Genomic DNA, 57671 nt, shown 5'->3' on the forward strand with positions numbered 1-57671 from the left:
CAAATCATCATTGTAAGCATCGTCTTCTGAGCAGCTCCACACTGCCAATACTGTTAAAAGGGATAATAGATAATTTTTCATTTTTTAGATAATTTTTAATTAAAGAATAATTGTTTTTGAAGATTTAAAAAGTTTGAATGTCCGGTAACCGTTTTGATTACCGTACCATGTATAGGATCAGCGGAAAGGGTGGGATGCTATGTTTCGAAAAAATTGTTAAGCATATTGCTTATGACATGTTCAGTCTCACATAGGTTTCCTTTCCGCTTTATGTTTTATAATTTGATTTTTGACATGATTTTTCATAACACCCATTACAACTGTACACTGGAACAGGAGTTCTACCATTATTTTTTTCGCCCATTTCTGGGTAGCCGAGTTCTGTTAACACATTCAGCGCATTGGAAATTTGATTTGCCCTAACAAAATTGAATACTATCAGGGATTCCATAGGATAGAGATTTACATTGGTGATATCCTTGATATTTGAAAGTGCTTCTTTGATCTTGACCGAACAACGAGAACAAAATGATTGCTGAACGGGAATTCTTGCGATACTTGGTTTATTTATTTTCATTTTTTTTGTTTTAAAAGACTCTTGATAGATTGAACCCAAAGAATATATCCCCGTCAGACCAGTCACCTGTCGCTTGCCCTAAGAAGCCGTTGGTATTCATTGGCTGGGCGTTTGTAAAATGCAATTGAAAAACATGGCCTCCCGTTTCAATATCGATACCCACTGAAAGTGGATTGTTAAAGGGAGCGTTATCGGCCCTGTTCAGGTGAAATCCGTAATCGATATTAAGCGATAACCTTTTGGACAGTTTATGCCTACCTCCAATTCCAAGGGCGTATTGTGAGTTCTCTTGTTCATCCAATTGCACCAAATTGTCATGGAAAAAGGTTGGGATTAGCTCTAAAGAAAAGTTCTTGTTGAACTTCTTGGCTATTAATAACTGGGCCGTATATCCAAGACGGTTCTCAAACTTAAGGAGCGGTAAATTTACATCGTCCAAGGCTCCGTTAATGAGCAAAGTTCCAAACCCTACCAACGTAACGGGAAAGCCCTTTTTTTGCTGCCGTACCAATCGAAGTTTTAACGAGCTTTCATACGTTTTCAAAAATGAGCTACGTGAAACCCCTACATTGATACCATCGGAAATTCCATAAATGAAGTTCAATCGGGTAACCGCTTGATCGAGCCCAAAAAAATCTTCAAATCCTGGTTTTATGGAGCCAAACCTGTGGGATACCACAAAATACAGCTCTTTTTGGGATACCATTTTGGTGGATTCAAAGTTTACGATTTTCAATCCTTTAAAAGCGGCGCTTTCAAAGTCTTTGGCATTGTTAGTATCAATTTCTGATAATAGGTCGTCTTGCGAAAAACCTACTATGGGCAATAAAAAGAGGATGAGGTATATTGTTTTCATTTTTTCTGTTTTCTGAAGTGTTTAGTAATTGTTGATCAGGATAGCCTGGTCTATTTTTACGATTTCGAGTAAATCATCATAACCTACGCACCTTCCTTTTACGCGAATCATATTACCTTTTATCAAGGTTGCTTCAATTTCACTACTGCCATCAAAATCTATTTGAACTTTGTCGTCCACAATAATGGTTCGTTGTTGTTCCACATTGCTTATCAATCCATTGACTTCGATAATTTTATCCGCAAAGCTTTCCAACGAACCGTTAGCATCGGCAAATCTGTTCTGTAACTCTGTTGCCGATAATACAGCTACCGTTTGTTCTTCAATGACATTTCTGTGAGGTCTGTACATGTAGCTGTACATAAAAAAAGAGGCAAAAGTTATAATGATTAATGCTACAAAGGCAATGGTCAGGTATTTTTGCATTTTCATCTTCCAACAAGATTAAAGTTGATCTGTACCAATACTTCTTTAGCAATTTTGCTGCGCACTAATTTTGGAATTTCAATATCAAAATCTTCTGGAGCGACCTTGAAGGCACCTTCCATAACAATAGCATCTTCCACTTTACGAACAGATAAGGTTGTCCGTATATCTTTTTCTTTTCCATGCAAGCCCAACGTTCCATCTACGAGAATTTCCGATGGGGACTCTGTAAGTTTTGAGCTATCAAAATCCAATAGCTCCCCCTTAAAAGTTGCTTTGGGATAAGTATCGGATTCAATATAGTTTTCATTGAAATGCTCTTGCATCAAGGAGTTTTTAAAGCGAAATCCCTTTACCAAAGCCAGAGAAGCGATTTCGTTGGTTTCAGTGTCAAGAATGGCAGTAGCAGATTCGGTCTCTGCCTTTACTTCTTCAAATAGTTTTTCTGAAGCTTCAAATACAATATTGGCATTTTTATCAATGTATTTTTTCTGGGCATTGCCAGTATAAACTCCTATTACTGTAGAGATCATAGCTAACAGAATCGTGTTCCTTAAGTTTTTCATTGTTGTTTATTTTGGTGTTATGTTTATCTATTATTCTGCTAATCCTTCTTGAATCCATTGTTCGATAAGGTCTATTGATGCTTGTGGCATTCTACCAGATGGTGGCATGGCGTTTGGCTCTCCGGTTTGTTTAGAGATGGTGTTCAGTACCCCGGCATTTCGAGCACGTACCTGGTCATAGGTTACCAAAGCAAATGGCGCCCCGTTTCTTGGTGGGCTCGAATGGCATCCCAAACAATTGCTTGTGATTATGGGTTGAATGTTGGCTGAAAATGTAACTGTGGCATTTCCATTTTCACCATCACCTTCATTATCCGTGTTCTCGGTATCGTCCACTAGCAATAGATCACTTTCACTATCGTTGGTGCAACCAAATACCAAAACAGCCGAAAAAAGCAAGATGGGTTTTAAAATATTCTTCATTTGTGTTCGATTTTTTATTCACAGCAAAACAACTATATACCAGGAGGTTATAAGGACAAAATGTTCGTGAGAGGGAAAAATTGGCTTTGAAAGGGAAGAATTGACCGTGATATGGAAAGAGATTTTCCAATAAAAAACTAGTTTCCCCAAACTGGGAAAGAAAGTTATTTTTGCAAAGAAGGTTTGTGATGGATTTTTTAGAAACCCGATCAATCTTATTCTGTAGTTAAGGAAATTACGTTTTCAACATTATAACCCCATGAGAAAGGATAGGCTCTATTTTTTTACATTTTTGGCCATAACGGTAATTTTTGTGCTCATTGCAGGAATTTCAACGAGGTCCTTTATAAAGGTTAGTGCCAATAACCTTTTAAACACCCAATTGGAATCGAGCAAAAGAGAAGCTAGGGAAGTTGCAAGTTTGATAGGGTTTCAATTGGCCAGTGGCATACCAAAAGATTCGGTAATCGATAATGTCCAAAGAAGTATTGAAAACACGAATATTGAAAATGGTTTCATCTGTATGTTCGATTGGTCTGGAAAGGAAATCTGCCACCCAGATATTACCAAAGTTGGGCAACAGATCAATCCAAATCAATCTTCTGTAACCTCGGTAGATGGTGAAATGACCTCAGAGGATTTTTATGAATTATTGACCGACAAAAGAAGCTTTGGAGGGGTACGGGACTTTAAAGAAGAAGACCGAGATTCTGAAATCATCTATTTATATCCAGTAAAAAACTCGGATTGGATAATCGCTGCCCATGCCAACGTCAAAAAGATTTCTACACAGATTGATGATATCAGAAACAAGTTCTACACCATTTTTATTATTATGGGAGCCGCATTGATTCTTTGTTCGGTAATCATGGTGAGGATTATAGGAAGTGCCTACGAGAAAAAGCTGGAAGCCAAAAACCAAAAGTTGGAAGATCAAAACCAAAGATTGGGAGACGAAGTGGTCAACTTGGCCAAACTCAACAAAGACTTGGACAACTACCAGCAAAAGGTCATGGACACCAAACTTAATGTACCTAAAACCGACTCCGAAAAGAACAAGAAAAGAATACTCACCTACGTAAGAAATGAACTTAGACCCATTTCCACGGAGGATATTGCCTACATCTATACTGAAAGTACGATTACCTACGTAGTCTGTTTTGATGGAAGTCGTTCCACGACAAATGTTAGTTTGGATGAGTTGTTTTCAAACATGGACGAAAGCCATTTTTATCGAGCCAACCGTCAATTTATAGTTGCTATTTCGGCAATCAATAAAATCATTAAGTATGGCAATAATCAGTTAAAGATTTTGGTCGACCCTAATTCTGAAGTTGATATTATTATTAGTAAGAACAAAGCTGCCGAGTTTAAACAATGGCTTAATTCTTAAAAAGAAGAGGTTCCATAAGAAAGCCCTCAAAACAACTTCTATCTTGAGGGCACTTCCTAACTAAAATAAACACTAAACTATACGTTTCGGGTACTACTAACCTCCCTTTTTTCTGAATTTGTTAATTCACTTTCTACAACAATTCGTTCTATTTAAAAATTCCTAAACGTACCGTCAATAGTATTATGAAAACTACTGTTGAAAGAATAAAACAGGTAAAGGGGAAGAAGAAATAAATCAGTTTGTTCGTAGCTTCTCTTTTCATTTGGTTCTGTTGATTTAATTGATGAAACAAAGAAATGCTGATGAAGAAAAATATACCACAAAACTTCGGTGAGGGGGAAAATCGACACTTAAAAGGGAAAAAGGGGAGGTAAAAAAACAATACATTTACCCAACGGAACAGCAACTATCACCCAAATTGGTTTAGGGTATATGCTAGTCATACAATTGCCATACTTTAGGCTGCTAATTTTTGAAAAGTGCAATCAGATGCTTGGGTAGGTAAAGTATATAGTCTTTTAACTTTACCACCGATGATGCACCGATGGGCGAATCATCTCATTATAAACATCTTCAACTGCCAGCATTTCTTCTTTTGAAAGATTACGAAGTTTCAACGCTTCTAAATTGGAATACAATTGCTCGTTTTTTGATACACCTGGTATTACACAGCTCACTTCTTCGAACATCAATATCCACTTTATGGCCAAATGCACCAACTCAAAATCTTTTGGAAATATCGATTTTAACCGTTCAACCGCTTCAAGACCCAGATTGTAATCTATTCCCGAGAACGTTTCACCTTGATCAAAAGCTTCACCTTTGCGGTTGAATTGGCGATGGTCATCATTCGAAAATGTGGATTTTGAATGGAATTTGCCAGTTAACAATCCACTTGCCAATGGTACGCGGGCAATAATTCCCACATTTCTTTTTTTCGCTTGCTCAAAAAGCAGGTCAGCAGGCCGATGCCTGAACATATTAAAAATAATTTGGACTGTACTCACATTAGGATATTCTATTGCCTTTAAGGCCTCTTCAACTTTCTCGACGCTCACTCCAAGATTGGATACTTTTCCCTCTTTTTTGAGTTTTTCAAATTCTTCAAAAATTTCCTGCCGATAATATACCTCCGTAGGCGGACAGTGCAATTGAATGAGGTCTATATAGTCCAAACCTGTGTTCTTTAAACTTTGCTCTACATATTCCCTAAGCACTTTTGGTTGATACCCTTCACTAACATGGGGGTTTATAAACCTACCACATTTAGTAGCTATATACACTTTTTCTTTTCGGGAACGAATGAGTTTGCCTACAGCGTGTTAACTTTTCCCATTTTCATAAACATCTGCCGTGTCAATAAAGTTTATTCCCTTATCTATAGCCTCATTAAGAATACGTTCGGCATTTTTATCATCAAACCCACTCCCCCATTTTCCTCCAACTTGCCATGTTCCCAGACTTATTTCAGAGACTTTTAGCTCTGTCTTTCCCAGTGTTCTATAATTCATCTTATACGATTAAATCAAACAGTTTGCTTCTTATTGCTTTGTTGAAAAACAAATAGTGATACAATTGCATGGTGGAACACCATACATATCTATTAAAAAATTCTAAAGATACTACTAGATGTAAAATCGAGGAAATAGAATACAACAAAGTAGTAATCAAAATCCTATCTAAAAAGCAACACATAAAACCTATATTTGGGTATCGAAAAACTTGTTGACATGAATTCATGGTTACAATCCATTGAACTAGAAGGTAACTTGGTAAAACTTTTGCCGATGCTACCTTCCCATAAATCAGGATTAGTTAAGGCGGCAGAAGATGGTAATCTTTGGGAATTGTGGTATACCTCTGTTCCATCCAAAGAAACTGTGGATACCTATATCGATTTTGCCCTAAATGCGGAGGAGGCAGGTTTAGCACTTCCCTTTGTAATTATTGATAAAAAAACAAATACGATAGTAGGTTCTACCCGTTTTTGTAGTGCCGATGCACCAAACCGAAGGGTGGAAATAGGCTATACTTGGTATGCGCAACATGTGCAACGCACGGGAATCAATACCGAATGCAAGTACTTGATGTTAAGCCATGCCTTTGAAAAACTAGATGCCATTGCCGTTGAGTTCAAAACCAATTTCTTTAACTTCCCTTCACGGAATGCTATTTTGCGATTGGGGGCAAGACAAGATGGAATCATTAGAAACCATCGTATTGATAAACAAGGAAACATTAGGGATACGGTCATTTTTTCTATATTGAACAGTGAATGGCCCGCGGTGAAAACTTCCTTGGAATTTAAAATGAGGAAGACCTACTCTTAAAAACAAAAAAATGACAGACCGAGAATTTGAAAATCAATTTGAACGTGCAGAATTACCTCCTGACCTCTTCACCCACGAAGCCCATTTACGATTGGCATGGATTCATGTGACCCAATACGGAATCGACACGGCGGTCAAAAATGTCACACAACAAATAAAACGATATACCCAAAAACTCAATGCGGTTGATAAATACAACCACACTTTAACCATTGCCGCTATTCGGGCAGTTTATCATTTTGTCCTTAAATCAAAATCAAATTCCTTTTCAGACTTTATAAAAGAATTTCCCAGATTAAGATTCAACTTCAAAGAACTCATGGCTTGTCATTACGGGTTTGATATTTACAAATCCCCATTGGCAAAACGCAAGTATTTACAACCAGATCTTTTACCGTTCGATTGAAGTATTTAGGAGCTTGGCGAAATTATAGCCGGCAAGTTCCAAATTTTTAAAGCTATTCTGTTTCGCCTCATCAAGCGAACCCACTTGATTCAATATGGAAGTAACATACTGCAGTCCAGCTACTTCGAGTTCGTCTATGGATAGGGTAACCGACCCACATAACGCCGCTACGGGAATTTTTCTTTCCTTGACAACTTGAAGTACCCCAGCAATGGTTTTTCCTGAAAGTGTTTGACCATCCAATTGGCCTTCCCCTGTGATAACCCAATCGGCATTTTTCAAAGCTTCATCAAAAGCGGCCATTTCCATAATTAAATTAATACCCGAAGTCAAAGAAGCATTCAAAAAAACCATTGCTCCAGCACCCATACCACCGGCAGCACCAGCCCCTGGAACATTTTGTATAGCAACACCAAACTTTTTATCGATTACTTCAGCAAAATTCCGAAGCCCTTCATCTAATTTTTTAACCTCTTCCGGAGATGCCCCTTTTTGGGGAGCATATACGTAAGCTGCCCCGTCTTTTCCATAAAATGGATTCTTAACATCACATGCTACCTTCACCTTAAGGTTTTGGAGTTGTGGCAGCACCTTATCCGTTTTAATATCCACTACCTCATGCAGATTTTGGCCAATGGGTTCCAGAACTTCCCCGTTTTCATCCAAAAAAGAATACCCTAAAGCAGAGGCCATTCCCATACCGCCATCGTTGGTGGCACTACCTCCAATACCTAAAATGATTTCCCTTGCACCTTGTTTCAAAGCATGGGCAATCAACTGACCTGTACCAAGCGAAGTGGTTTTCATACAGTTCAATTCATCTTTGGAAAGTAATTTGTAACCTGAGGCTTCGGACATTTCGATAAAGGCAACTCTCTTTTCTTTTGAAAAAAGATATCCCGAAGCAATATTTCTAAAGAGTGGGTTCTTTACGGTAGTTTTTACTTCAGTAGCATTCAAGTAGTGCCTTATCACTTCAATGGTACCATCGCCCCCATCCGCCAAAGGCCTTTTTATGATTTCTGCGTCTTTAAAGACCCTAAGAATTCCCATTTCCACAGCCTCACAGAATTGTTGTCCACTTAAGGAACCTTTATATTTATCTGGAGCTAAAACAAATTTCATGTATTGTACATTATTGGACAGAATTAGTTTACACTAAAAATAATGAAAGAATAGGACTCTTTCCTTTACTATTTTTAGCCTTATAGTTTTATCAAAGTGGTAAAGGTTTTGCCCCTCAAAAAAAGTATTTACCTTTAACTAAAATTTCAATCCATGAAACATGCCCTGATTCCCATACTCTGCTTATTATTTACTACAGCCCTGTTAAGCCAAACCAAAAATTTCTTGGACGTTCCCTATCTAGAAACCTCCGCAAGGGTCGACACTTTGGTGACCCCAGATAAAATTTACTTGAACATCACTATTCAAGAAAAAGATTCCAAAGGGCGAAAATCAGTTGAAGAGCAAGAGAATCAAATGGCCACTAGACTTAAAGCCTTGGACATTAATTTGGATAAGCAGTTGGTCATTAAAGATCTTAGCAGCAACTTCAAAAAGTACTTTCTAAGACAAAAAGAAGTACTTAAAAGTAAACAGTACTCACTTCTCGTCTATTCCGGAAAAAAAGCCGGTGAAGTTATGGTCGCTTTGGAAAAACTGGATATTTCCAATACATATCTGGAAAAAACCGAATATTCAAAGATGGATGCTCTGGAACTGGAGTTAAAATCCAAAGCAGTTAAAAAAGCCAAGAAAAAGGCAAAAGCGCTAACTTCTCCTTTAGGACAGACCGTAGGAGCTGCAATACATATTTTGGATGTATCTACACCGTATTATCCAAGATACAACCAAGCTCCACGTATGGAAATGAAGACCATGGCCAAGGATGTTGCTGAGGCAGAACCTTTGGATATTGATTTTGAAAAAATAAAGGTAGAGACTTCGGTGAACGTGAAGTTCAAGATTTCGGAATAAGGTCAATCAAGAATGGATAATCCTTCTTCGACCATACTTCTATACTTATCCGGGTCTGTTTCTATTTTTGCCAAGACCTGAAGGCCATTATAAAGTGTAAAAAGCATCAACCCTACACTTGCTGCATTTTTGGAAGATGGGATTTCTCCAGCATCGATTCCTTTTTGGATGTAGTCTATGAAGAGTTTTTGAGAATTTTCAGTGTTGTCCATTAAAGCTTTGTGAATGGTTTCGTCACCGGGAATAAGCTCAGTGGCGGTATTTACCACAAAACAACCTTTTTTGCACTCATCTTGTACCGATTGCTGAATGGCTTTATCAAAAAGTACCTTTAACCCTTTTTTTACTGAATTTTCCTTTTCAAAAAGCGTTCTCACAATTGCTCCATTGGTAGTTCTATAGTGCTGGAAAGCCTGATTAAAAAGTTCTTCCTTACCACCGTACGTATCATAAAGGCTTGCCCTATTTATACTTAAACATGAAACCAAATCTTGTATGGAAGTGGCATGGAACCCTTTTTCCCAAAAGAGTTCCATGGCTTTTTGTAGCACTTCCTTTTCATCAAATTGTTTGGTACGTGGCATACACAAAAATAAGGCTATCCTGCCAATAATGGATTTACGTTGATACCCCCGTCAATATTGTACTCGGCACCAGTGATGAAAGAGGCTTCATCAGATGCTAAAAAGTTGACCAAATTGGCAATATCCTCAGGCTGTCCAAAGCGTTTTAAGGGAATTCTGTTTTGCATGGCCTCGGCAAAAACGTTCAATTGTTCTTCAGGCATGCCTGTTTTACCAAAAATTGGGGTGTATACCGGGCCAGGATTCACAGAATTGATACGTATTTTTCTTGGTGCCAACTCGGTTGCCGCCGTTCTTGTGTACGAGTTCATTGCTGCTTTACTTGCAGCGTAGATAGCAGTATTGGGCATACCGGTATAGGCGTTGACCGAAGAAAGATTGATTATGGCCCCACCATCTTTAATAATAGGTAGGAACTTTTCAACTGTGAATACCGCTCCCTTAAAGTTTATTCCCATCTGGTTATCGAACATCTCTTCTGTAATTTGACCTACCGGGGCCGGAGCAAAAATACCAGCATTGACAAATAATATGTCTACTGCACCGTGATTATCTTTTACTTGGGCAACCAAACTGTCCAAGGCATTGAGATCCTTAACATCCGCCACTACACCCTGTACACCAAGTTCGTTGGCCGCTGTGTTTACTTTTTCTTCTGAGCGCCCCGTGATAATCACATTGGCCCCTTGCTCTTTAAATTTTTTCGCTGAAGCATAACCGATACCACTATTTCCACCGGTAACTACAGCTATTTTTCCTTCTAGATTTCCCATTTTGATTTTTATTTAAAGTTTTTAATTTTATTTGGAACAATCATTCCAATACAAACATATGAATAACGGAATGATTGTTCCAAATAAAAAACGAGGTTTATCTTTTTGTTAACAATAAAGTTCCGTTTTCGTATCTTACCACTAGCTAAATCAAACCAAAATGAAAGTACTCCGATTACTCCTAGTTGTTCTGTTGCTTATCTCTTTTCAAAGTGAAGCGCAACGTAGAAAGAAGAAAGCAACAACGCCAAACATTGTTCTTAATGACTCTACTTATCATGGTTTAAAATGGCGTAATATTGGTCCTTTTAGGGGAGGGCGAAGCGTTGCTTCCTCTGGTGTTATAGACCAACCCATGACCTATTATATGGGTTCTACAGGTGGAGGCATATGGAAAACTGTTGATGACGGTATCACTTGGAAAAATGTTTCAGATGGACAACTTAATACAGGAACCGTTGGGGCAATAGCAGTTTCAGAAAGCAATTCAAACATTATCGTTGTAGGCATGGGTGAACATGCTGCAAGAGGGGTAATGACATCCATGGGAGACGGGGTTTATAAATCTACCGATGCCGGAAAAACCTGGAAACACATTGGATTGGATGAAACCCGACATATTTCCGATGTCATTATTCATCCAAAAAATCCCGATATCATTTTCGTTGCTGCTCAGGGAGCCCAATACGGGGCTTCAAAGGAAAGAGGTATTTACCGCTCCTTGGATGGAGGAACTACTTGGGAAAATGTACTTTTTGTGGATGAGAACACTGGAGCTTCTTCGTTATCCATGGATATGAAAAACCCTTTGATTCTCTACGCGGCTATGTGGCAGCACAGACGCTATCCGTGGACTATGGAATCTGGTGGAGCTTCTTCTGGAATCCATAAATCGACCGATGGTGGCGCAACATGGAAAAAATTGGAAGAAGGGTTACCGGAAGAATTCGGAAAAGCAGGAATTTCAGTATCACGGGCAAATCCAGAGTTAGTTTTCGCCGTAATTGAGGCCGAAGGTAAAAAAGGTGGTGTTTACAGAAGTGATGATGCCGGAAAAAAATGGAAGCAAATCAATTCGGACCGAATAAACATAGCCCGATCTTGGTACTACATGGAAATCTTTGCAGACCCGCAAAATGAAAATATCGTCTATGTATTGAATGCTCCAGTGACCAAATCTATAGACGGCGGTAAAACTTTCACGCCATTACCTACGCCACACGGAGACAACCATCATTTGTGGATCAACCCCAACGATAATTCCAAAATGATAAACTCCAATGACGGAGGTGCCAATATTTCCAATAATGGCGGCAAAAGTTGGAGCACACAGCAAAATCAACCCACATCGCAATTCTACAGAGTAATAACCGACAATCTTGTTCCTTACAATGTGTATGGAGGTCAGCAGGACAATTCGGCCATCGCTATTGCAAGCAGAACCAACGATAACGGAATAGATTGGAAGGATTGGTATTCCGTTGCGGGTTGCGAAAGTGCCTATTTGGCTTTTGACCCGGATAACCCCGAGGTTGTTTACGGAGGCTGTTATCAAGGTATCATTGAAAAGTGGATAAAAGCTTCAAGAGAAGGAAAAGCCATTAAAGCATATCCCGAATTAGGGTTAGGAAAAGTACCTAAAGACTTTAAGTTTCGATACAACTGGAACGCACCTATCATCAGTTCGCCCCATGACAGGAATACCATCTACCATGCAGGCAACGTTGTTTTTAAAACAACAGATGGAGGGCAAAGTTGGGATGTAGTAAGTCCGGATTTGACTAGAAACGAAATTGAAAAACAAGGTCCGGGTGGCGGTCCTTATACCAATGAAGCCGCGGGAGGTGAAAACTATAATACCTTGATGTACTTGGTTGAATCGCCCCATGAACAAGGTGTATTGTATGCCGGTAGCGATGATGGCCTTGTGCATATTACCAAAGATGGTGGCGCAAACTGGGAGAACGTTACTCCCCCGAGTCTACCAGAAGGTATCATTAACAGTATCGAAATATCGCCACATGACCCAGCAACGGCCTACATGACCGTAATGCGCTATAAGTTTATGGATTTAAAACCCTATATCTTTAAAACGAATGATTACGGGAAAACCTGGTCGAAAATCACAAACGGTTTTAAAGACAAGCATACCTTTGTTCGTGTTGTTCGTGAGGACAAAAAGAAAAAAGGTTTGTTGTATGCGGGCACAGAAACAGGTCTTTATGTTTCTTTGGATGATGGCAAAAACTGGCAACAGTTTCAACTGAATCTCCCTATAGTTCCCATCAATGACTTAGTGATTCAAGACAACGATTTGGTGGCTGCGACTGCTGGACGTTCTTTTTGGATTTTGGATGATTTAGGAGCAATTCAAAATAGTTTTGACACTTCGGAAAAATTGAAAATCTTCAAACCAAAAAATACGTATCTAATTTTTGGTGGAAGCTCGGAAAAACCAATTCCCGGATTGGGGCAAAACCCAAAACAAGGGGTCACTTTTGACTATTACTTGCCAAAAGAAGCGGATTCTTTGGACTTAAAATTTGAAGTGGTTCAAAATGGAAATGTAATCAGAACGTTGACAAACAAAAAACCTAAAGATTTTAAATCTTGGCCTGGAGGACCACCAAAACCAGTTGTACTTCCTTCAAAAAAAGGATTTAACCGTTTTACTTGGGATTTTAGCAAAGACCCAGTTCCTGCTATAGATAAAGTGTTTGTTTTTGGAAATTACAACGGTGCCAGTGTCGCTCCAGGTGATTACACATTACGTTTGCTATTAGAAGGTGAGACTGTGGAAACCATGGTTACAATTTTACCAAATCCAAAAATCAATGCTTCTGATGCTGATTATGCCGAACAACAAAAGGTTTTAAATCAAATCGAGAATGCCATTCGTTCCATGCATGAATCCGTCAATCAAATGCGTTCTGCAAAATCACAATTAAAAGCCTACGACAAGCTTCTAAAAGATAACGATGACGCAGACGAACTTGTGAAACTTGGTGATTCCTTGATAAAAAGAATTGAAATATGGGAAGAAAAACTTATCCAACCCAAACAGAAAACTTTTCAGGATGTCATTAACTTTAACAATCAGCTCAATGCAGATTTTATGCATTTAAAGGGCTTTGTGGATTCAGCAGAACCCAAAGTGACCAATGGAGCAAAAGAACGTCTTCGCGACCTTTTAGCACAATGGAAGGTATTTGAGAATGAAAAGAATGCCATTGTTACCAATGAAATGGCCAATTACAACAAGCTATACGAAACATTGAAGTTACCCGCCATTTTATTGAAAGATTAGTAGTTAAATGCATAATTTGTTTGTAGCAGATAAAGAGTTTCTGGGTGTTGATTATACGCAACATCGATTACCAAAGGGAGATTATGAAAACTGTGTTTTCAAGAACTGTAATATCTCCAAAGGGTATTTGGACAACCAAAATTTTATGGAATGTGAGTTCGTGGACTGTGATTTAACCAACGTCAATGTGAAACATGCCATTTTCAAAGAATCAATTTTCAAGGATTCCAAACTCATAGGCTTACGCTTTGAGGACTGTAATGATTTTTTGTTGTCTGTCCAATTTGAAAATTGCAACTTGACCTTGGCGTCCTTTTATCAAGTTGGCTTAAAAGCAACCTCATTTTTGGAATGTGATCTTACTGAAGTGGATTTCACTGAAACAGATTTGAACAAAGCCGTATTTTCGAACTGCAACTTGGAAAAAGCTATCTTTTTTCAGACCAAATTGGATGAGGCTAATTTGAGCACCTCTTTTAATTTTAATATCGACCCTGAAAAGAATTCATTGAAGAAAACCAAGTTTTCCAAAGATGGACTCGTTGGACTTTTAAAAAAGCATGAAATAAAAATAGTATAACTGTCCAATTAATCCCCGCTGAAGACGTCATACTATTATAGCTTTGACGCCTTCATTACACAGAATGATGCGCAGTGTTCAATTAGCACTAACCAAACAAAATTTAAATCATGAGACAATTTTTTATATTATGCCTATTCATGACCGTCTCTGTAAAAGCGCAGAATACCTTATCTTTAAAAAACGGTGAGCTTTCACCAAAAGCTACACTCACCATCGTTTCTTGGATGGAGGGCCATTGGAAAGGAGAAGCCTTTGGGGGGATTGCGGAAGAAATATGGAGTCCCCCATTTGGGGGTTCAATGATGTTTGTTTTCAAACATGTAATGGATGATAAAGTCAATTTTTACGAAACGGGACATATTAGGGAAATAGGTGGAACCTTGGTTTTTGAATTGAAACATTTCAACAATGACCTAAAGGGCTGGGAGGAAAAAAATGAAGTACAATCCTTTAAACTGGTAAAAGTGGATGAAAATCGTGTATATTTCGAAGGTTTTACTTTTGAAAAAGTTGAGAAGAACGAAGTAAACATCTATGCCATGATGAGTGGCGACGCAAATAACCCCGAAGAAATCAAGTTCAATTACAAAAGGGTTAAACATTGACAAAAGAATGTTTGGAATGTGGTGAGAAACTAGTGGGAAGGGTCGATAAAAAATATTGCTCCGACCATTGCAGAAATGCTTATAACAACAGATTGAACAAGGACAGTAAGAATCTGGTCCGCAACATTAATAACAGGCTTCGAAAAAATTATAGGGTACTGGATGGTTTTACTTTAAAAGACGGAAAAACGACCACTACCAAAATGAAACTGGTAGACAAAGGTTTTGATTTTGAATATATCACAAACCTTTATACAACCAAAAAGGGAAGTACCTATTATTTTGTATACGACCTTGGTTATTTGCCTCTGGACAACGACCGCTATATGATTGTAAAGCGTGAGTAGGGAAAACAGGAAAGTACTATTTCCAATTTTGTGCGCTCAGCTTTAGTGCTGCCACAACAATATCCTTTCTACTTATTTGCCCTACCAAAATGTCGTTCTTCATCACGGGCAATCTGCGCCTGTTGTGTCTATCAAAAACACCTGCAGCATCAAAAATACTCATATCATGAGGTATTGTTTCTACGTTTTTGGTCATAAAACGCTCTACGCTTTTATCAAGAATGGGCTGGTTAAAATATCTACTTTCCGAGATTTGTTTCATGCAATCGGCCTCGGAAATAATACCTACCAAAAAACCATTTTGATCTAGTACGGGGCCACCTGATATATGGTGTTTCGCAAATGCCTCCATAACTTCCAAAATAGATTGTTCGGGAGAAAAAGTAATCAGCTTTTTCGTCATATAGTCTTCTACAAGTATTGGGGCATTGTATTCTTTTTTTGAGGCATCTTTAGATCTAGCACCTTGAAAACTCTTGATAGCCATATCGTTACTTTTTTTGGGTTGATTACTAAATATAGGAAAATTTAACGAATTATTTAAGTATTTCCCCTTTTATATGAGAACCTTTCATAATTTCATACATTTATATACAACTTAATCAAACCATGAAGTTTTCTAAAACCCTCGCACTTCTAGTACTTTTTCTGGCCATTTATTGGAGTTATAAATCTTTGATGCCGTCATACCAGAGCGATGCCGATATGGCCTTGCACAGTTTTTCAACGGATAGGGCATTGGAACATGTTAAAAATCTCTCCAAAGAACCCCATGCAGTAGGTTTCCCTGGGCACTCAAATGCCAAAACTTACATTATTGCCGAACTCAAAAAACTTGGATTAGAGACCAATACCCAAGAAGGTTATACCGCTGGCGATTGGGCAAATCTGAGCAAGGCCACTAATATCATGGCAAGGATTAAGGGCTCTGAGCAAGGAAAGGCATTGTTGCTAATGTCACATTATGATAGCAGCCCACATTCTTCTTTCGGAGCCAGTGATGCTGGTAGTGGCGTAGCTACCATTCTGGAAGGAATACGGGCGTTTCTTGCAAAAAACAAGGTTCCGAAAAATGATATCATCGTTCTAATCACAGATGCAGAGGAACTAGGACTAAATGGTGCAGACCTGTTTGTGGATAAACACCCTTGGGCAGAAAACGTTGGGCTCGTTCTTAACTTTGAGGCACGTGGTAGTGGAGGTCCCAGCTATATGCTTATTGAAACCAACAGAGGAAACGGAACGTTGATAAAAGAATTTACCAAGGCAAACCCCGAGTATCCCGTTGCAAATTCGTTGGCATACAGTATTTATAAAATGTTGCCCAACGATACCGATTTGACCGTTTTTAGGGAAGATGCAGATATTGAAGGTTTCAATTTTGCCTTTATCGATGACCATTACGACTATCATACCGCTCTGGACACCTATGAACGATTGGACAGAACATCTTTGGCACACCAAGGAAGCTACCTAATGCCACTACTCCATCATTTTAGTGAAACCAATTTGAACAACTTAAAAAGTTTGGATGACCTAGTGTATTTCAACCTTCCTTTTTTCAAGTTGATTTCTTATCCTTTTGAATGGATTTGGCCCATGTTTTGTATAGCCGTAATTGCTTTTTTACTACTTCTCCTTACAGGTTTTAAAAAAGGAAGGCTTTCCTTAACAGGAACCATGAAAGGATTCTTGCCGCTTTTGATTTGCTTAGTCTTAAATGGGATTTTCGGATACTTTGCATGGAGTGTCATTACATGGTGGTATCCGGGTTTTAAGGATATGCTTCATGGTTTTACCTACAACGGGCATACCTATATCTTGGTTTATGCAGTACTTTCATTGGCAGTTTGTTTTTGGACGTACCATAAATTCCGAAAAACGAGTACCCAAGACCTTTTGGTAGCTCCTATAATGATTTGGTTGCTATTATGCGGACTTATGGCAGCTTATTTAAAAGGGGCCAGTTTTTTTGTAGTACCTGTATTTAGCCTTTTGGTAGCTTTTATGGTCGTTATAAATCAAGATAAGCCCAATTCGTTCTTATTGGTATTTCTGACCCTTCCGGGTATCTTTATATTCGCTCCATTCATAAAAATGTTCCCTGTAGGACTTGGATTAAAAATGATGGTAGCGGCAACTGTTTTCACTACGCTATTGTTCTTCATAACACTTCCATTTTTAAGTCAATTAAAAAATAAGGACCGATTGGCCTACCTGAATTTGTTCTTATTTATAGTTTTCAGTATTTCAGGACATATTAAATCGGACTTTAACGAAGAACGGCCAAAGCCTAGCAGTCTGCTCTATGTTTATGATGCAAATACAGATTCCGCTATCTGGGCCACCTATGACAATCAACTCATAGATTGGAACAGTCAATTGATAGGACCTGAGAAAATAGTTCCAAAAGCTAGCGAACTTAAAACAATTCCCAGTAAATACAGAACCGAGTTTACTTATGTTGCCAAGGCACCCATCAAGAACGTAAAGGAGCCATGGATAGCTACGCTTACCGACACTGTAATTGGCCAAGAACGAATTCTTGAGCTATGCATTACGCCCAAGCGAGCGGTCAATCGACTGGATATTTATACCAATATCTTAAAGCTCAATTCTGCCAAGGTGAACAACATAGTTCTCTCCGATTATTTTCTTGAAAACCGAAAAAGAAGATTGATCACACACTATGTAAGCGATAACGACTATACAGAACTGGAGCTAAGTTTCCCAAAAGATTCCATCCTAGATATTACCATTTATGAAGCTTCCAATGATTTGCTGACAAACAAAGCGTTTGGAGTTCCCGAAAGGCCTAAAAACAGTATTCCCATGCCTTTTGTATTAAATGATGCTATCTTGGTCACCAAAACGATGAAATTTGACTGAGAAAATCGGTGTTTTGGGTTGTGGGTGGTTAGGTTTTCCGTTAGCGAAACATTTTATAGCCAAAAATCATGAAGTCCATGGCACAACTACTTCGGAGCATAAATTGAAGGAATTAAAAGAAGCAGGAATCTCTCCTTATGATATCGCTTTATCAGCAACTAAAATTGAGGGGGATATTCAAAGCTTTTTATCCCATATAGATGTATTGATACTAAATATTCCCCCAAGACTTAGAGGGGAGAACAAAGAGAGTTTTATTGAAAAAATAAGACTCTTGTACAATGCTATTAAGAAAAGTACTATAGCCAAGCTCATTTTTGTAAGCAGTACCTCGGTGTATGGTAATGTAGAAGGTGAAGTTACGGAAGATACAAGACCAGAGCCAGTAACAGAATCTGGGAAGCAATTGCTACAATGTGAACAGTTATTTATCAATGATGAAGCACTGGAGAGTACAATAATTCGTTTTGGCGGATTGATCGGACCAACTAGACATCCGGTCATGATGCTATCCCGCAGGCAGAACCTCAAGAATGGCAATGATCCCGTTAATTTAATCCATCTAAAAGACTGTATACATCTAATAGATACCATTATCGAAAACAATTATTGGAACGAAGTCTTTAATGGAGTCTATCCGTTGCATCCCAGCAAGAAGGAATACTATACCGATGAAGCCATAAAACGTGGTCTAAACATCCCAGAATATTCAGAAGAGTTCACAGGCAAATCAGGGAAAATTATACTCAGTAGAAATTTTTTTAACAAAAATCATATTTTACATACTTCCATTATTTCATAGTTGACATTAAAAAAATAACGTTTCACAACAATTAAGACAATTTTAAGTTAATTAATTAACTGATTTTAAGTTGATTACAATTCTTGATTTTACCTTTGTAACAGATTAATTTATTAATGTCATGGGAAATTCAAGATTAACTACAAGAATCTTGATGGCGATGGATGATTTGATTACAGAAAGTAGTACAAGAAAAAACATAACCTCAAGATTTCAAGATTTACATAAATCAATTCTAAGAAAGCATTACAATGCAGCGGATGTAGAGATAGATTATCATAGGCAGCGTATAAAAATGGATGTTGTGCTCAACGATCACGAGTACGATCCAAAAACAATCAATATGATTGTATCCACAATGCCTGTAAACCTATGCTATAAAAATCTGGGCTCTTTCTTAAAAACTTGTTTAACAGAAGATGTGAGCACACTAGCGTTTTATGCCACCTTACTTAAACAATATACCAACGAAGACGTGGCCTTGTTAGCGTTATAAAGCAGAAATCCAACAAATAGGTATTTTGGTTAAGTATGATCTTAATTGAACAATACCATTATGTTGGTTTTTGTTTTTGATTCTTATAGCATTCTTTAACAGCACGATATCAATTATTTTTTTAGTTTAGCCGCTCCAAACCCGAGAAAATGAAAAAAGTCGTTGTATTGTTGTTAACGTTCGTATGCTTTACCGCTATTTCACAGACCAAAAACGAGCTTCTTGAACACTATCAGAATTTTTACAAAGAAATGCGATTGCAAGGAGATGTCAATGGGGTAATCAATTCCTTGACACATCTTAATGTGCTGTCTCCTTCCAAGGAAAGAAAAGATACGCTGGCATTTGTCTATATGAACAACAACCAGCATATGCAGGCATTGAACACTATTGGGATTGAGAAAAAAGATGACGATTCCGATTTGTCGGTACAAGTAAAGGCCGTTTCCTTAAAAGCATTAAATCAGCCAAAAAGAGCATTGGAACATTTTGAAATACTGTTCAAACGTAAGCCTTCTGCCTATTTGGCCTATGAACTGGCAGACTTAAAAATACAAACCGGAAATAACGAGGGTGCTTCCGTAAACATAGAGTACGGTATTGCCAATGCCAAGGACGACATGAAATATGCCTTTTATGAAAGACAACAACCCTACGAAGTCGCATTAAAAGCAGCATTTTATCATTTAAAGGGCCTTGTGGAATACAATAAGGACAAGACCAAAATAGACAGTGCCATTGCTTCTATTGATGAAGCTTTAAAAATTGACCCCAATTTTAATCTGGCCAGTTTGAGCAAGCAAGCTTTGGAATCCAGAAAAGAAAAACCCGAAGGTCAATAAATAAGAGTATTCCAAATCACTTTTGCTTTTTAAGTTCGATAAGCAATAGGCTGTCCTTTTCTTTTTTAATCTGGATAAGTTCAGAAACATTTTCATTGGGTACGGCAATGGAGAGCACGTAATGGGCAATTTTCCAATCACCGTTTATTTTCTTTACGACACCAGAACCTCGACACAGCTTCATTTGTGTATCCAACAGTTCGTCAAACCAAGCAATTTCATTAGAATCGTCAACATAGATATTTCGCTCGACCGCTGTAAAGTTCCAGGCTTTCCCTTTATCAAAATAAGGTTTTGAAAATGCTTTAAAGGCTTCGTTTTGCCAATTTTCCGTAGCATCTGTTCCAATAAAAACACCATCTTCGGTCATTTTATCAAAATAAGCATCAAAATCGGCACTGGCAGCAGCAAGATGCCATGCATTCAATACATTGTCAATACTACTTTTCTCATTGGTCTGTGCTTTTGCCATAAAGCCGCACATCAATACTACCAGGAAAGTGATGCTATTCTTCATCTAAAATTAGTTTTTTATCCAGAGGGTTGTTTACGATGACATTGAACTGATTCCGAAGTGCATTATAAGCTTCTATCATTTCTTTTGTAGGCTCTGCCGTATCATTTTTGCTCAGAATGGCCGCTTTTACCTTTATCATATACGTCTTTAACACACGCTGTCGGCTTTTGATCTGAAGTTTATCGAACAGTTCTGGATAGGTTCCTTTTGCCAACAGCTTTTCTTTTTCGATAAGGTCATCAATGGCCAAAAGCAAGTCTTCATCATTTTTTGCTTTATAAAGCACATCAAAACTGCTTGATAGTTCTTGGAATTCCGCCCACTCATCCATCATAGGGGTCGCTACCGAATTTATCGCTAGTTTTTTTGGCATTTTCTGATAGTTGAAAAACCGTTCTTCTTCCTGAATCTCTTCAGTACCATCACCACTATCCCTACATGCCGACAAGGACAATGCAATAACCAAAAGGTATGACAATTTTCGCATAAGCGAATGTACAAATTTTAATAAAGGCTATCTTTATCGCCAAATGTTATTAACTCCAATTTAAATGCAAAAATCCATTCTTATTCTTGGTGCATGTGGTCAAATAGGTACAGAGCTCACTATTGAATTACGGGCCAAATACGGTTCTGAAAACGTAGTTGCCAGCGATATTAGGGAAGGTGGCGAAAGCCTAATGCAATCAGGGCCTTTTGAGCTTTTGGACGCCACCAATTATGAAGCCATTGAAGATGTGGTCATGCATTACGAAATTGATGAAGTTTACCTCATGGCGGCCATGTTGAGCGCTACCGCGGAAAAATTTCCAATGCGCGCTTGGAACCTGAACATGAACTCGCTATTTAACGTACTCAATCTAGCCAAGGAGAAAAAGATAAGTAAGATTTTTTGGCCATCGAGTATTGCGGTCTTTGGACCCAATACCCCCAAGGAAAACACCATGCAGAGCACCATAATGGAACCTAGTACGGTGTATGGGATAAGCAAACAATCCGGGGAACGTTGGTGCGAGTATTATTTTAAAAAATTTGACGTGGATGTACGAAGTGTACGCTACCCTGGTCTAATTAGTTGGAAGACCATGCCCGGGGGCGGTACTACGGATTATGCTGTAGACATATACCATGAAGCCCTGAAAAAGGAGTCGTATGAATGTTTCTTGAACGAAGAAACCAAACTACCCATGATGTACATGGACGATGCCATACGGGCCACAATAAATTTGATGGAAAGTCCTTCCGAAAAACTTAGTGTTAGGTCTTCCTATAATTTAGGAAGCATGAGTTTTACACCCAAAGAGGTTGCTCAAAACATCCGGAAGCATATCCCCAATTTTGAAATATCCTACAATCCTGATTTTCGCCAGCAAATTGCTGATTCTTGGCCCAGTAGTATTGATGATAGTGCTGCCAAAAGGGATTGGAACTGGCAACCTGAATTTGATTTGGAAAAAACTACGGAAGAGATGTTGGATAATTTAAAGGATACAGTTTAGTTCCTTATTCTTCTTCGGATTCAGCAAAATCTGCATTGGGAAAATCTTCCATATCCCCTGCAGTGGAAACTTCGGTATCATCATCAAAATTGGCCATGCTACGCTCTAGTTTTGAACTTATTTTGACCAGATACTTGGTGTCGTCCTTGCAAACTTCAACAGCCTCGATGACCTCTCCTTTCAGGTTTTTAAAATTGATGATATCGCTGTCACCATATCCGTCCGGATATCGTTCTACCAAAAGTTTCAGTACTTCTGGGGTCAGTTTTTTATAATCGACAATTACTCGTTTGGGGTTGTTCATGTTCAGAGCATAGCAATAAATCAACTTGAAATTAGAACAAAAACGATATAACCGGAAATTTTTTATGAAACTTTACGCATTGTTAATATCTGATTTGCCGCCTGTTTTTTTCAAGAGCCTTATTTGATGGATTTCCACACCTTTGTCAATAGGTTTGAGCATATCGTACATGTTCAACGCCACCACACTTGCCCCGTGCATGGCCTCTACCTCGACACCTGTTTTATAGAACGTCTTCACCAAGACCTTTACCGTAATATCCAGTTCATTGATTTCATAATCAATGCTACAATGTTCAACGGGCAAAGGGTGACAGTCCGGTAACAAATCGGCTGTTTTTTTCACTCCTAAAAAACCCGCCGCCCTGCTCATGGAAAACACATCCCCTTTGGGAACAGCGCCTTTTTTAATGGCATCTATGGTAACCGCAGAACTTACTTTAACAATTGCCTGTGCAATGGCTGTTCTGTGGGTAGGTTGCTTTTGTGTAATGTCGACCATAATCTAGGTATTTACTTTCCATTGGTAGGATTCATCTTCAAAAAGCTCTTTTCCAAAGACGGGCACATGCGCCTTAATTTCTTCTACGACATATTCAAGTGCTTCAAACGCTACCCTACGGTGCGGGGAGGAAACAAAAACAAAGAGACACAACTCGCCCACCCCAACTTTTCCCAAACTATGGTAGATATGCATGCAGGTAATATCAAACTTTGAAAATGTGGTTTCTTTAATGTCATGAAATTTTTTGTTCGCCATTTCCTCATAAGCGGTGTATTCAATGGCACTTACTGTTTTCCCTTCTATTTCATCGGCCCGTACTTGTCCCAAAAAAATATCGTGCGCCCCTATCTGGGTCTTGGATTGGTGCTTGGCAATGGAATCAGCTATAAAGTTGGGACTTATGGCACCTTCCACAAATACATTTTTCACTTCTTTTTTCATAAGAAAATGAGTTTTTGCTAAGGTAGTCAAGAAAAGTGGAAAGACAGGTCTCCGAATTGAAGGGTATGCAACTAAGTGAGATAAATCTCAAACTCCTTCAAAAAATCGAGGAGCTTATGTTGTATACGATCCAGCAGCAAAAAGAGATAGAACGGTTAAGCGAGGAAGTTATGGTATTAAAATCCAAAGGAAAGTAAGTTTGGACAGCCACTAAAAAGATAACCTCTCTTTTTTTAGAAGCGATACCCCAGTCCTAGCTTTGCCATGCCTAAATTCTCGCTAAAATCTATATTAAGGCCACCGCTGGTATCTGAAAAGTTGATATAATCATAATGGGCAATAGCGAAAAGACGTTTTGTAAGCTCAACTATAGCGCCGGCGCTTAGGTTAAGACCGCCCTTGGCCTCATTCTCGTCTGGTGGAGCGTTCTGTATGTTATAATCCAAACTATATATAGCCAAAGCATAGCCCACGGCCACGAAGGGCATAAATTCTTTTCCTTCGCTAACACTTGCGGCAGCAAACACCTTTGGCTGTAACAGGAGTATGTTCTCATCCAAGGTAAAGGTAGGATTGATAAAATCTGTACTTTGCACAAAATAGGCCCCGCTTAAGGAAGCCCCCAATTGCCATCGTCCCGACTCATAAAACCCATACTGCAATCCCACATCCGCTATACCGGTATAATCATTGAAGTTGGTATCTACCAAAGGTAAGGGATAGGATAGGGTGGCAGAAAAATTACTGGACTGTGCGTTAAGCCCTGCTGTGAATAAAAAGGCCAATACTAATTGTTTTAGTCGTATATCCATTATGTATTGTATGTAGGTCTTATGTCTTCTAATCTCCTATACTAAATCATATCTCTAAAGTAAAGAAAATACAACAAAACTGACCATGATGTTTTATGCTATTACACATAGTAGTAATTGTATCTGATAACAATTATACAACTTGATTATATATCTTATTTTAACAAGCAAATTTTCTCAACTTTCTTCACTAGCACCTAACACTATACAACTCCCCTCTTCATTACCAATAATTATTAACCTGTGGCATTAAACGTTACTCCAAAATCTTGTTTTTATAATAACATTTTCAATACATTGCTTACTCACTACTCACTCACAACCTCCACTAGTCGCAGAATAGCGGGAGCGGGGGCGAATTGTCCAAAAATACTTTTCAATACTAAAATATATTGCTTATTTATCGCCTTTAGGAAAAGTCAAATAGGTCTGCAAGCCGTATGTCCAAAGCTTCTGCAATTCTATTTAAAGTGACCAAACTGGTATTGCGCTCCGCCCTTTCTATTCTTCCAATTTGGTTTTTGGTCAAATCAGCTTCCACTGAAAGTTGAAATTGGGACATGCCTTGTACAGTACGAAGCTGCCGAATTTTATTCCCGACCATCTTCATCACTTCTATGTCTTTTTGAGTGTATTTATCAAGCACATGCCAATTTGATCATTGTTGAAAAATTAAAAGACATCCTCAATGGGGTATTTTGATTTATTTTTGTTATATTCAACTTAAGTACCGCATAACCCTTTAAAACTGGAATATCCATGATGTGTACATCCAACATTTTAAGGGAGATCAATTCTTTTTTGAAGCAAGACACCAATACAACTCTTGAAATTACTTTTGCCCAACTTGCTATTGAAATTTACCATAACGGACACTTTCTAAAGAAAATTGAAAGGCCCAACAGTAGCATTCTACTGTACAAACCAAAGAACAACAAACTGGCCCAAATGGATCTAGTGGACAATATTGCATTCCGTTTTTCTTTTTGGTTTGATACGCCAACGTCTCCGCTCAAATATAAAAGCGACATCTTGCGCTTACCTCAACCATTGACCGAAGGTTTTTTGGAAATGGATGCCGAAAAATTGATAGTTGGCTTTATCATGCATACACAGGGCAACAGTATTGAGACCACACATGTCTATACCCAAATATGCATGCGGCAACGATGGTAGACGAAGCAACAAAAAAGCCGGTTCCCATAAAAGAAGACAAAACACGAATGCCTAAAACCTGCTGAGTTCGTGACTTGCTCACTCATAACTGCCCCGCTACCGCCAGTTTGCAACTGGTGGTCAAGCAATATAAATAAATCAGCCCAAAAAACCAATGGTATCGATTTCCATCACTGTATGGTCTCCTGCAAAATTTCTTGCGCTACTGTACTTCCAGTCAACCGACGTGGTCACAAAACCTGATGCAACCGGATTATTGTGAACATAATCGATTTTTTGCCCAATGACCTTTGTACTCCATAAGGCTATGGGTTTGTTATGGTGCTGCCAGAACTGATACTTCGCAATATTGCCTTTCTTTTTACCCGCCCGCTCAAACATCCAAAGCAACCATTCCTTCCTGCTTTCTTGAGGGTTTTCCTCAATTGCACGTATCACTTTCCTTGAAGTAAACCTCTTGAAATCGCGCAATACTCCCGAAGGATCTTCCCTTGTCGAACGGAATATGAAATGGACATGGCTGGGCATAAAGCAGTAGGCATAGACTTCCATTCCTTTGTTCATCCTACAATATTGTAGGCTTTCCACAAGAATGTCCAGATACAGCTGTCGCGTAAAAACATCTATCCAGTACACCGTGGCAAACGATACAAAGTAAGCACCGGCCTTATCATGAAACTTATAGTTCCTGCTCATAAAGCAAGAATAACAGATCTGCAGTATGAATAGGTTACAGAATGGACGGATGCGCTGTTTGAATTGACAAAACACCAATACATAAAACTAGATTGGTTCTTGTGTTGCTTACTCATATCTGCCACCAGTTATAAACTGGCTGTAGCGGGGCACACTAAAAATATAAAATTCTGATATTTTATACTACATAATATCTTTAATTTTATAAAGATTTAACTTACAAATTTAATTGACTGGTTTTACCACACACTTACCTGTAAATTCGAATCGAATAAAAACAATATGAATACTCTCATGGGCAATCCGTGATAGTCGCAAAACTAAAAAGGCATCTTAATAGATGCCCTTTTAGTTTTTACAGTTCACTTTAAAGAACCTGTATCCTTTTCAGAAAATTTGTGCTGTTTTGTGAAATTGTTTTGATTTTTTCTGTTTCCGGAATTGGTGGTATACCATCCGAAGAATACGGGTGTTCTGTAGTGTGTTCTTGTTTTCATGGTTGAATTATGTATTGCGTTTTTTGATGAATGATTGATTTGCTGTTATAATTTCTCTGTAGCTATCTGATTTGCACCCTTATTTTTTCTCCACTTGGTAAAAGGGATAAGCATTGGTTTTTTAGCCTGATATGCTTTATAGGTCTCTCCAAATTCGTTGGCGAGGTCTTTTTCTTCAAACAAGGTTCCGATAATCACATATATGGAGATGGCCATTGCAAAGATCAAATGGGTTACCGTCATTATTGGTGTTGCCCACATACCCAAGAGCATTCCAAAATAGAGGGGATGGCGTACATACTTATAAAATAAGGTCACCCTGAATTTCAATTGGGTATAGGGCTTGTCCATCAATTCCAAAAACGTCTGTCGAAGCCCAAATAAATCAAAGTGATTGATTAAAAAAGAACTAATGAACAGAATGGCCCAACCCGCAAAGAATAGCCCGTAAAGTACAAAGTATCCTATACTGTTGGTCGCTACTTGCCATATTTGTCCACCGATAGGTTGCCAGTTGTAGACTAAATTAAAAAGCAATATCCCAGACACCAGAACAAACGTGCTCCGCTCTACGGGTCTTGGGAAATAACGTGCGAAAAGTTCTTTGAACCATTTTCTTGCCATTACACTATGTTGGACCCCAAATAGGGAAATCAACATAACGTTGTTCAATAGTGCCCATAAAACTGGCAATTGGGGTTCTTGGTCAATTCCAATTTCCGGGATCAAGTTGCCAACAGAGGCAATCCAAAAAAGAATGGAAGCAAAAGCGATCAAATACGCTACCACGGAATACGTAAACATTAAAATTTTCTTCATGACTTTTAGATTTTAATTTGGGGCAAACCTAGACATGGAGAAAGCCTTCAAAAGAATTTGGTACGGTTACAAATGGGTTACACCTTCGAATTAACGGGATTACAAATGGGTTACAAAATGATTTTTAAATTTTTTAATATATTGAAAATCAAATTATTACTAAAAATTTAAAAAGTGTGCAAAAACGCTGACAAATCATCTTCTGGGGAGAGATTCAGCTTTTTTCTGAGTCTATTTCTGCTCATTTTTACCGAAGCAGGATTAATGTTCTGTAAGGTTGCAATTTGTTTGGTATTCAAATCCAACTTAATAAATGAGCATAAACGAACATCGGTTTTGGTAAGGCCTTCAAACTGTTCATTAAGCCTAGCATAAAACGAGCTACTTAGTTCATCGACCTTGTGGTAAAAGTCGTCACCGTCTTTATTGACCCAAACTTTGTTCTTGATCTCTCCTTCCAAATCTTCCAATTCTTTTTGACGCTTACGTCCAGTGGTGGCCTTCACAGATGCTAATCGTTCAGCCAATGATTCGGCCCATTCTTGGTTGTTTGAAATATTGACCGCCATCGTGGTCAAATCCCTCTTCTTGTATTCAATTTCAGAATTCAAAAGTTGGTTTTCCACCTTTTTCAACTTAAGATTCTGATGGTATTTATAGTACAGGAACGTTAATAAACCAATGATGATCAAACTCACAATGAGCAATGCGTAAAACTTGGTATTCTGTTTGTTAAGTTTACGCTCATAGGCAACTTGTTGTTCAGTCTGTTGTTTGTGAAATTTTATGCTATCGGCCAACTGTCTTTTCTCAAATTGGTAGTTCATTTCTGCACGGGTAATGGCTTGGGTGCGTTCTTTGTTGAACAAGGAATCTTTTAATGCCACGTATTTTTCATTGAACGCCAGTGAGGTTTTATAATCGCCAAGGCCTTTGTATGCTTCGCCCAAACAATCGCATGCTTCTTTTTGAAGAATGATGGCACCAGAGGACAAGGCAATATCCAACCCTTTTTGACAATCATTGAGCGAGCTCCCAAATTGGCCCATGAGCAGAAAGTTTCTACCACGTTGAACGAGCGCTGTGGCCAAGCCATCTTTGTCATTGATGTTGGTTTTTATTTGTACTCCTTTATTCAAGTATTCCAAGGCTTTGGTATACTCCCCAACTTTTGAAAATTCTTCGCCAAGATTCGTATAGGTACGTGCTTCGGAGCTTAAATCCCCTAATTCTTTTGACAATGACACACTTTTGTCAAAACTGGCTACGGCCAAATTGTGGTCTTTCATTTCCGAATGTATCAGCCCAATATTATTGTGAACAAGGGGAAGACTACTTTTAAGCCCAAGTTTGTCTTTGATTTCTAAGCTCTTCTCGTAATAGTCAAGAGCAGTTTTGTAATTTTTTAGGTCATAGTTGATATTGCCCAGATTGTTCAAAGCTCTTGAAATGATAACCTCATCACCAATTTCTTCAGCAATTTTCAGTGATTTTAAAAGGTACTCTTGCGCTAGGGGATAGTTGCCCAGTTCATAATAGACCGTACCAATATTTCCAAGTATGATGGCCAATCCATTTCTGTCGCCAAGTTCTTTGACCAAGTCAAGGTTCTTAAAAAAATACACATGGGCCTTTGAAAATAGGCCTTGTTGCGCATAGGTAATCCCTATCCATTTATTGATTTCCGCTTCCCAGTTTTTATTGTCCTTCTCTTTGGCGAACGCTAAAATCTTTCTCCCTGTATTTCTGGAATCATCAGCACTGAACCGTAGTTGCAACCGGGCCATTGCAACACCAGATTCGTAACGAACCGAATCGGGAATGCTTTTATCCTCAAAGCGTCTCTGTAAACTATCTAACTTTTCGGTCTGTGCTTGTACCATATATAAAGTACAGAGCGTAAGCAAGAATATGGATAGAAATCGTTTCAATTTAAGTTTGGTTTGGTACTTAAAAATACTAAAACTTCTAAAATCGGATATTTTAACCTTGGTGAAAGCTGAGTTGCAATAAATCCTTGAATAAAACTGGCGAGCGATAAACCTTAAAAAGTAGCCCCGGCAAGAATCGAACTTGCATCTAAAGTTTAGGAAACTTCTATTCTATCCATTGAACTACGGGGCCAAAAAAAGCAAAGCTATGAATACTTTTCTATAAGTTTATCAGCGATTTCAGGATATTTTCTCAAGTTCTCTGTGTAGGCCCTACTCTTCATTTTCTTGATGTGTCTTTCAATTTTGTGAGCTACTGTAGAATTCTTAACCTTTAAAATATAAAAATAGTCCCAAGGTATTTTTCTATTGGTTATACCAGCTTTCAGTTCTTTCGTATTGTGCCTTGTCAGCCTATCAACTAAATCTCTGGTTTCTCCAACATAAAACCCATTATCGATTTTTGATTGAATAATGTATACATAGTTCATCTTAATGTGCTGATATTTGAAACTTCCCCCGATAGCTATCGGGGCTATCCATTGAACTACGGGGCCATTATGATGAATGGACTGCAAAAATATACTTTTTTAGAAATTTATTACTGCTATAGAAAGTACCTTTTAAGGATTTATTGGAACTTTATTCGTGAAAATTTTATTCAGGCCCATTCGCGTAATAGGTTTATCAAAATAACCGGAAACGACCTTATGCTTCTTTGCAATTTCCCTGTCTTTGGCCCTAACAAAAGCGGATAATACGTAGATATCTGGCAATATCATTCCTTTGGCCAACAGTTTAAGGTTATCGATAAATTCCCAACCATTCATATCGTCCATAATCAAATCAAGAAAAATAATATGTGGCAATGGCTTTTTCTTTTCTTTCAATTCAGAAGCTGCAACCAGACCAGCTTCGGCATTCTCAAAGGTTTCAATACTAAAAACCTCATCATATTGTTCAATGCAGTAGCGTGTTGCAAATTGCGAAACAAGGTCATCGTCAATAATCCATATTGTTCTGTTCATACCTATTGGTTTGGTAATGAGAAGGATAATTATCAACCTACAAATTTATAGGATTCTTCTTTAAAAAAACCTATATAATCGATTTAAAACCCAAAAGTTCCTTTAAGTGCAATAAAGTAGTCGCAAAGGGTTCAGTGTGGCAGTCTGTCTTTTAGCAACCCGTAGACATAAGTTCCTAAAACTGCTGAAGCCAAAACGACAATCATAGGTAGGAAACCTGCCCCCAACAAGGTGAATATGGGCCCTGGACATGCGCCTGCCAAAGCCCAACCAAGTCCAAAAAGAATCCCTCCAAAAATATATCTTTTAACCTTTTTTTCCTTTGGTCGAAAAACAATTTGATCACCATAAAAAGACCTAATGTTGAACCGTTTGATCAAATGAATGCCCAAAATACCCAAAACCACGGTAGAGCCTATGATTCCATACATATGAAAGGCATCAAACCGAAACATCTCATAAATTCGGAACCAAGAAGCAGCCTCGGATTTAAACAATATTATTCCAAAGAAAATACCTATCAGTAAGTATACTAGTGAACGCATAATCAAAATATTAGAGGAAATAAAAAATGAACCATGAGCAGACCGCCTATAAAAAACCCAATAACCGCAATCAAGGAAGGAGTCTGCAGATTACTAAGACCGGAAATAGCATGGCCAGAGGTACAGCCACCTGCATAGCGAGCTCCAAATCCCACAAAAAAACCGCCAATAATCAATAAAAAAATTCCTTTTATATCTGAAAAGACCATCGTGGCAAACAGTTCTGTAGGAAGATATGCTGTTCCCACACTATCAAAACCTAAGGTCTTTAATTGGGATATGGTATCGGCATCAATATTCACAGTTGTGTCTACGGATAAAAAATTAGCCCCTATATAGCCTCCTATACTAACTCCAAATACCACTATAAGATTCCATTTTTGTGCCTTCCAATCAAATTTGAAAAAATCCACTTTTTTCCCCGCTCCGCAAATTGTGCAGAGCGTTCTTAAATTTGATGACATGCCAAAACCTTTGCCTAGCATAATGAGCAAAAACATGACTAGTGCGATCAGTGGGCCAGAAACATACCAAGGCCAAGGTTGTAAAATCCAATCCATTCAATATTATTTTATGTGAAAGCAGGAAGATATTGAATGCATATGTATTCAAACCAAAACCCTAATCACTGCTATCTTTTAAACAATCTATTTAATTGCTTTCATCATATAATAGCAGCCGTTTGGTATTGCTCAGCATTTGGAACAGCATATTTTCAGGGTTTATCCAACCCTTCGTTTTTACCACTGTTCATTAATGCCAGTACTCCTACTATCAGGACAATGACAACTGCAGCAAAAACACCGATCATCCAAATACCATTTTCCCAAGAGACCAAAGGTATTACATGTAGTAGTTTCATATCTTTTCAATTTGGTGAAGTCCAAATTTAACCAGCATCGCTTTTAAAAAACATGATATTCCTCAGGCAATTGCTATTAATAAGAAAACATCTCATAAAAACTATTTTTTTACGCTACAAGAGTTAATGCCAAAAACAGCGTACAACGGGCAAAAATTTATAAAACTCGTTAATAAAAAAACTAAGGCCAATGCTATAGCTATGTATGCAAAGGTTCCCTCGATTGCCCCAAAGTAAAACAACATGCCTACCACTATAGCTACGATAAGTCTTATAATGCGGTCTAGCCGACCCATATTTTTTTTCATAAAGCCTTTTTTACGTTTTGATTAGGCAACCGTTAAAATGATTCCCTATTCCTATATTCTTAGAATACCCAAAATTATGGCGCTCGCACATACTTTTCAGTAACCTTGGTTACACTATCCTACATTATTTTATACTATTTTTAATTTTCAAAAAAATTATGCAAGGGTTAGTTGAGGCTTTCATCAACGGATTTTTGGGCACCGCTCATTGGACATGGAAATCAATCTTGTTTCAAGTGCCATGGTATACCAACTATTTCTGGGGCCTGATTGTTATATCACTTTTGGTTTGGGGATTGGAGGTGCTTTTCCCATGGCGAAAAGAACAATCTATTTTTAGAAAGGATTTTTGGCTTGATGGTTTTTACATGTTCTTCAACTTTTTCATTTTCACTATCATCATAAGTGGTATTTACAAAGTATTGGAACTATTGTTCAATGATCTTGGGATTAATGCCAAAAGCCTTGCGATGATTGATTTTTCCAATTGGCCTGTTTGGTCGCAATTACTTGTCTTTTTTGTCATCCTCGATTTTGTACAGTGGTTTACGCATGTGCTGTTGCACAAATTCCCCTTCTTATGGAAGTTTCATCAAGTGCACCATAGTGTGAAAGAAATGGGGTTTGCTGCCCATTTACGTTACCACTGGATGGAAAATATCCTTTATAAACCTCTAAAGACCTTAGGAGTCATGCTCTTAGGTGGCTTTGAACCAGAACAAGCATACATTGTGCACTTTGTGGCGATTGGCATTGGTCATCTAAACCATGCGAACGTAAAGCTCACCTATGGCCCGTTAAAATATATATTCAACAATCCGGTAATGCATCTATACCATCACTCTTATACACTCCCGAACGGAAAATTTGGAGTTAACTTTGGGATTAGCCTTAGTCTTTGGGATTATCTATTTGCCACACACCATGTTCCAGAGGATAGTGGCACCATTAAATTGGGTTTTCCAGGAGATGAACATGTACCTAAAAACTTTATGAACCAGCTTTTACATGGGTTCCAGAAGCTCAAAAAGTGATTTCTCAATTTAATCGGACAGACTGTCGAACTCAATAAAATCAAATTGAGGACTGGCTTCCAAAAACTGTCTAAGAATTGCTGCATGACCATTCCCAATGACCACAAGAATCCTGTCATCTTCTTTCTTGCTCAATCTTGCAATGTTTGCAAATATCCTCGCGTTTCGGCTATACCACCATATCGTGAGTTTATCTGCGCCATCGTAATCGGCATTGGCAAATTGACCTGTCAAATAAAGGCCAAAATTGGTGTTATGCGACTCACGGGTATTCATATTTTTCAAAAAGTCGAGAAGATGTACTTTTTTCATCATACTATCCCTATGTTCTATATAAGAGAAAGCCATATCCCAATAAGGATCTTCGGCCTCCCAGTCAACTTTATCCAATAGGGATATTGTTAGTACAGAATCTTTTTCTCTCAACTCGCTCTCTAGGGTAGGCGCATCAATACTTTGGATACTGTCTATATGTAACTCGTTGGCGATTCGCATGGCCACTTGGTAACGTTCGTCCCTTTTATCTCGATATTCCCCTTTTTTATAAGCCTCATAACGGTCATTCCAATCGGTTTTTGCTTCAATGAATATTTTATTGGGCTTAAATTTTTTAATGTATTCGACCAGTTGGGTGACTTCGGTTTTTTTTGGCTCTTTTAAAACATCGATTTTGTTGGAGTCACTCGTTTTATGGGCATCAAGTCCAGGAAAGTTAAAGTGAAACGTTCCCATTACGAGCACTTTTGCCCTGTTTTTGGGAAAGAATTCTGAAGGGGGTTTTATCTGTTCGTTGTTATTTGAAAGTTGTTGTCCAATGCCTATCTGCATCGCTAACAACATAAAGAAAATAGTACTGTTTGTTTTCATTCTTATCGACTTTACTGAAAGAGAATACTATGAATATTTTGTTACAATATTAGACACTAAAAAAGAAAAATCTATTCGGTTACTTTCCAATCGTTGTAACCGCCCGTATAATCATAGATGATTTCAAATCCATTTTCTTTTAGTATTTGGGAAGCTTTATTGCTTCTGCCCCCTTTTCGGCAATAGAGGTAAACGGGCTCCTTCTTATTTAGGGTACTTATTTGTTTACGAAAAGTAATACTGTCTTTTATGTTGAAATTTAACGCATGTCCTATGTGTCCTTCCTGGTATTCTTTAGGGGTCCTAACATCAATAAATTGTACATCGGCACCAATAACTTTTTCCAGTACTGTTTTCTTATCTATTTTGACAATGGTGCGCTGCTGTCGTGACTGGCAAGCCGTTATTTGTAAAAAGCAAAAAACGACTAGTGTGCTAATGGTCAAGCTTCTCATTTATGATTTTAATGTTGTAGGACAAACAAAATCTGTGACCTGTATTCCTGCTTCTTTTATGGCCTTAAAGCCCCCGGCAACATCAACCAAATTGTGAATGCCCCTACTTTTTAGGATTGAAGCGGCAATCATGCTGCGATAACCCCCGGCGCAGTGAACATAAAATGTTTTGTTTTCAGGAAATCCCGTTAAGTGTTCATTGATAAAATCCAAGGGTGCCAGAGCTGCACCTTCAATATGCTCAGCAGAAAATTCGGTTTCTTTTCTCACATCAAAAACAGGAACCTTTTCAGTCAACACTTTTTTAAATGTTTCAGCGCTTATACTTTTTACCGTGTCTATCTGCTTTCCTTCTTGTTTCCATGCTTCAAGACCTCCTTTCAAAAATCCCAAAGTGCCATCAAAACCTACTCTGGACAAACGGGTAATGGTCTCTTCTTCTTTTCCTTCTGGAGCCACTAAAAGTATGGGCTGCTTTACATCTGCGACCAAAGCACCTACCCATGGAGCAAAACTTCCCCCAAGTCCTATAAAAATTGACCTCGGCACATGTCCCTTAGCAAAATCGTCTTGGTGGCGTACATCTAAAATCACTGCTCCCGTTTCATTGGCAGCAGCCTCAAAAGCTTTTGGAGACAATCCTCTCGTACCTCTTTCCAATACCGTATCTATATCCTCATAGCCTTCTTTATTCATTTTCACATTTAAAGGAAAGTATTGAGGCGGAGGCAATAGACCATCCGTAACTTCTTTGACAAATTCTTCTTTGGTCATATCAGAACGAAGTGCATAGTTCATTTTTTTCTGATTGCCAAGGGTGTCTACCGTTTCCTTCATCATGTTTTTCCCACATGCGGAACCGGCACCATGGGCTGGATATACGATTACATCATCGGCAAGGGGCATTATTTTAGTTCTTAGACTGTCATACAAAGTACCCGCAAGTTCTTCTTGAGTCATATCAGCAGCTTTTTGTGCTAGGTCTGGTCTTCCCACATCTCCCAAGAACAGGGTATCACCACTAAAAATAGCGCAATCCTTTCCAGTTTCGTCCTTTAACAGATATGTAGTGCTTTCCATTGTGTGCCCTGGCGTATGCAGAACTTTTATGGTCAACTTTCCCAATTTGAATTCCTGACCGTCTTCCGCAACAATAGTGTCATAGGAAGGGTTTGCATTTGGCCCGTAAACAATTGGCGCACCAGTCTCTTTGGACAGTGTTACATGTCCGCTTACAAAATCAGCGTGAAAGTGGGTTTCAAAAATATACTTTATCGTAGCACCGTCGTTTTCGGCTCTTTTTATATAGGGTTTCACTTCTCGTAATGGATCAATAATGGCTGCCTCTCCATCACTTTCTATATAATAGGCTCCTTGTGCCAAACATCCCGTATATATCTGCTCTATATTCATTTGAGTTGATTTTGTGGTCAAAGATAGTATTGATCGTACTCCTTTGATGTTACCAAAGTTACAAATACCCCGTCTTGGATTGCAAAGAAATTTTCTCCTCGACCTTACTTCTTTCCTTTTGATCCGAACAATAGGTCACGGCCTCAAAAGTACGGGCAAAAAGATTCTTTTTTCCAATACTATTGATGAGTCCACTACTAAAAAAAATATCTCGTGTAGGACCTATTGCTCCTGCAATAAAAAATTGAATATTACGGGTGCGCAAATCCGAAACGATACGTTCTATAGCCAATGCCGCGCTACTATCAATATAATTGATAGCTTCGGCATTTAAAATAACGTATTTTAATCCTAATCCTTTTTTTTCAATTTGTCTGTAGAGTTCTTTTTTGAAATAATCTTTGTTTCCAAAATAAAGTTGTGCATCAAACCTTAAGATCAATTTGTCCGCTTCTACCTCAATATTATCAAAACGATTAATGTTTTTAAAGTACTCGGTGTTCTTAATCCTACCCAATATCGCTATATGTGGGTTAGAAATACGATATACCAACAAAAACAACGAGAATAAAACTCCTAATAGGATGCCTTCCATCAGGCCAATAAAAAGGGTCATTAAAAACGTAATCATCAATAATAGGAACTCATCTTTTCGTTGCTTATACAACATAATAGGATAGTGAAAATTTACGAGCTTAACCACTGACATAATGATAATTGCTCCTAACACGGTATTTGGTAAATAATAAAACAGTGGAGTAAGGAACAATAAAGTACAAGCTATGAAAAGCGCACTAAAGATGAGTGCCATACCTGTTTTAGCACCGGCTTGATCGTTGATCGCGGTTCTTGAAAAACTGCCGGATACCGGAAAGGACTGGAAAAAAGACCCCAAAAGGTTCGATAGTCCCAAAGCCCTGAGTTCTTGATTGGCATCCAACTCATACTCAGGATGTTTTTCTTCTATTGTTTTTGCTATGGAAATAGACTCCATGAAACCGAAAATAGCCACCGTTAGGGCAATGGGCAATAATTGACCTAACTCTCCTAGTTGAATATCCGGCATCTGAAATAGAGGCAGTCCTCTTGGAATTTCACCTACAATGCGAATATTCTTTTCTTCCAAGCCAAAGAAAAAAACCACCAATATTCCTATGACAACCGCTAATAATGGTGTTGGCATCCGTTTGCTTATTTTATTCAGCAAAAAAATAACCAGCATTGCCCCTGCGCCCAAGCCTAGTGCATAGTAGTTTGCACCTGTAATATTAGCCATAGTATTTGCCACAAGAATGTGCAGTTTGCTAGATTGTTCAACAGTGATTCCCAATATGTGCTTCAGTTGCCCCAGAGCAATTAAAATAGCTGCTGCAGATGTAAAACCATTGATGACAGGTTTGGACAAAAAATTAACAAAAAAGCCCATCTTTAGAAATCCCAACAAGAGCTGTATACTTCCTACTATTAAGGTTAAAAAGATTACAGCAGCGACGTAATCTTCAATTTTGGAGAGTTGTAATGCTCCTATTCCAGCAGCCACCAATAGCGAATCCATTGCAACAGGACCCACTGCAAGTTGTCTTGACGTTCCTGTGATTGCGTATACAACCTGTGGAACAAGGGCAGCATAAAGTCCATAGATAGGGGGCATTCCAGCTATCATTGCATACGCCATTCCTTGCGGCACCAAAAGTACTCCCAAGGTGGCACCAGCAATAAAGTCGTTGTATAAGAACGAGCGATTATATGCTGTTATCCAATCTAAAAATGGGAAGTAGTGTTTGAGCATTCACTAATATTTTTTATAAAAATAGTGCATGAGAAAGTGAATTAATATTTCATAGATCATAAACCTACACATCTAAAAGATGGATATGGCTTCTATGGAGTTTTAATATTTTCATCTTTTCCAATTTTTTCAATAATCTGGAAATTACTACTCTAGAGGTGTGCAAATCATATGCAATTTCTTGATGGGTACTTCGAATATTGGAATCGTTAGTGACTTGGCATTTCTTTTTCAGGTATTCCATGAGTCTCTGGTCCAAATTCTTAAACGCAATGGTGTCAACGGTGTGCAGCAGTTCGTTCAAACGGGAATGGTAACTTTCGAATATATAATTTCGCCATCCTTTGTATTTGGCCATCCATTCTTGCATTTTATGCACGGGTACCATAAGTATCTTCGCATCTGTCTCAGCAATAGCTCTAATTTCGCTTTTTGTTGCCCCCATACAACAAGCCATGGACATAGAGCAGGTCTCTCCCTGTTCAAGATAATACAGTAGTAGTTCATCACCCTCTTCATCTTCTCTCAGGACTTTTACAGCACCCTCTAATAGCAAGGGCATGGCCCTAACATAGTTGCCAATTTCCATTATAGTATCTCCTGCCGATACTTCAATGATTTTACCAACTTCAATAATCTCCTCAATTAGGGGTTTTTCAAACTGTACTTCAAAAATCTCTAAAAGCTCTTGAGTCATAGGATAAAAATACACATCTAAGGTAAGTAGTTTTGAAGAGAGTATGCTTTTAGATTTTAAACCTTTTGTAGCTGTTTCTTCTTTTTAAATCCTTTATCTCTCCAGTACGTCGCGAGTGAAGATCCTGAAATGTTCATCCAAGGTCCAAAAACAGCGGGAGCTAAACCTACAGTAGCTACTTTTCCCATCTCTAAGGCAATACCAGAGGCAAGTCCCCCATTCTGCATTCCTACTTCTAAGGCAATGGTGCGGCAATCTTTTTCCTCCATTCTAAACAGACGCCCACCCCAATACCCCAAAAAGTAGCCAGCTGAGTTATGAAGTATCGCTGCAAGTATTAGAAATAATCCAATAGAAAGTAGGCTATCTCTCCCGGAAGCCGTGATAATCATAATAATCAAGGTTATCCCTGCCATAGAAACAATGGGCATGGCTTTATCCATCCATTTGGCCTTGCCCTTAAAAAAGTGATTGAACAGCAACCCTGCTATGATAGGTAAAATGACCATTTTGACAATGCTCAACATCATCTCCAAAAAATCTATGGGCACAAACTCACCTGCAAACAAATCCATCAATAGAGGAGTCATTAAAGGGGCCATCAACGTGGCAACAGCTGTAAGTGTTACAGAAAGTGCAACGTTCGCTTTGGCTAAATAGACCATAACATTAGATGCCAATCCACTTGGTGATGAACCTATCAATATTACGCCTGCCGCTATTTCTGCAGGAAAGCCGAACAAAGTTGCAATTGAAAGTCCTAAGATGGGCATGAGCGTAAACTGGCAAATAAGTCCGACCAGTACTCCTTTGGGCATTTTAATGACCCCTACAAAATCATTTAAACTCATTGCGGTTCCCATACCAAACATAATAACCTGTAGTAATGGCACAATCAAAACTTTTAGTTGAAAGCCACTAATTTCTATTAAATAAGAAGGGTAATACATGGAAAGGGATACTGCAGCAAATATTAATATGGTAAAAGAAAAGCCTTTAAATTTTTTATGCCCCCTTGCCGCCAGAGCTAAAGACAAAAAGAGCAGGATCAGTGATGGCCCTGTTTGTTGGGCATGCCCCACCAGTAGAAGTAAAATTGTAGTTAAGAGACTAACCAAGGATACAATACCCGAAACAGTATACAGTTTTTTCATTAATCTTAAGTGCTTATGCCAATTGATGTCAAAGCATCATAAAAATACGGAATTGGTTAACCAATTCCACCCTAAGAATACGTTAAAAAACTTGATAAAAAAATTCTTTCTCGAAGTTCAATGTACCTTTTAAAGAAAGAAAGCTTATAGCCGCAAAAACATGCACCTTCAGTACTGGTCAATACCCCTTTAAGGATTTAACCTTATTGCAATAGGCCGATGGCGTCATACCTGTTTCATTTTTAAAGACCCTATTGAACGTTGCTTTAGAGTTAAAACCAGACTCCAAACCTATCGAAACCAAGGTATAGTCTTTATAGGATATATTCTGAAACAGATTTTTGGCCTCTTCTACCCGATATTTATTTACAAAAGAAAAGAAGTTTTCATTAGTGCTGGCCTTAATCGCTTCGGATACTTTCTGGGGCGACTCACCAGATAGCACAGCAAGCTTAGAAACAGAGAAGTCAGCATCCAAATAAGGTTTATTTTTTTCCATAAGTATTTTTATTTTGCTCGCTAACTGCTTGATCGGTTCAGTTAATTCCAGTATTGCTTTCCGTTTTTTGTATACGCCCTTTTGCCTAAAAAACAAAAAGCTTAAAACAAAAATCAAAATAACAACAACAGACAATAGAAAAGTTCCCAAGAATAACTCAGAATCATCGTTTTCCACCAACTTGGATATGACATATTCCCATATTGCGAACAAAAAATAAATGGAGGTCAGGATTGCCAATATCTTCTGGAGGTTACTGGTATGTACTAGGATAATCAGGTTGTTGTCCGATTTAACTATTTTCCTTTTTTCAAGAAAGACACCAATACTAATTAGCAAAGCACTCACTAAAAACAGCGCATGTACTAAACTGGACAATAAGGGATATTCAAGTGTGACAGCAGCATATTCAAACACCTCATTTTGGGGTACGTTCTTATAAACCAAAATACCTATACCCATTAACGTCCAAATACTAAATGGAACAAGGGTAATCGTAAGTATTCGGTTCCATTTAAACTCCTCTTGCAGGACACTTCTACCGTAAGCATAAAAGAAAAATAGATTCAGGAAAAGAAAAGATTTATTTATATCAACAAGAAGCGGTATCGAAGTTGAAGGTTCAACAATTTTCAAGATCTCGATAAGCGAGTTGACAGCACTCATACTTAACCAAGCAATTAAGACCTTATCATGAAATTCTTTGTTCTTTTTAAAGAATATAATGGGAAGCAACAGAAATGGAAAAATAACGATCAACAAATAAAGCATTAAGGCTATAAGTCCAACTACTTGTTGTTCATCCATGAATTAATTGCTTTTATGAAATTTATCGTCTTACAAAAGCCCCAAATATATAAACACTTGCTTTCAACTAAAAATTGAGAATTGAATTGAGTAAACCAAAAAACAACTCACAATCAAGATTTAAAAGTTTTTCTTTTCTATTTTGATTGGCGCCATTTGATATTTAAAAGGTATGGTGTGCCCAAGGAACTCCTACTATTTTCTTAAAATCCTGATTATCAAAAGTTAAATTTTCATCGGCTTTTGTTAAAACAAGTCTCATTAGTTACAAAATGAGACTTCGTCACCTATTGGTTCTTTCATCTTTGAAATGCCAATAGAAATAACCTTGCATGTTTTTGTTTTTAGTACAATTAATAGTTTCCCAATAAGATAGTATCACCCCAAAAAACTCAATACCAGGTGTTTGAAAACAACTTACACTATTTAGGTTATGTCCTAATATGAATATGCAGAAGAGCATTATCGAACTGTCATTGATTTTTTAAACTTTAAGATTGAGGTTAGATGATTTCCAAATATACCGACAATTACTACGACCATTTTTCAAAAAAAACCAGCAAGATCCCACCAGTATTTAGGAAAGAGGAAAACTACATGATGCGGTTTTGTGCTCCCCTTTCACATTTTACTTTTGACAACAACAATCTAACGATAATATATTTTAAAGATGGTACGGGTGAATTACTGTGGGCTGATAGGCGCATTAAAGTTGAGGCCAATAAGTTTATTGTGATCAACCCAAGTACAGGATGGGAATATGTCAATGCAAAAAAGAAATATATCGATGTGCTGAGCATGGTAATTTGTGATATTTTCAAGAAGCGATTCAATTACTTTATCAGCGCATCTCAACGTAAACTCCTCGATGATCCATTTCAAATTGCAACAGACCAAACCTATTTTATGGAACAGACTTTTGGTGCTGATTATTATCGTTCTGGAAATCTCCTGCAAGTCGTCCATAGCTTGAGCAATAATGGCGATTATAGGTTTACATCCGCAGAGGAACTCTGTATGGAAATGCTACAGACCATCTATCAAGATCAACATAAGGGGTACGATCTAGCTTCTCATATTGAAGCGAAAAAGTCTTCCACTAAACTTGAAACATTAAAGCGCTTATTGGTGGCCAACGACTACATACAGGATAATTTAATGAATCCCATATCCTTGGATGATATATCACGGGTATCCGCACTTTCAAATTATCATTTATACAACTCTTTTAAAAAGATTTATGGCAAAACACCGCACCAATATATCAATAGGTTAAAAATGGCAAAGGCAAAAACGTATGTCCAGGAAAGCCACTTCTCCCTAAGCGAAATATCTGATATTTTTGGTTACAACGACCCAACGGTATTCGGCAAGGTCTTTAAAAAAGCATATGGTCGCCCACCCTCTTACTACCGTACCTAAAACTTAAATCTGGAATCCGTCTCACTCTTACATAATTGCTCTGCGCAAGGTTGATGGCAGGTCCTTAAGAAGGATAATCTACAGAAAAACCAAAATTTTAATTTTTCGACGAGTACTTGGATAAAGCCCTGGTTAATTTTACGGTCGGATTTTAGTGAAATCTGTAGTAGCCCAAAAACTTGAGCCTTGAAAAAACTAAGCTTATATCCATTAAAAACCTACCTATCTAGGTCTATACAAAAAGACCTGGCTAATATCAATTTTAAAAGTGAGGTCACTTAAGCATTCCCAGTATAACCTTCTTTTTAGTATCAGCAAAATGATCGAATCCATATCAAATTTACATGCCAAAAGAAACATATACCCTGAACATGCAAGGTATACAAAAGAATAAAGCTGTGGCACCTGAACAATAACTCACATAGTCAAAACCCCATTTAAAAAAGTAAATATGAAAAAGATTATTATTTTATTTTTAAGCCTATTTGTGCTCGTTTCATGCAGCAAGGATGATGATAATGAAGCTAGCAAGAAAAGCGGAGCCACGACTATCACCGCCTTTACCTTTACCGCTACCGACAATGAAGCATTAACCGAAGATGTCAAGGCCGAAATTGATGAGAACCAAAAAACGATAAACGCCAAAGTGCCTTCGGGTACCAATGTCAAGACGTTAAAACCAAGCATCACCCTATCGGAAAATGCCACGGTAGACCCAAAAGAAAAAACGGCAGTCGATTTTAGCGATGACGTTATCTATACTGTTACCGGGGAGGATGGCAGCACAGCGAAATATACCGTAGCGGTCACGGTCGAAAAGTCGGATGCGAAACAGATTACTTCTTTCGTGTTCTTGGCAGCGGACAATGATGCCTTGTCCGACGACCTTTCAGCATCTATTGATACTGAGGCAAGGACCATTGCGATAACGGTTTCCACGGAAGTTGATGTGACCGCTCTTATACCGACCATTTCCATATCTGAGAAAGCTACCATTGACCCTAAAGAAAAGGTGTTGACGGACTTTAGCAGTGCGATCACCTACACGGTAACTGCGGAGGACGATACTAAAGTCGAGTATACTGCAGCCGTTACAAGGCCGCTTACGGAACGGGAGGCACTTGTTGGCATATATAATGCGAACCCGAACAATACACTCGGTTGGGACCTTGAAGAGGCTAATATCGCTACATGGAGGGGAGTAACGCTTGACGACAACGGTAAGCTTGTGAAGCTTGATATAGATGGAGTTGGCTTGGACAACCTACCCGCCACAATAGGATACCTGACGAATCTTGAAAACCTGAGTTTGAAAAAAAATTCCCTGACATTGTTGCCTCCGGAGATCGGTAATCTGACAAGTCTTCAAATCTTGGACTTGGATGAAAATTCCTTGACATCGTTGCCTCCCGAGATTGGTAATCTGACAAGTCTTGTAGACTTGAGCTTGTTTAAAAATTCTTTGACATCGTTGCCTTCCGAGATTGGCAATCTAACGAATCTTGTAGATTTGTCGGCGTCAGGTAATTCCTTAACGTCGATACCTTCCGAGATTGGTAATCTAACGAATCTTGTACTATTATTTTTAACCGAAAACTCCCTGACATCGTTGCCTCCCGAAATGGGCAAGCTTACAAAACTTGCGATATTCTGGGTAGCTAACAATCAAATAATGATTATTCCTCGGGAAATCTGCGCTTTAAACATAGGGACTTTTTTAAAAGATAGCACAGCCGAGTGCGAACAATAGCATGTATTCAAAACCAAATCAATATCCCTACAAATGAAAAAAATCAGCATTCTATTCTTAAGCCTTTTTGTGCTTGCCTCGTGTAGCAAGGATGATGACAATGACAATAGTGCCGCAAAGAGCGATGCAAAAGCCATTACCGCTTTTACCTTTGCCGCTGCCGATAATGATGCCCTGTCTGAAGATGTAAAGGCAGCCATAGACGAAGACAAAAAGACGATAACGGCAGAAGTGCCTTTTAGCACTGACGTTACCGCACTAAAGCCAACTATCGCGGTTTCAGAAAAAGCAAGCGTATCGCCTAATAACAGGGCGACAAAAGATTTTAGCCAAGCGGTGGAGTATACCGTTACGGCCGAAGATGCCAGTACTACAAAATATACTATTACCGTAGTCATAAAAGCGCCAACAGACCGACAAGTATTGCTTGAACTCTACAATGTCAACCCTGACAATACGCTTGATTGGGATCTTGACGATGGGAATATGTCTAATTGGGGTGGTGTTTTTTCTTCAAACAATATGAAAGTTGATAGTTTGATTTTATTCGAAAAGAACATTATCATTTTACCAACGAATATTGGAGGACTGTCCAATCTTGTGAAATTGAACTTAGACGGGAATGCACTAACGGAACTTCCAAATGAAATACAAGCGCTTTCAAAGCTAAAAGACCTATCCTTTGCTGAGAACCTGATCACGGACATACCAACTGGACTATGGAAGTTGACACAGCTTGAATCTCTATCTATGGGTGATAACTTGCTAACCGTACTTGATGCGGATATTGGAAAGCTGGAAAGTTTAAAATCTTTGGGGCTTTCAAACAATCAATTTAGCAGCTTGCCCAATGAGATAGGAAATCTTGTTAACCTTGAACAATTGTCTATTTTCAATTGTAAACTAGAGAATTTACCTAGTACCATTGGTAACTTAAACAAGTTAGAGATTCTTTTTCTAACAGGAAACCAACTGGTCAATATCCCCAAAGAAATAGGTGAGCTTACAGGTCTAATTTCTTTATACATAGAACGCAACAAGTTGAACAGTCTACCTGTTGAGATTGAAAACTTACAAAACCTAGGAGATCTGCGATTGGGAGGCAACCTATTCACCAGTTTGCCAACTGAAATCGGTTCGCTTTTAAATCTTCAGGTTTTATTGGTAAATAAAAATCTGTTGACCACAGTCCCTGCTTCTATTGGGAATCTTACCAAACTAAGAACATTATTGCTACAAGAGAATCAGCTTACGCTCATACCCAAGGAGATCTGTGATTTGAACATACCGAATTTCAGAATAGACACTGCCGCCGAGTGCGAACAATAGCACCCATTCAAAAACCAAAATAACATCCTATAATGAAAAAGATAAACATTCTATTTTTAAGCCTATTTGTGCTCGCTGCGTGCAGCAAAGATGATGACAACAATGCTGCTGACAAGAGCGGTGCCAAGGCCATTACTGCTTTCGTGTTTGCAGCAGCTGATAATGATGCGTTGACAGAAGACATCAAGGCCGAAATTGATGAAGACGAAAAAACGGTTACCGCTGAGTTTCCGGCCGGCACAAATATTACCGCATTGAAGCCCAGTGTTACCATATCGGAAGATGCAAAGGTGGACCCTGGGAACAAGGAAGTTAAAAATTTTAGTGATGTTGTGGTCTATACCGTGACAGCAGAGGACGGTACCGAAGCAAAGTACAACGTTACCGCTACCGTTGGAAAGTCCGATGCAAAGGCCATTTTGGAATTTATTTTTGCCGCTGAGTACAACGATGGGATTTACAAGGATGTTGAAGCGGAAATTGATGAAGAAGAAAAGACAATAACGGCGCAACTCCCTTCCACAGTAGACCTGACCGCTCTAAAGCCTACAATAACACTTTCCGAAAAGGCTACAGTAAATCCCAAGGAGAAGGTGTCGACGGACTTTAGTGGTGCGGTCATTTACACGGTAACGGCAGAGGACGGTACCGAAACAGCCTACACGGTTGAAGTAGAAGTAATCAAAAGCGACAGGCAAGTGCTGATCGATATTTACAACGCCAATCCCAATAATAACTTGGGCTGGGACCTAGAAGATGCCAATATCGCCAATTGGGATGGTGTTGAAATCAATACCAACTCACGGGTAACCCGTTTAACCCTTAATGATAAAAACTTGAGCACCGTTCCTAAATCAATTAAGAACTTGGGCGAACTTTGGTATTTGAATCTAGAAAAAAACGAACTAAAAAGTATACCACCAGCGATAGGTTACCTAGTTGGTCTTGAATGGCTTTCTTTAGCAGTCAATAAGTTAACGGAAGTTCCCTCAGAAATCGGTCAACTTAGACTACTCATAACCTTTCGTCTACATCAAAACCAATTGACATCTATACCCCCGGAAATTTGTAATCTTCGGACTGGATATGGAAGCTTGGAGGTTTTTACCAACGACCCAGGCTTATCCTGCAAAGATTAACATGGATGCTATTATAGCATGCGAACAATAATCTAAAAAACAAATCAATAAAATTTTGACCATGAAAAAGATAAGTATTCTATTCTTAAGCCTCTTTGTGCTCGCTTCGTGCAGCAAAGATGATGATAACGACAACGGTACCGCGAACAGCAGTGCAAAGGCCATTACCGCCTTTGTGTTCGCAGCAGCTGATAATGATGCGCTGACCGAAGACATCAAGGCCGAAATTGATGAAGGCGAAAAAACAATAGCGGCCACGGTACCCTCGGGAACCGACGTTAAGGCCTTGAAACCAACCTTGACGGTTTCAGAGAAAGCAAAGACCTCTCCTGACAACAAAGCGGCGAAAGACTTTACCGAAACGGTCGCGTATACCGTTACCGCAGAAGATGGCAGTGAGGCCAAGTACACTGTTACGGTCTCTGTTGGAAAGTCCAGTGCCAAGGAGATTACCTCTTTTGTGTTCCTGGCAGCAGACAACGAAGCCCTTTCAGAAGATGTTGAGGCAGAAATTGATGAAGAGCAGAAGACCATAACCGCAGAGATGCCCATCGGTACGGTTACCACTTCTTTAATGCCCAGTATCGTTGTATCGGAGGGCGCCACGGTTTCTCCAGATAATGGAGTGGCAAAAGACTTCAGTACAAAAGTAGAATATACCGTTACCGCACAAGACGGCAGTACACTAGTGTACACCATTACAGTAAACGTGGCACTGACCGACCGACAGGTATTGATCGAACTGTACAATGCCAATCCCGATAATACTTTGGCTTGGGACTTGGACGATGAGGACATCTCCAACTGGGAAAATGTTACCGTTAAGAACGGTAGAGTGGTTGGACTGCGCTTTTTTAACGGATTTAACGACGCACCACCCTTTGGAGGGAAAAACCTGACCACCTTACCTGCTTCCATCCGTTACCTGACCAAACTTGAAAGTTTATCCGTACAACAAAACCGCTTAACATCCGTGCCAGCTTCAATAGGCAATCTTAAGAATCTTAAAGTCCTAAATTTAGTTGCGAATTCACTAAGTGAAATTCCTGCTGAAATTGGAAACCTGACAAACCTTAGTAAGTTGTTTATAAGCATTAACCGCTTGACCTCCTTACCAAAAGAGATAGGCAATCTTAAGAATCTTTCCAGTTTAGAATTGTATAAAAATGATTTTACAGAGGTTCCTGAGGGAATCAATGAACTAAACGGTCTTACGCTTTTAAACTTGTCAGAAAATGAAATAGATAGTTTGAATCCTGAGTTTTTCAACCTTGAGAACCTTTATTATTTGGATTTGAGTGAAAATGCTCTGACAAGCATACCTTCGGAAATTGGAAATCTTGGTGTACTGAGGACTCTATTCCTTGATAATAACAAGCTTACCAATTTACCTTCTGGAATGGCTGGTCTTACCCAATTACAATACTTGTACATCCATAGAAATCAGATAACTGTGATACCCTCTGAAATTTGTGATTTACCAAAACTAGAAGGGATTATAAAAGACGATACCGCCGAGTGCGAACAATAATCCAAAAACAAATCAATAAAATTTTGACCATGAAAAAGATAAACATTCTATTTTTAAGCCTCTTTGTGCTTGCCTCGTGCAGCAAAGATGACGACAATGGTACCGCGAACAGCAGTGCAAAGGCCATTACCGCCTTTGTGTTTACCACCGCTGAAAATGAGACACTTTCCGCCGATGTGAAAGCGACCATAGACGAAGAGAAAAAGACCGTTACCGCAGAGCTTCCGGCCGGCACAGCAGTTACTTCCTTAAAACCGAGTATCACTATATCCGAGGATGCCAAAGTAACCCCAGGTGACAAGGAAGCCAAGGACTTTAGCGAGGCAGTTGCCTATACGGTCACTGCAGAGGACGGTACGGAAGCCAAGTACACCGTTACCGTTACCATTGGCGAATCGGGCGCTAAAGCTATCACTTCATTTCAGTTTTTACAGGAGGACAACGACGGCCTTTCCGAAAACATTGAGGCAGCGATAGATGAAACCGAAAAGACCGTTTTGGCCCGTGTCCCGTTCGGTACGGACGTGACCGCGCTAAAACCTGTTATCGCGATTTCAGCAAAGGCGAGCATTGACCCAGAAGTAAAGGAAGCAGTAGATTTTAGCCAAGTCGTAACCTATACGGTCACGGCCGAGGATGGAACGGAAACAAACTATACGGTTGAAGTAGAGGTGTTGAAAGGCGACAGGCAAGTGCTTATCGATATTTACAACGCCAACCCAAATAGCAATCTTGGTTGGGACCTGGAAGATGATGATATCGCCAACTGGAAAGGGGTCACAATTGAAAACGGAAGGGTTGTGGCTCTTCTTATTGACTCTAATACAAGAGGTATAAATATATTGCCATCATCCATTGGAGACCTGACCCAGCTACGATCCCTCAGTTTTGATTCAACTAACTTAACCACTTTACCCGCTGAAATAGGCAAACTGCAAAGTTTGGAGTCTCTTAATCTTGGATGGAATGAATTTGAGGAAATTCCTGAAGAAATTGGGCAGTTGATCAATTTAAAAGAGCTTTACCTTGAATTTAATCCAGAACTCCAAGAACTACCCGCTTCCTTGGGAAATCTTATCAACCTGGAGAAATTGACAGCCTATGAAACTGGACAAAAGGTGATGCCCAGTTGGATCGGTAATTTGAAAAACTTGGAATATTTAGATCTTAGTTACAACACCATTGAGGTAATGCCCAGTTGGGTTGGTAGTTTGAAAAAGTTGGATACGTTATATCTTGAGGATAATAAAATTAAAGCTTTACCTCCTGAAATAGGTAACCTAACGGCACTTAGGGAATTAAAGTTATCTGAAAATGAATTAAAAGAACTCCCTCAGGAATTTGGTAACCTTACGAGTCTTTCTAGCCTGTATTTAGGTGACAATTTATTTGCTGAAATTCCATCAGTTATTACCAAATTAAATACCCTTACGTATTTATTGCTTTATAACAACAAGATCGCTACACTATCCCTTGACCTTTTCAGCCTTACGAACCTTGGTTATTTGAGTTTGAGTGGAAACGCCCTGACAAGCATACCTGGAGAATTGGGACAATTGTCCCAATTAGAGGTTCTTAATTTAAATGATAATAAATTGCCATCTGTTCCTGATGAAATAGGTGATCTTACAGCGTTAAGGACCTTATACCTTAATGGAAACGAACTTACCGATTTACCTTCTCAAATAGCTGGTCTTACGCAATTGGAATTCCTGTACATTCAGAACAATCAGTTGACCTCTATATTCGGACCAATCTGTGATTTGGATTTAAAAGTGTTTGACAGGGACGATACCGTACAATGTAATTATCCATGAAAGACTTTATGATGGTATTGGTGGGTTTTAGAATAGATAATACCGCCGAATGCGAACAACAATCCAAAAACATAAACATAAACATACATTTAGTATACACATTAGAATGAACAAGAGACTTAAGCTTTGCTGGGCATTGTTAGTGGTAGGGCTCATAGGCTGTGATGTGGACGTGGACCTGGATACCAAACCTGATTCAAAAGGAGAAATCACCATAAAGGCCTTTGGCGATAATGAAGATGGAAGCGTCAATTTAGGCGGGGAGTTTACGATAGAGGTAATAGGGACGGATTCGGACGGTGCGGAGTACCTAACCGTAAGCATTCCTGCTTTGAATATTACGTTTCAAAATTATGGCAACCCAAAGGCTGATCAGGTGAAGGTAGACCACAGTTTCTTGGTGACCGAAATAGACCGAACACGAGAAAGCATCATCCAAGTAACCCTTGAAGATAATGATGGGAATATTTACAGGAAAGGGTATCGATTTCAAATCAATCAAAACTAAAAAAATAACAATATGAGAAATCAAAAAGTAAAGCTAGCCATAGCCATTGGGGCGCTGGTATTTAGTGCCACAAATTTTTATGGGCAATCGTATTTCAATAGCAAACCCGATCATAAGTACCAAAAGGATGGGGTCAACTATGTTGCTTACGATTGGCATGAAACGCTCCCACAACAAGAGATTACAAGTGAGATGCACCGAAATAATATTGGAAAGATTGTTTTCTCAAATGAAAAAATTCCTTTCAGAAATGAAGATGCATCAAAGATCAAGACACGCCTTAATGTTACCGATCACATTTATGGTCGAATGTATTTAATATGCTCTATAGCCAATGACACTTTATACAACGATCAAAGGGCGGACAAAGATCAACGTAGCGCCGGTTTGGACAAGCTGATCAAGAAAAAGAAAGTAGCGGTCACAAGAGGAGATGATGATCATAGGGATGCCTCTGCCGAATACAGGTTGTATATTAACGGTGAACTATCCAGCTGGGCCATACAAAATGTAAAGTTTACCGAAGAATCGTTGCACCATACCACGCGACAGGTCTGGTTGGCACCAAAACCCGAAGACGAACCGGTATCACGTTATTGGCTGCAAGAACTGGATAAATTGCCCGAAGGCGAACATACTGTTCGCATAGAATATGTTCCCCAAGGTGCTAGCGTAATCAGACCCTTGGCCGCTGGTGAATTTACTTTGGTAAAAACCGGAAATGGAACGGTATCTACAGGCATTAAATATGCTGCCCTAGATGAGGCACGCAAAGACCCCCAATTGGCCAAAGAAGTGATAAGCGTAATGTCAAAAGTTTATAAAGACAAAGGCTGGGATGGTACATTGCAAAAAGTAAAGTTCAATACCGATTGGGAATCATTTTATGCCACAGCTTATGGGAAAACATCTAGGGTCAGGGAGATTAGGTTTTACGCCTATACTGTTCATGATAGCAAATGTATGGTAGAAGAATTTACCATTGGCCAGGCTTATAACGGAAGTGCATTTTCCGGACCTTTGTTCTACAGAAGGGTCATTCCCGGAAGTAAACAGCGTATTGATTGTGATTAGCCTGTATTTATGGATTTTTTGAAGGGACATGTCAAAAAGCGTTATATCTTTAAATTGTAGTATCTCTACAAGAAATCCATAAAATCATTTGAGAAAAAATACACGAAATAGTGCCATAGATGTATTACGGGGTTTATGTATTCTGGCGGTAATTCTTTTGCACCTAAATATCCAGGTCCCTTTTAAGGATACCTTCCTTGGAACGTTTATGCCCAAAAAAGTGTATACCTTATTTTTTTGGAGCGGATATTATGGAGTCATCGTATTCTTCACTTTATCAGGATACTTGATCACCAATTCCGCGTTAAAGAAATGGGGGAATCTGACCAAGATCAAGGCCGGTGATTTTTATATCATGAGAATCGCCAGGATCATGCCTTTATTGCTGGCCTTGCTCACAGTACTGGGTGTTTTGCATCTAATGTCCGTTCCTGGATTTATAATCAACGAGGAGCAAGCATCTTTGGGAACAGCCATCTTTTCTGTTTTGACCTTTCATATGAATCACTTGCAATTAGAAGTAGGCTATTTACCAGGTAGTTGGGATATTTTATGGTCTATCTCTATTGAGGAATCTTTTTACATGGTCTTTCCATTGCTGTGCTTATTTGCGCGCAAGGAATGGCACTTTGCTATACTTGTGGTGATTTTTCTGTTTTTATCTCCTTGGGCCAGAACAGGTCTTTTTCCAGACAATGAGCTGGGAGACCGAAATCATTTGGCATACTTGGATTCTATAGGTATTGGTTGTATTACATCTTTGGCGGTCCACAGAATTAAGGAATTGGCGTATTATAAAAATATTGCCTTGGCAAGCGGTTTGATCCTGATTGTTTTAGTATTATTTTTTAGAGGTTTTGTCTACAGATCTGGATTAGCCTCGATCGGTCTAAATGTAACACTGCTTTCCTTGGGAACCGGATTGCTGGTCATTTGGATGCATTATCGTCATGCATCTGGCAAACAAAAAAAGTATTGGTTACTCAATGGCATAAGAAAAATGGGAATATTGAGCTATGAGATGTATTTAACACATATGTTCATCATTATAGCCTTAGTTGGTGCCTTCAATAAAATCGAAGCTCCAAAGGAAGTTATTTACGTGTTGTATTTATCCACTGTTGTCCTCTCTTTTTTACTTGCCAAGCACATTAATAAATGGTTGACAAAACCACTTAATCATATGATCAGGAGAAAATATGTAAGTGTTAAAAATGAAAATAAGGAATATGAAAGTAGGGTTTCTATGTAATCAGTGGTGTGTATGACCATCTAACCTAAATAATCCCAGGTGGCTTTATTTGTTACATAATTAAAATATAGCACTATAGTCAATCAATGAATATTCGTGACCCATTGGATAGTTTACAAGAGGCCATGTAATTTTCGAGATAGGTTTAGATTTTTTGTTTAGTACGTTGGTTGATTATTCCGTGCTTAGAAAGCCACTCAAATTTTTGGGTGGTTTTTGTTTTTTTATTTCCGAAGAAATTTTTAAATGATTATAGTATCAACCTTATCTAGTCGTACGACTTCTGTTTTGGATAATTTATCATGCCATCGGCCATACAAATAATGGAACCTGTGTTTGTGAAAAATCGAAGACGCCCGAAAAAATCCATTTGTGAGATGAAATCCGTAACGTCCAATAAAACCAACGAAGGAAGAGCTACAGATTCTTTATCTCCCGCTGCAGCATTTTAGTTATTTGGGTTTTACTCAAAGAATCTGGAAATGTATAAAGACGATATATTAATTCACGAGACCTTATTGTTTTGGGCATAGATTCTTCCATATCCCTAAAGGTTTGATCAGTGTACTTTTCAGAAATAAGATAAGGCAAACTGCCATTATAAATTTGTGCTATTTTCAATGTATTATAATTAGTTCCTGCGGCTTTTGAGATATCCTCAGAAAAGCTATTGCCTTCATAAAGGGCGTTCATACATACCAGAACATGGTGTTTGTTCATCGCCAAGTCAAATCGATAAAGACTATAGTCCGACTCATCCGGGTTCTTTAGCTTAAATTCAAAGTCGGTTTCCTTGTAAAGCTTGTCGTTATGGTCCCAGACACTGATCATATATTTGCCTTCGGGGATTCTTTTGATGATGCTCGAATTGGGTTCAAGCTTTTCGTTAACATACCAGACATCCGATAATTGGCCATCTTTATTGAACATCTCAAAGGTTACCGACTTTATACTGTTGCTTGTATTCACAAACTTAAAAGATTGTCTTGGACCATCTGACCGATCAGCGATAATACCAAAAATAATTGCGGTTAATACTAATACCCCAAGTGCGGCACATCCAATTTTAAACACTTTTTTCATCTAAGCAATAATTTGCATAGAAACAACCTTTCTTATGTCTAGAATTAACTGTTCGTTTTCTTTTTTTTCCTGCTTCAGGAATATAGCTTTAAAAAAATATATCAATAGTCCACCAGGAATGAGACCAATGATTCCACCAAGAGCTGCTGCTAATTTTCGCCCGGGCAAAAATGCGAGAGGCCCAATGTTATTCAGTCCCATATATGCACATATTAAAGATATGGGTATTAAAACAACATAGATCAACATATTACCTATTTTGGACGACTCTTCAACATTCATCTCTATAATAGTAGAAGACTCTTTTTTCCACTTTAAATTTAACTCCGCCCCTATCTTGGCTCCTTTTCTTATTTTAATCCCATGGGACCAATCTTCCTTGGGTGGTTCTATATCAGGAAATGAAATTTCATATTCTTTCCCAAATTTATTTTTCAGTTTTGCAATAATCTCGGTACAGGTGTTTTTCAAAACTATCTCAATGTCTTCCCCTTCATTCCTAGTAAGGTTGTAAGTAATTGTTTCCATGGTCAAGTTATTTTTGTTGGTATATTATCATTATGACGTTACTGTAAAATATTTATAGTACTCAAAGAGCGAAGCGCAAAAAAGAATTACTGCCAAAACTTTTATGGTAACCGCATATCCTTTTACTCCAAATATGGATTTGAATACTCTTACAAACATGGTTGCCGAGTCATCAGATGGGGCTTCGGACATCACAAACCAAAAAACCAGTGCAAGAATCAGTAAAATTGTTCCTCCTATCATTTTTTACTTATTTTCATGATTAGACTTAATAATCTTATGTTTTATTAATTTTTTAAATTTTCGGAATGAAAAAAATGGCCACCTACAATCTTGACATACCTTAGAATACTCTATTTTATTTGGAGTAACCCCAATAGAAAATGATTTATCACCATAATGTATTTTGGTTTATAAATACTAATAAAAGGGGGTAGAAACGAACCTATGATTCGTTTACTTGGAACAAGTACGGCCATCCTATCAGAAAAATAATCCTTACGGGCGTTATTGGCCGGACTTGACCAAGACGGGGAAACAAAATTTTCATTAAAAATTATATGCAAAATAATGTAGGTTCGATTGCTATAAATTTTCACATTCGGCAATAAAAATAATGTGTTCCCCCACTTATGTATTTGTCAAAAAGTTATTTTTTTCAAAAACAGTAGATAAAAAACCATAGTATGTTAGGGTTCTTGTGCCATTTAGTCTTCAAAGCCCTTTTATCAAGAGTTTCCTTGAATTACTTTAATTGACAGTGTCGTTGGATATCATTTACAAAAAGTAAAGAGCAATATCACTAAGGTTTTAAAAGTATTATAAAGACTAACGACCTACAGTTTTGCCCGATACGAGCATACGTTGAACGGGCTCAAATAATATGCCGCCCTTATTACTGTTGGTCATCAATACAAAACCAACATCTTGTTTTTCAAAATAAGTGGCAATGCATGTAAAATCCCCATTATTGCCACTATGTCCAAAGATTTTGCCCAATGGTGTTTCTTGAATTCCCATTCCAAGGCCAAACCAGCTTTTCCAACCAATTTTATCTTCCCATTCACTATGGGTTCGAGTATCAAATTCCAGAAAAGCGTCGTACGTTTTCGATTGTAACCCTTCTCTGTTTCTTATTCCAATAAAATACTTGGCCAACTCGGCAGCATTGATGTGCAAACTAGAGGACACTTCAGCGGTTTCGAGAAAATCTCGTCGAGTTGGGTGACCATCCAGATGGCCATTGACTTTATGTTCTTTAAGGTAGTCGTTTTCTTCGAAGTACGCATTTTTCATGTTGAAAACATCCAAGACTTCCTCTCTTAATACCGTAGAAATGTCTTTGCCCGTCTTAATGACAATTACATCTTTGAGGTACTCAAATCCGGCTCCGCTGTAACCGTAACTTGTACCTGGAGTAAAATTGATGGATAACCTATTGTTCACGTTGTCTCCCGGCCAATTTGGAAAACCTGTGCTATGATTGAGAACGTAGCGTGCTGTAATCAATTTCATTTTAGGGTCGTCTGCCACATCAGGATGTACCAAAGTTTTGTACAACGGTTCATCAAGATCAATAATGCCCTTTTCAACAAGGCGCATTACGGCAAAAGCAAATACAGGCTTGGAAATGGAAGCCGCCTCAAAGAGGGACTTATTGTCCAATGCGGTACCGGCATAAGCGTTCGCCTTTCCTAAGGTCAAGGTGTCTTTTAGTTTACCATTTTTGATAATCGCCAAGCTGATGCCCGGTACCTGAAAGTACTCCATATATTTTGTTAGTTCCGCTTTAATAATCGATTTGTCATACCCTTTTTCATCCAATAATAGCGATAAGGGATATTCTGGTGAATCAAAAGGTTCCAAATACAATTCTGGTCCTTCAAGCACAGTTTCTTCATTTTGTTTTACTACTACTTCGGAATGGGAAAGCGACTTATCCCATTTTACCCATCTTATATCAGTAGCGGTCTTTTGATCACCCTTACTTATAAAAGTGGAAAATGGAGTTATGCTATACCTCCCCATAGGTAGTTGTGCACTATAATTGCCTATGCTGTCCACTGCTAAATCAAACCACAGATTAGCATTATCCATCGATTTGACCCTAAGGTATTTGGGCATTTCCAGAGCAGTGCCTTTTGGCGGCTGAATCTTACCCAGTAATTTTCCCATTTTCTTCAAATATCCAGTATCTGCAAACACTACAACACCCATTCTCTGGGAAGTATAACTTTTGGCACCTGCCTTTGTCCATACAATCAACTCATTGGTGTTATCCTTGTTAAAATCAACAGTCATGTGACCTAGACCTATGGCGCTTCCGACCTCTATGGGCTTTCCAAGTTCCACCTCATATTCAATTGTGACCTTTCCGTTTTCATACTTTGTTTTGGACGTAATATTTTCGGAAGTAAATTGCTCTATACTCTTATCCCAAGAATTGTTTGTTCCTTCTGTTTTCGCAATTCTTTCGTTAGCATAGTGAGACAATACGGCCGGCCCCCCAAGATCTCGATGGTTATCTATATAAAGTATATGCACGTCTTGTGACGCATTGGATAGGGAGTCACTGATTAGCCTGTACTTGTCAAAATACTGTACCGCCACAAACAGCTTGCTATTATCCGGATCGTACGCTACCTTGAATATTCCATTTCGCAGGGTATCTTTGGATTCAGGATGCTTTAAAGGCCTGGATATCGTATTCCACTTTATCGTTTGGGGCCAATCGTCCAGATTTCCATCAATTTTGGGCATCTCTATCGGTAGTGCATAGACTAACCCTTCTTGTATTTCCACCTCTGTAAGCTCTTTCTTCTTACAGCTTGCGAACAATATCAATAAAGAAAATACCAGCATAATTCGGGTCATAGATTGTATCATTTTTAGTTATTTAGAAGTTTGATTTTAAAGAATTCTTATTATCAGTTTTGTTACAGTAGCACTAGAAAATTTTTAGGTTTTATAATCTCAAAAGATTAAGACCCGAATGCTTTTTGCAAGGTTCCCACGGGTAAACCCCTCCTATCTATTTTCTTCCGCTACAACTTTTTTAAAAAAAATGGAATTTTCAAACTTTGATTCGTCAAAAACTCTTTTTTTACAATTTCAACCATATTAAAGGACAGAGTGCCTCCCTGAGGTTTTTTTTTGCAGCAACCTTAACATTGTTCCAAAACACTCAGGTTGAAGCAACTAAAAAAAGGTATCCTATACACAGAAATAGATATTTAGGCTACCAAAAAAACAGATAGGAAATGTGGTAAAAAAATACTAATGAAGAGAGAACCAACTGCTCCAATAGAATTTTGCAATACCCGCTTACAGGATGTATCTTAAATAACACTTACCTAGTTAAAGGGTTCAAAGAGAAGTAAAATCAACTTCTTTAAA

The 57671-nt window shown here is 38.5% G+C and carries 62 protein-coding genes, 1 tRNA gene and 1 pseudogene (1 of these 64 only partly in view); 24 read left to right on the forward strand and 40 right to left on the reverse strand.

Annotation, left to right across the window (positions count from 1 at the left end; all coding sequences use genetic code 11):
- The 6 genes from KIM67_RS10310 to KIM67_RS10335 form a co-directional block, all read right to left on the reverse strand.
- Positions 1-81, reverse strand: partial view of a hypothetical protein gene (locus KIM67_RS10310; RefSeq protein WP_213831249.1) — the beginning only. The gene continues 1566 nt to the left of window position 1, outside the view; the window shows 81 of its 1647 coding nt (coding positions 1-81); its start codon is at positions 79-81; its stop codon lies beyond the left edge, outside the window.
- Between the two features lie 187 nt (positions 82-268).
- Entirely contained in the window at positions 269-577 is a 309-nt protein-coding gene (locus tag KIM67_RS10315) for a hypothetical protein (protein ID WP_213831250.1), read from the reverse strand.
- Between the two features lie 10 nt (positions 578-587).
- Positions 588-1433 (reverse strand): DUF5777 family beta-barrel protein, encoded by an 846-nt coding sequence (locus tag KIM67_RS10320; RefSeq protein ID WP_213831251.1) that lies wholly within the window; start codon positions 1431-1433, stop codon positions 588-590.
- 21 nt (positions 1434-1454) lie between these two features.
- Positions 1455-1865: a hypothetical protein gene (locus KIM67_RS10325; RefSeq protein ID WP_213831252.1), complete on the reverse strand. Its 411-nt coding sequence runs from the start codon at positions 1863-1865 to the stop codon at positions 1455-1457.
- Entirely contained in the window at positions 1862-2425 is a 564-nt protein-coding gene (locus tag KIM67_RS10330) for a YceI family protein (protein ID WP_213831253.1), read from the reverse strand. The genes KIM67_RS10325 and KIM67_RS10330 overlap by 4 nt, the downstream gene beginning before the upstream one ends.
- 30 nt (positions 2426-2455) lie before the next feature.
- Positions 2456-2848 (reverse strand): hypothetical protein, encoded by a 393-nt coding sequence (locus KIM67_RS10335; protein ID WP_213831254.1) that lies wholly within the window; start codon positions 2846-2848, stop codon positions 2456-2458.
- 259 nt (positions 2849-3107) lie between these two features.
- On the opposite strand from KIM67_RS10335, the gene KIM67_RS10340 reads away from it, so the two are divergent.
- Positions 3108-4241 (forward strand): LytTR family transcriptional regulator, encoded by a 1134-nt coding sequence (locus tag KIM67_RS10340; RefSeq protein ID WP_213831255.1) that lies wholly within the window; start codon positions 3108-3110, stop codon positions 4239-4241.
- Between the two features lie 527 nt (positions 4242-4768).
- Here KIM67_RS10340 and KIM67_RS10345 read toward each other — a convergent pair.
- Positions 4769-5755 (reverse strand): annotated as a pseudogene (locus tag KIM67_RS10345) (aldo/keto reductase).
- 219 nt (positions 5756-5974) lie between these two features.
- Here KIM67_RS10345 and KIM67_RS10350 point away from each other — a divergent pair.
- Both KIM67_RS10350 and KIM67_RS10355 read left to right on the forward strand, forming a co-directional pair.
- Entirely contained in the window at positions 5975-6574 is a 600-nt protein-coding gene (locus KIM67_RS10350; protein ID WP_213831256.1) for a GNAT family N-acetyltransferase, read from the forward strand.
- Between the two features lie 10 nt (positions 6575-6584).
- Positions 6585-6980 (forward strand): hypothetical protein, encoded by a 396-nt coding sequence (locus KIM67_RS10355; RefSeq protein ID WP_213831257.1) that lies wholly within the window; start codon positions 6585-6587, stop codon positions 6978-6980.
- On the opposite strand, the gene KIM67_RS10360 is transcribed toward KIM67_RS10355, so the two are convergent.
- Positions 6966-8105 carry a glycerate kinase gene (locus tag KIM67_RS10360; RefSeq protein ID WP_213831258.1) on the reverse strand — a complete coding sequence of 380 codons (1140 nt, stop codon included), beginning with the start codon at positions 8103-8105 and terminating at the stop codon, positions 6966-6968. The genes KIM67_RS10355 and KIM67_RS10360 overlap by 15 nt on opposite strands.
- Before the next feature lie 153 nt (positions 8106-8258).
- Here KIM67_RS10360 and KIM67_RS10365 point away from each other — a divergent pair, with 153 nt between their 5' ends.
- Positions 8259-8960 (forward strand): SIMPL domain-containing protein, encoded by a 702-nt coding sequence (locus KIM67_RS10365; protein WP_213831259.1) that lies wholly within the window; start codon positions 8259-8261, stop codon positions 8958-8960.
- A 2-nt stretch (positions 8961-8962) separates the two neighbouring features.
- Here KIM67_RS10365 and KIM67_RS10370 read toward each other — a convergent pair whose 3' ends face one another.
- On the reverse strand, positions 8963-9544 hold the full coding sequence (locus KIM67_RS10370; RefSeq protein ID WP_213831260.1) for a TetR/AcrR family transcriptional regulator: 582 nt from the start codon (positions 9542-9544) through the stop codon (positions 8963-8965).
- 14 nt (positions 9545-9558) lie between these two features.
- Positions 9559-10317, reverse strand: a complete 759-nt coding sequence (locus tag KIM67_RS10375; RefSeq protein ID WP_213831261.1) for an SDR family NAD(P)-dependent oxidoreductase — start codon at positions 10315-10317, stop codon at positions 9559-9561.
- A gap of 160 nt (positions 10318-10477) precedes the next feature.
- Between KIM67_RS10375 and KIM67_RS10380 the strand changes: the two genes are divergently transcribed.
- The 4 genes from KIM67_RS10380 to KIM67_RS10395 all read left to right on the forward strand — a co-directional run bounded on the left by KIM67_RS10380 (position 10478) and on the right by KIM67_RS10395 (position 15159).
- Complete coding sequence (locus tag KIM67_RS10380) at positions 10478-13624, forward strand: glycosyl hydrolase (protein ID WP_213831262.1); 3147 nt, start codon at positions 10478-10480, stop codon at positions 13622-13624.
- Between the two features lie 7 nt (positions 13625-13631).
- Positions 13632-14204, forward strand: a complete 573-nt coding sequence (locus KIM67_RS10385; protein ID WP_213831263.1) for a pentapeptide repeat-containing protein — start codon at positions 13632-13634, stop codon at positions 14202-14204.
- Positions 14205-14314: 110 nt separating this feature from the next.
- Entirely contained in the window at positions 14315-14812 is a 498-nt protein-coding gene (locus KIM67_RS10390; protein WP_213831264.1) for a DUF6265 family protein, read from the forward strand.
- Complete coding sequence (locus KIM67_RS10395; RefSeq protein WP_213831265.1) at positions 14809-15159, forward strand: hypothetical protein; 351 nt, start codon at positions 14809-14811, stop codon at positions 15157-15159. Before KIM67_RS10390 ends, KIM67_RS10395 begins: the two co-directional genes overlap by 4 nt.
- A 16-nt stretch (positions 15160-15175) precedes the next feature.
- On the opposite strand, the gene KIM67_RS10400 is transcribed toward KIM67_RS10395, so the two are convergent.
- Positions 15176-15646 carry a CBS domain-containing protein gene (locus KIM67_RS10400; RefSeq protein WP_213831266.1) on the reverse strand — a complete coding sequence of 157 codons (471 nt, stop codon included), beginning with the start codon at positions 15644-15646 and terminating at the stop codon, positions 15176-15178.
- Positions 15647-15768: 122 nt separating this feature from the next.
- Here KIM67_RS10400 and KIM67_RS10405 point away from each other — a divergent pair, with 122 nt between their 5' ends.
- The 4 genes from KIM67_RS10405 (at position 15769) to KIM67_RS10420 (ending at position 20188) form a co-directional block, all read left to right on the forward strand.
- Complete coding sequence (locus KIM67_RS10405; protein WP_213831267.1) at positions 15769-18048, forward strand: M20/M25/M40 family metallo-hydrolase; 2280 nt, start codon at positions 15769-15771, stop codon at positions 18046-18048.
- On the forward strand, positions 18041-18850 hold the full coding sequence (locus KIM67_RS10410; RefSeq protein WP_213831268.1) for an NAD(P)H-binding protein: 810 nt from the start codon (positions 18041-18043) through the stop codon (positions 18848-18850). Before KIM67_RS10405 ends, KIM67_RS10410 begins: the two co-directional genes overlap by 8 nt.
- Positions 18851-18971: 121 nt before the next feature.
- Positions 18972-19346: a hypothetical protein gene (locus KIM67_RS10415; protein ID WP_213831269.1), complete on the forward strand. Its 375-nt coding sequence runs from the start codon at positions 18972-18974 to the stop codon at positions 19344-19346.
- Positions 19347-19495: 149 nt separating this feature from the next.
- Positions 19496-20188, forward strand: a complete 693-nt coding sequence (locus KIM67_RS10420) for a hypothetical protein (RefSeq protein WP_163416869.1) — start codon at positions 19496-19498, stop codon at positions 20186-20188.
- 16 nt (positions 20189-20204) lie between these two features.
- Here KIM67_RS10420 and KIM67_RS10425 read toward each other — a convergent pair whose 3' ends face one another.
- Together KIM67_RS10425 and KIM67_RS10430 are read right to left on the reverse strand one after the other, a co-directional pair.
- Positions 20205-20705, reverse strand: coding sequence for a nuclear transport factor 2 family protein (locus KIM67_RS10425; protein ID WP_213831270.1), 501 nt, complete (start codon positions 20703-20705; stop codon positions 20205-20207).
- Positions 20695-21192, reverse strand: a complete 498-nt coding sequence (locus KIM67_RS10430; protein WP_213831271.1) for a hypothetical protein — start codon at positions 21190-21192, stop codon at positions 20695-20697. The genes KIM67_RS10425 and KIM67_RS10430 overlap by 11 nt, the downstream gene beginning before the upstream one ends.
- A gap of 64 nt (positions 21193-21256) precedes the next feature.
- Here KIM67_RS10430 and KIM67_RS10435 point away from each other — a divergent pair, with 64 nt between their 5' ends.
- Entirely contained in the window at positions 21257-22204 is a 948-nt protein-coding gene (locus KIM67_RS10435) for an NAD-dependent epimerase/dehydratase family protein (RefSeq protein ID WP_213831272.1), read from the forward strand.
- Between the two features lie 4 nt (positions 22205-22208).
- On the opposite strand, the gene KIM67_RS10440 is transcribed toward KIM67_RS10435, so the two are convergent.
- The 5 genes from KIM67_RS10440 to KIM67_RS10460 all read right to left on the reverse strand — a co-directional run bounded on the left by KIM67_RS10440 (position 22209) and on the right by KIM67_RS10460 (position 24911).
- Positions 22209-22508 carry a hypothetical protein gene (locus KIM67_RS10440; RefSeq protein ID WP_213831273.1) on the reverse strand — a complete coding sequence of 100 codons (300 nt, stop codon included), beginning with the start codon at positions 22506-22508 and terminating at the stop codon, positions 22209-22211.
- 72 nt (positions 22509-22580) lie between these two features.
- Positions 22581-23009 carry a cyclic pyranopterin monophosphate synthase MoaC gene (moaC, locus tag KIM67_RS10445; RefSeq protein WP_213831274.1) on the reverse strand — a complete coding sequence of 143 codons (429 nt, stop codon included), beginning with the start codon at positions 23007-23009 and terminating at the stop codon, positions 22581-22583.
- A 3-nt stretch (positions 23010-23012) separates the two neighbouring features.
- Positions 23013-23453: a molybdenum cofactor biosynthesis protein MoaE gene (locus KIM67_RS10450; RefSeq protein ID WP_213831275.1), complete on the reverse strand. Its 441-nt coding sequence runs from the start codon at positions 23451-23453 to the stop codon at positions 23013-23015.
- 233 nt (positions 23454-23686) lie between these two features.
- On the reverse strand, positions 23687-24265 hold the full coding sequence (locus tag KIM67_RS10455; protein ID WP_213831276.1) for an outer membrane protein: 579 nt from the start codon (positions 24263-24265) through the stop codon (positions 23687-23689).
- 409 nt (positions 24266-24674) lie between these two features.
- On the reverse strand, positions 24675-24911 hold the full coding sequence (locus KIM67_RS10460; RefSeq protein WP_371815726.1) for a helix-turn-helix domain-containing protein: 237 nt from the start codon (positions 24909-24911) through the stop codon (positions 24675-24677).
- A 113-nt stretch (positions 24912-25024) separates the two neighbouring features.
- Here KIM67_RS10460 and KIM67_RS10465 point away from each other — a divergent pair, with 113 nt between their 5' ends.
- Positions 25025-25441, forward strand: coding sequence for a hypothetical protein (locus tag KIM67_RS10465; RefSeq protein WP_213831277.1), 417 nt, complete (start codon positions 25025-25027; stop codon positions 25439-25441).
- Between the two features lie 138 nt (positions 25442-25579).
- Here KIM67_RS10465 and KIM67_RS10470 read toward each other — a convergent pair whose 3' ends face one another.
- From KIM67_RS10470 to KIM67_RS10515, 11 genes are all read right to left on the reverse strand, one after another.
- Complete coding sequence (locus KIM67_RS10470; protein ID WP_213831278.1) at positions 25580-26137, reverse strand: transposase; 558 nt, start codon at positions 26135-26137, stop codon at positions 25580-25582.
- Positions 26138-26499: 362 nt separating this feature from the next.
- Complete coding sequence (locus tag KIM67_RS18695; protein WP_256442800.1) at positions 26500-26634, reverse strand: hypothetical protein; 135 nt, start codon at positions 26632-26634, stop codon at positions 26500-26502.
- Positions 26635-26679: 45 nt separating this feature from the next.
- On the reverse strand, positions 26680-27453 hold the full coding sequence (locus KIM67_RS10475; RefSeq protein WP_213831279.1) for an isoprenylcysteine carboxylmethyltransferase family protein: 774 nt from the start codon (positions 27451-27453) through the stop codon (positions 26680-26682).
- Between the two features lie 167 nt (positions 27454-27620).
- Positions 27621-29384 carry a tetratricopeptide repeat protein gene (locus tag KIM67_RS10480; protein WP_213831280.1) on the reverse strand — a complete coding sequence of 588 codons (1764 nt, stop codon included), beginning with the start codon at positions 29382-29384 and terminating at the stop codon, positions 27621-27623.
- A 121-nt stretch (positions 29385-29505) separates the two neighbouring features.
- A tRNA-Arg gene (locus KIM67_RS10485) sits at positions 29506-29577 on the reverse strand.
- 13 nt (positions 29578-29590) lie between these two features.
- Complete coding sequence (locus KIM67_RS10490) at positions 29591-29962, reverse strand: GIY-YIG nuclease family protein (protein ID WP_213831281.1); 372 nt, start codon at positions 29960-29962, stop codon at positions 29591-29593.
- A 45-nt stretch (positions 29963-30007) separates the two neighbouring features.
- Entirely contained in the window at positions 30008-30412 is a 405-nt protein-coding gene (locus KIM67_RS10495; RefSeq protein ID WP_213831282.1) for a response regulator, read from the reverse strand.
- Between the two features lie 131 nt (positions 30413-30543).
- Positions 30544-30957: a DUF6691 family protein gene (locus tag KIM67_RS10500; protein WP_213831283.1), complete on the reverse strand. Its 414-nt coding sequence runs from the start codon at positions 30955-30957 to the stop codon at positions 30544-30546.
- A gap of 2 nt (positions 30958-30959) precedes the next feature.
- Positions 30960-31517 (reverse strand): YeeE/YedE family protein, encoded by a 558-nt coding sequence (locus KIM67_RS10505; protein ID WP_213831284.1) that lies wholly within the window; start codon positions 31515-31517, stop codon positions 30960-30962.
- 155 nt (positions 31518-31672) lie between these two features.
- Positions 31673-31819: a hypothetical protein gene (locus KIM67_RS10510; RefSeq protein WP_213831285.1), complete on the reverse strand. Its 147-nt coding sequence runs from the start codon at positions 31817-31819 to the stop codon at positions 31673-31675.
- A 101-nt stretch (positions 31820-31920) separates the two neighbouring features.
- On the reverse strand, positions 31921-32127 hold the full coding sequence (locus KIM67_RS10515; RefSeq protein WP_213831286.1) for a DUF2892 domain-containing protein: 207 nt from the start codon (positions 32125-32127) through the stop codon (positions 31921-31923).
- 158 nt (positions 32128-32285) lie between these two features.
- Between KIM67_RS10515 and KIM67_RS10520 the strand changes: the two genes are divergently transcribed.
- Positions 32286-33161 (forward strand): sterol desaturase family protein, encoded by an 876-nt coding sequence (locus tag KIM67_RS10520; RefSeq protein ID WP_213831287.1) that lies wholly within the window; start codon positions 32286-32288, stop codon positions 33159-33161.
- A 9-nt stretch (positions 33162-33170) separates the two neighbouring features.
- On the opposite strand, the gene KIM67_RS10525 is transcribed toward KIM67_RS10520, so the two are convergent.
- The 7 genes from KIM67_RS10525 to KIM67_RS10555 form a co-directional block, all read right to left on the reverse strand.
- Positions 33171-34028 (reverse strand): DUF5694 domain-containing protein, encoded by an 858-nt coding sequence (locus tag KIM67_RS10525; RefSeq protein ID WP_250149230.1) that lies wholly within the window; start codon positions 34026-34028, stop codon positions 33171-33173.
- Between the two features lie 71 nt (positions 34029-34099).
- Positions 34100-34483: a rhodanese-like domain-containing protein gene (locus KIM67_RS10530; protein ID WP_213831288.1), complete on the reverse strand. Its 384-nt coding sequence runs from the start codon at positions 34481-34483 to the stop codon at positions 34100-34102.
- On the reverse strand, positions 34484-35896 hold the full coding sequence (locus KIM67_RS10535) for a rhodanese-like domain-containing protein (protein ID WP_213831289.1): 1413 nt from the start codon (positions 35894-35896) through the stop codon (positions 34484-34486).
- Between the two features lie 58 nt (positions 35897-35954).
- On the reverse strand, positions 35955-37685 hold the full coding sequence (locus KIM67_RS10540) for a SulP family inorganic anion transporter (RefSeq protein ID WP_213831290.1): 1731 nt from the start codon (positions 37683-37685) through the stop codon (positions 35955-35957).
- A 64-nt stretch (positions 37686-37749) separates the two neighbouring features.
- A complete protein-coding gene (locus tag KIM67_RS10545; protein ID WP_213831291.1) occupies positions 37750-38382 on the reverse strand; it encodes a Crp/Fnr family transcriptional regulator in 633 nt (210 codons plus the stop codon).
- A gap of 56 nt (positions 38383-38438) precedes the next feature.
- Positions 38439-39536: a bile acid:sodium symporter family protein gene (locus tag KIM67_RS10550; RefSeq protein WP_213831292.1), complete on the reverse strand. Its 1098-nt coding sequence runs from the start codon at positions 39534-39536 to the stop codon at positions 38439-38441.
- Between the two features lie 178 nt (positions 39537-39714).
- Entirely contained in the window at positions 39715-40842 is a 1128-nt protein-coding gene (locus KIM67_RS10555; RefSeq protein WP_213831293.1) for an AraC family transcriptional regulator, read from the reverse strand.
- A gap of 507 nt (positions 40843-41349) precedes the next feature.
- On the opposite strand from KIM67_RS10555, the gene KIM67_RS10560 reads away from it, so the two are divergent.
- The 9 genes from KIM67_RS10560 (at position 41350) to KIM67_RS10600 (ending at position 52664) form a co-directional block, all read left to right on the forward strand.
- A complete protein-coding gene (locus KIM67_RS10560) occupies positions 41350-42264 on the forward strand; it encodes an AraC family transcriptional regulator (RefSeq protein ID WP_213831294.1) in 915 nt (304 codons plus the stop codon).
- 451 nt (positions 42265-42715) lie between these two features.
- On the forward strand, positions 42716-44014 hold the full coding sequence (locus KIM67_RS10565) for a DUF5018 domain-containing protein (RefSeq protein ID WP_213831295.1): 1299 nt from the start codon (positions 42716-42718) through the stop codon (positions 44012-44014).
- A 33-nt stretch (positions 44015-44047) separates the two neighbouring features.
- The gene (locus tag KIM67_RS10570; RefSeq protein ID WP_213831296.1) at positions 44048-45343 is read left to right on the forward strand and encodes a leucine-rich repeat domain-containing protein; all 1296 of its coding nucleotides are present in this window, start codon (positions 44048-44050) and stop codon (positions 45341-45343) included.
- A gap of 32 nt (positions 45344-45375) precedes the next feature.
- Positions 45376-46482: a DUF5018 domain-containing protein gene (locus KIM67_RS10575; RefSeq protein WP_213831297.1), complete on the forward strand. Its 1107-nt coding sequence runs from the start codon at positions 45376-45378 to the stop codon at positions 46480-46482.
- A 61-nt stretch (positions 46483-46543) separates the two neighbouring features.
- Positions 46544-48013, forward strand: coding sequence for a DUF5018 domain-containing protein (locus KIM67_RS10580; protein ID WP_213831298.1), 1470 nt, complete (start codon positions 46544-46546; stop codon positions 48011-48013).
- Between the two features lie 29 nt (positions 48014-48042).
- Positions 48043-49830, forward strand: coding sequence for a leucine-rich repeat domain-containing protein (locus tag KIM67_RS10585; RefSeq protein ID WP_213831299.1), 1788 nt, complete (start codon positions 48043-48045; stop codon positions 49828-49830).
- A gap of 106 nt (positions 49831-49936) precedes the next feature.
- Positions 49937-50338: a hypothetical protein gene (locus KIM67_RS10590; protein WP_213831300.1), complete on the forward strand. Its 402-nt coding sequence runs from the start codon at positions 49937-49939 to the stop codon at positions 50336-50338.
- Between the two features lie 12 nt (positions 50339-50350).
- Positions 50351-51412 carry a hypothetical protein gene (locus KIM67_RS10595; protein ID WP_213831301.1) on the forward strand — a complete coding sequence of 354 codons (1062 nt, stop codon included), beginning with the start codon at positions 50351-50353 and terminating at the stop codon, positions 51410-51412.
- 88 nt (positions 51413-51500) lie between these two features.
- Positions 51501-52664 carry an acyltransferase gene (locus tag KIM67_RS10600; protein WP_213831302.1) on the forward strand — a complete coding sequence of 388 codons (1164 nt, stop codon included), beginning with the start codon at positions 51501-51503 and terminating at the stop codon, positions 52662-52664.
- 417 nt (positions 52665-53081) lie between these two features.
- On the opposite strand, the gene KIM67_RS10605 is transcribed toward KIM67_RS10600, so the two are convergent.
- The 4 genes from KIM67_RS10605 to KIM67_RS10620 form a co-directional block, all read right to left on the reverse strand.
- Positions 53082-53747 carry a hypothetical protein gene (locus KIM67_RS10605; RefSeq protein ID WP_213831303.1) on the reverse strand — a complete coding sequence of 222 codons (666 nt, stop codon included), beginning with the start codon at positions 53745-53747 and terminating at the stop codon, positions 53082-53084.
- Positions 53748-54275 carry a hypothetical protein gene (locus KIM67_RS10610; protein ID WP_213831304.1) on the reverse strand — a complete coding sequence of 176 codons (528 nt, stop codon included), beginning with the start codon at positions 54273-54275 and terminating at the stop codon, positions 53748-53750.
- 30 nt (positions 54276-54305) lie between these two features.
- Positions 54306-54518: a hypothetical protein gene (locus KIM67_RS10615; RefSeq protein WP_213831305.1), complete on the reverse strand. Its 213-nt coding sequence runs from the start codon at positions 54516-54518 to the stop codon at positions 54306-54308.
- A gap of 585 nt (positions 54519-55103) precedes the next feature.
- Complete coding sequence (locus KIM67_RS10620) at positions 55104-57161, reverse strand: serine hydrolase (RefSeq protein ID WP_213831306.1); 2058 nt, start codon at positions 57159-57161, stop codon at positions 55104-55106.
- Positions 57162-57671 lie beyond the last annotated feature (510 nt).

The sequence above is a fragment of the Flagellimonas sp. 389 genome (genome assembly GCF_018449435.1).
Lineage (GTDB): Bacteria > Bacteroidota > Bacteroidia > Flavobacteriales > Flavobacteriaceae > Flagellimonas.

Coding starts and splice junctions, on each gene's coding strand:
- KIM67_RS10315 (WP_213831250.1), bottom strand. CDS start 577: ATGAAAATAAATAAACCAAGTATCGCAAGAATTCCCGTTCAGCAATCA.
- KIM67_RS10320 (WP_213831251.1), bottom strand. CDS start 1,433: ATGAAAACAATATACCTCATCCTCTTTTTATTGCCCATAGTAGGTTTT.
- KIM67_RS10325 (WP_213831252.1), bottom strand. CDS start 1,865: ATGAAAATGCAAAAATACCTGACCATTGCCTTTGTAGCATTAATCATT.
- KIM67_RS10330 (WP_213831253.1), bottom strand. CDS start 2,425: ATGAAAAACTTAAGGAACACGATTCTGTTAGCTATGATCTCTACAGTA.
- KIM67_RS10335 (WP_213831254.1), bottom strand. CDS start 2,848: ATGAAGAATATTTTAAAACCCATCTTGCTTTTTTCGGCTGTTTTGGTA.
- KIM67_RS10340 (WP_213831255.1), top strand. CDS start 3,108: ATGAGAAAGGATAGGCTCTATTTTTTTACATTTTTGGCCATAACGGTA.
- KIM67_RS10350 (WP_213831256.1), top strand. CDS start 5,975: ATGAATTCATGGTTACAATCCATTGAACTAGAAGGTAACTTGGTAAAA.
- KIM67_RS10355 (WP_213831257.1), top strand. CDS start 6,585: ATGACAGACCGAGAATTTGAAAATCAATTTGAACGTGCAGAATTACCT.
- KIM67_RS10360 (WP_213831258.1), bottom strand. CDS start 8,105: ATGAAATTTGTTTTAGCTCCAGATAAATATAAAGGTTCCTTAAGTGGA.
- KIM67_RS10365 (WP_213831259.1), top strand. CDS start 8,259: ATGAAACATGCCCTGATTCCCATACTCTGCTTATTATTTACTACAGCC.
- KIM67_RS10370 (WP_213831260.1), bottom strand. CDS start 9,544: ATGCCACGTACCAAACAATTTGATGAAAAGGAAGTGCTACAAAAAGCC.
- KIM67_RS10375 (WP_213831261.1), bottom strand. CDS start 10,317: ATGGGAAATCTAGAAGGAAAAATAGCTGTAGTTACCGGTGGAAATAGT.
- KIM67_RS10380 (WP_213831262.1), top strand. CDS start 10,478: ATGAAAGTACTCCGATTACTCCTAGTTGTTCTGTTGCTTATCTCTTTT.
- KIM67_RS10385 (WP_213831263.1), top strand. CDS start 13,632: ATGCATAATTTGTTTGTAGCAGATAAAGAGTTTCTGGGTGTTGATTAT.
- KIM67_RS10390 (WP_213831264.1), top strand. CDS start 14,315: ATGAGACAATTTTTTATATTATGCCTATTCATGACCGTCTCTGTAAAA.
- KIM67_RS10400 (WP_213831266.1), bottom strand. CDS start 15,646: ATGGCTATCAAGAGTTTTCAAGGTGCTAGATCTAAAGATGCCTCAAAA.
- KIM67_RS10405 (WP_213831267.1), top strand. CDS start 15,769: ATGAAGTTTTCTAAAACCCTCGCACTTCTAGTACTTTTTCTGGCCATT.
- KIM67_RS10415 (WP_213831269.1), top strand. CDS start 18,972: ATGGGAAATTCAAGATTAACTACAAGAATCTTGATGGCGATGGATGAT.
- KIM67_RS10420 (WP_163416869.1), top strand. CDS start 19,496: ATGAAAAAAGTCGTTGTATTGTTGTTAACGTTCGTATGCTTTACCGCT.
- KIM67_RS10425 (WP_213831270.1), bottom strand. CDS start 20,705: ATGAAGAATAGCATCACTTTCCTGGTAGTATTGATGTGCGGCTTTATG.
- KIM67_RS10430 (WP_213831271.1), bottom strand. CDS start 21,192: ATGCGAAAATTGTCATACCTTTTGGTTATTGCATTGTCCTTGTCGGCA.
- KIM67_RS10435 (WP_213831272.1), top strand. CDS start 21,257: ATGCAAAAATCCATTCTTATTCTTGGTGCATGTGGTCAAATAGGTACA.
- KIM67_RS10440 (WP_213831273.1), bottom strand. CDS start 22,508: ATGAACAACCCCAAACGAGTAATTGTCGATTATAAAAAACTGACCCCA.
- moaC (WP_213831274.1), bottom strand. CDS start 23,009: ATGGTCGACATTACACAAAAGCAACCTACCCACAGAACAGCCATTGCA.
- KIM67_RS10450 (WP_213831275.1), bottom strand. CDS start 23,453: ATGAAAAAAGAAGTGAAAAATGTATTTGTGGAAGGTGCCATAAGTCCC.
- KIM67_RS10455 (WP_213831276.1), bottom strand. CDS start 24,265: ATGGATATACGACTAAAACAATTAGTATTGGCCTTTTTATTCACAGCA.
- KIM67_RS10465 (WP_213831277.1), top strand. CDS start 25,025: ATGATGTGTACATCCAACATTTTAAGGGAGATCAATTCTTTTTTGAAG.
- KIM67_RS10470 (WP_213831278.1), bottom strand. CDS start 26,137: ATGAGCAGGAACTATAAGTTTCATGATAAGGCCGGTGCTTACTTTGTA.
- KIM67_RS18695 (WP_256442800.1), bottom strand. CDS start 26,634: ATGAAAACAAGAACACACTACAGAACACCCGTATTCTTCGGATGGTAT.
- KIM67_RS10475 (WP_213831279.1), bottom strand. CDS start 27,453: ATGAAGAAAATTTTAATGTTTACGTATTCCGTGGTAGCGTATTTGATC.
- KIM67_RS10495 (WP_213831282.1), bottom strand. CDS start 30,412: ATGAACAGAACAATATGGATTATTGACGATGACCTTGTTTCGCAATTT.
- KIM67_RS10500 (WP_213831283.1), bottom strand. CDS start 30,957: ATGCGTTCACTAGTATACTTACTGATAGGTATTTTCTTTGGAATAATA.
- KIM67_RS10505 (WP_213831284.1), bottom strand. CDS start 31,517: ATGGATTGGATTTTACAACCTTGGCCTTGGTATGTTTCTGGCCCACTG.
- KIM67_RS10510 (WP_213831285.1), bottom strand. CDS start 31,819: ATGAAACTACTACATGTAATACCTTTGGTCTCTTGGGAAAATGGTATT.
- KIM67_RS10515 (WP_213831286.1), bottom strand. CDS start 32,127: ATGAAAAAAAATATGGGTCGGCTAGACCGCATTATAAGACTTATCGTA.
- KIM67_RS10520 (WP_213831287.1), top strand. CDS start 32,286: ATGCAAGGGTTAGTTGAGGCTTTCATCAACGGATTTTTGGGCACCGCT.
- KIM67_RS10525 (WP_250149230.1), bottom strand. CDS start 34,028: ATGAAAACAAACAGTACTATTTTCTTTATGTTGTTAGCGATGCAGATA.
- KIM67_RS10530 (WP_213831288.1), bottom strand. CDS start 34,483: ATGAGAAGCTTGACCATTAGCACACTAGTCGTTTTTTGCTTTTTACAA.
- KIM67_RS10535 (WP_213831289.1), bottom strand. CDS start 35,896: ATGAATATAGAGCAGATATATACGGGATGTTTGGCACAAGGAGCCTAT.
- KIM67_RS10540 (WP_213831290.1), bottom strand. CDS start 37,685: ATGCTCAAACACTACTTCCCATTTTTAGATTGGATAACAGCATATAAT.
- KIM67_RS10545 (WP_213831291.1), bottom strand. CDS start 38,382: ATGACTCAAGAGCTTTTAGAGATTTTTGAAGTACAGTTTGAAAAACCC.
- KIM67_RS10550 (WP_213831292.1), bottom strand. CDS start 39,536: ATGAAAAAACTGTATACTGTTTCGGGTATTGTATCCTTGGTTAGTCTC.
- KIM67_RS10555 (WP_213831293.1), bottom strand. CDS start 40,842: ATGGATGAACAACAAGTAGTTGGACTTATAGCCTTAATGCTTTATTTG.
- KIM67_RS10560 (WP_213831294.1), top strand. CDS start 41,350: ATGATTTCCAAATATACCGACAATTACTACGACCATTTTTCAAAAAAA.
- KIM67_RS10565 (WP_213831295.1), top strand. CDS start 42,716: ATGAAAAAGATTATTATTTTATTTTTAAGCCTATTTGTGCTCGTTTCA.
- KIM67_RS10570 (WP_213831296.1), top strand. CDS start 44,048: ATGAAAAAAATCAGCATTCTATTCTTAAGCCTTTTTGTGCTTGCCTCG.
- KIM67_RS10575 (WP_213831297.1), top strand. CDS start 45,376: ATGAAAAAGATAAACATTCTATTTTTAAGCCTATTTGTGCTCGCTGCG.
- KIM67_RS10580 (WP_213831298.1), top strand. CDS start 46,544: ATGAAAAAGATAAGTATTCTATTCTTAAGCCTCTTTGTGCTCGCTTCG.
- KIM67_RS10585 (WP_213831299.1), top strand. CDS start 48,043: ATGAAAAAGATAAACATTCTATTTTTAAGCCTCTTTGTGCTTGCCTCG.
- KIM67_RS10590 (WP_213831300.1), top strand. CDS start 49,937: ATGAACAAGAGACTTAAGCTTTGCTGGGCATTGTTAGTGGTAGGGCTC.
- KIM67_RS10595 (WP_213831301.1), top strand. CDS start 50,351: ATGAGAAATCAAAAAGTAAAGCTAGCCATAGCCATTGGGGCGCTGGTA.
- KIM67_RS10605 (WP_213831303.1), bottom strand. CDS start 53,747: ATGAAAAAAGTGTTTAAAATTGGATGTGCCGCACTTGGGGTATTAGTA.
- KIM67_RS10610 (WP_213831304.1), bottom strand. CDS start 54,275: ATGGAAACAATTACTTACAACCTTACTAGGAATGAAGGGGAAGACATT.
- KIM67_RS10615 (WP_213831305.1), bottom strand. CDS start 54,518: ATGATAGGAGGAACAATTTTACTGATTCTTGCACTGGTTTTTTGGTTT.
- KIM67_RS10620 (WP_213831306.1), bottom strand. CDS start 57,161: ATGATACAATCTATGACCCGAATTATGCTGGTATTTTCTTTATTGATA.